This window comes from Sphingobacterium sp. BN32 (assembly GCF_030503615.1).
In the GTDB taxonomy this organism is placed as follows: Bacteria; Bacteroidota; Bacteroidia; order Sphingobacteriales; family Sphingobacteriaceae; genus Sphingobacterium.
Window position 1 is genome coordinate 2,479,875 of sequence record NZ_CP129963.1, and the last position, 57,671, is coordinate 2,537,545.

General features: G+C 41.9%; 52 protein-coding genes (2 of these 52 cut by a window edge). 19 read left to right on the forward strand and 33 right to left on the reverse strand.

Features of this window, described 5'->3' with window-relative positions; all coding sequences use genetic code 11:
• The 3 genes in view from QYC40_RS10450 to argS are tightly spaced (at most 2 nt apart) and all read right to left on the reverse strand, a layout consistent with a single transcriptional unit that may run on beyond the window.
• On the reverse strand, positions 1-424 hold the 5' portion of the coding sequence (locus tag QYC40_RS10450) for an aminoacetone oxidase family FAD-binding enzyme (RefSeq protein WP_301990198.1). The gene continues 773 nt to the left of window position 1, outside the view; 424 of the gene's 1,197 nt are visible here — the first part of the coding sequence; it begins with the start codon at positions 422-424; its stop codon lies off the left edge, out of view.
• Positions 424-1,497 carry a Gfo/Idh/MocA family oxidoreductase gene (locus tag QYC40_RS10455; protein ID WP_301990199.1) on the reverse strand — a complete coding sequence of 358 codons (1,074 nt, stop codon included), beginning with the start codon at positions 1,495-1,497 and terminating at the stop codon, positions 424-426. Before QYC40_RS10455 ends, QYC40_RS10450 begins: the two co-directional genes overlap by 1 nt.
• Positions 1,498-1,499: 2 nt before the next feature.
• Complete coding sequence (argS, locus tag QYC40_RS10460; RefSeq protein ID WP_301990200.1) at positions 1,500-3,284, reverse strand: arginine--tRNA ligase; 1,785 nt, start codon at positions 3,282-3,284, stop codon at positions 1,500-1,502.
• A 110-nt stretch (positions 3,285-3,394) separates the two neighbouring features.
• Here argS and QYC40_RS10465 point away from each other — a divergent pair, with 110 nt between their 5' ends.
• Entirely contained in the window at positions 3,395-4,786 is a 1,392-nt protein-coding gene (locus QYC40_RS10465; RefSeq protein ID WP_260040680.1) for an arginine decarboxylase, read from the forward strand.
• 416 nt (positions 4,787-5,202) lie between these two features.
• Here QYC40_RS10465 and QYC40_RS10470 read toward each other — a convergent pair whose 3' ends face one another.
• Positions 5,203-5,439, reverse strand: a complete 237-nt coding sequence (locus QYC40_RS10470; RefSeq protein ID WP_301990201.1) for a hypothetical protein — start codon at positions 5,437-5,439, stop codon at positions 5,203-5,205.
• 212 nt (positions 5,440-5,651) lie between these two features.
• Between QYC40_RS10470 and QYC40_RS10475 the strand changes: the two genes are divergently transcribed.
• Positions 5,652-6,767: an MBL fold metallo-hydrolase gene (locus QYC40_RS10475; protein WP_301990202.1), complete on the forward strand. Its 1,116-nt coding sequence runs from the start codon at positions 5,652-5,654 to the stop codon at positions 6,765-6,767.
• A 117-nt stretch (positions 6,768-6,884) separates the two neighbouring features.
• On the opposite strand, the gene QYC40_RS10480 is transcribed toward QYC40_RS10475, so the two are convergent.
• Positions 6,885-7,346, reverse strand: coding sequence for a hypothetical protein (locus QYC40_RS10480; protein ID WP_301990203.1), 462 nt, complete (start codon positions 7,344-7,346; stop codon positions 6,885-6,887).
• Positions 7,347-7,460: 114 nt separating this feature from the next.
• Between QYC40_RS10480 and QYC40_RS10485 the strand changes: the two genes are divergently transcribed.
• Positions 7,461-9,491, forward strand: coding sequence for a M3 family metallopeptidase (locus QYC40_RS10485; RefSeq protein WP_301990204.1), 2,031 nt, complete (start codon positions 7,461-7,463; stop codon positions 9,489-9,491).
• Positions 9,492-9,516: 25 nt separating this feature from the next.
• Positions 9,517-10,038 (forward strand): AraC family transcriptional regulator, encoded by a 522-nt coding sequence (locus tag QYC40_RS10490; protein WP_301990205.1) that lies wholly within the window; start codon positions 9,517-9,519, stop codon positions 10,036-10,038.
• Positions 10,039-10,221: 183 nt separating this feature from the next.
• Here the strand turns inward: QYC40_RS10490 and QYC40_RS10495 are convergent, their stop codons facing one another.
• A complete protein-coding gene (locus QYC40_RS10495; protein WP_301990206.1) occupies positions 10,222-10,890 on the reverse strand; it encodes a tetratricopeptide repeat protein in 669 nt (222 codons plus the stop codon).
• Between the two features lie 313 nt (positions 10,891-11,203).
• Here QYC40_RS10495 and lon point away from each other — a divergent pair, with 313 nt between their 5' ends.
• The 3 genes from lon to rnhA all read left to right on the forward strand — a co-directional run bounded on the left by lon (position 11,204) and on the right by rnhA (position 14,829).
• Positions 11,204-13,669 carry an endopeptidase La gene (gene lon / locus QYC40_RS10500; protein ID WP_301990207.1) on the forward strand — a complete coding sequence of 822 codons (2,466 nt, stop codon included), beginning with the start codon at positions 11,204-11,206 and terminating at the stop codon, positions 13,667-13,669.
• Positions 13,670-13,761: 92 nt separating this feature from the next.
• Positions 13,762-14,307 (forward strand): aromatic acid exporter family protein, encoded by a 546-nt coding sequence (locus tag QYC40_RS10505; protein ID WP_301990208.1) that lies wholly within the window; start codon positions 13,762-13,764, stop codon positions 14,305-14,307.
• A 15-nt stretch (positions 14,308-14,322) separates the two neighbouring features.
• On the forward strand, positions 14,323-14,829 hold the full coding sequence (gene rnhA / locus QYC40_RS10510) for a ribonuclease HI (RefSeq protein ID WP_149526617.1): 507 nt from the start codon (positions 14,323-14,325) through the stop codon (positions 14,827-14,829).
• Between the two features lie 3 nt (positions 14,830-14,832).
• Here the strand turns inward: rnhA and QYC40_RS10515 are convergent, their stop codons facing one another.
• From QYC40_RS10515 to QYC40_RS10525, 3 genes are all read right to left on the reverse strand, one after another.
• Positions 14,833-16,341 carry an NAD(P)H-hydrate dehydratase gene (locus QYC40_RS10515; RefSeq protein ID WP_301990209.1) on the reverse strand — a complete coding sequence of 503 codons (1,509 nt, stop codon included), beginning with the start codon at positions 16,339-16,341 and terminating at the stop codon, positions 14,833-14,835.
• Between the two features lie 63 nt (positions 16,342-16,404).
• On the reverse strand, positions 16,405-18,672 hold the full coding sequence (locus QYC40_RS10520; protein ID WP_301990210.1) for a S9 family peptidase: 2,268 nt from the start codon (positions 18,670-18,672) through the stop codon (positions 16,405-16,407).
• 320 nt (positions 18,673-18,992) lie between these two features.
• The gene (locus tag QYC40_RS10525) at positions 18,993-19,265 is read right to left on the reverse strand and encodes a hypothetical protein (RefSeq protein ID WP_260040704.1); all 273 of its coding nucleotides are present in this window, start codon (positions 19,263-19,265) and stop codon (positions 18,993-18,995) included.
• Between the two features lie 111 nt (positions 19,266-19,376).
• On the opposite strand from QYC40_RS10525, the gene QYC40_RS10530 reads away from it, so the two are divergent.
• Positions 19,377-20,108 (forward strand): acyl-[acyl-carrier-protein] thioesterase, encoded by a 732-nt coding sequence (locus tag QYC40_RS10530; RefSeq protein WP_301990211.1) that lies wholly within the window; start codon positions 19,377-19,379, stop codon positions 20,106-20,108.
• Positions 20,109-20,221: 113 nt separating this feature from the next.
• On the opposite strand, the gene QYC40_RS10535 is transcribed toward QYC40_RS10530, so the two are convergent.
• The 9 genes from QYC40_RS10535 to QYC40_RS10575 all read right to left on the reverse strand — a co-directional run bounded on the left by QYC40_RS10535 (position 20,222) and on the right by QYC40_RS10575 (position 30,610).
• Entirely contained in the window at positions 20,222-20,794 is a 573-nt protein-coding gene (locus QYC40_RS10535; protein ID WP_301990212.1) for a gluconate 2-dehydrogenase subunit 3 family protein, read from the reverse strand.
• A 14-nt stretch (positions 20,795-20,808) separates the two neighbouring features.
• A complete protein-coding gene (locus QYC40_RS10540) occupies positions 20,809-22,233 on the reverse strand; it encodes a Gfo/Idh/MocA family protein (protein WP_301990213.1) in 1,425 nt (474 codons plus the stop codon).
• A gap of 19 nt (positions 22,234-22,252) precedes the next feature.
• Entirely contained in the window at positions 22,253-23,938 is a 1,686-nt protein-coding gene (locus tag QYC40_RS10545) for a GMC oxidoreductase (RefSeq protein WP_301990214.1), read from the reverse strand.
• Between the two features lie 11 nt (positions 23,939-23,949).
• Complete coding sequence (locus QYC40_RS10550; protein WP_301990215.1) at positions 23,950-25,200, reverse strand: nucleoside permease; 1,251 nt, start codon at positions 25,198-25,200, stop codon at positions 23,950-23,952.
• A gap of 104 nt (positions 25,201-25,304) precedes the next feature.
• Positions 25,305-26,228, reverse strand: a complete 924-nt coding sequence (locus QYC40_RS10555; protein ID WP_301990216.1) for a hydroxypyruvate isomerase family protein — start codon at positions 26,226-26,228, stop codon at positions 25,305-25,307.
• A 37-nt stretch (positions 26,229-26,265) separates the two neighbouring features.
• Positions 26,266-27,273, reverse strand: coding sequence for an FAD:protein FMN transferase (locus QYC40_RS10560; protein WP_301990217.1), 1,008 nt, complete (start codon positions 27,271-27,273; stop codon positions 26,266-26,268).
• Positions 27,274-27,278: 5 nt separating this feature from the next.
• Entirely contained in the window at positions 27,279-28,592 is a 1,314-nt protein-coding gene (locus QYC40_RS10565) for a Gfo/Idh/MocA family protein (protein ID WP_301990218.1), read from the reverse strand.
• Between the two features lie 35 nt (positions 28,593-28,627).
• Positions 28,628-29,593: an SUMF1/EgtB/PvdO family nonheme iron enzyme gene (locus tag QYC40_RS10570; protein WP_301990219.1), complete on the reverse strand. Its 966-nt coding sequence runs from the start codon at positions 29,591-29,593 to the stop codon at positions 28,628-28,630.
• 102 nt (positions 29,594-29,695) lie between these two features.
• The gene (locus QYC40_RS10575; RefSeq protein ID WP_301990220.1) at positions 29,696-30,610 is read right to left on the reverse strand and encodes an AEC family transporter; all 915 of its coding nucleotides are present in this window, start codon (positions 30,608-30,610) and stop codon (positions 29,696-29,698) included.
• Between the two features lie 112 nt (positions 30,611-30,722).
• Between QYC40_RS10575 and QYC40_RS10580 the strand changes: the two genes are divergently transcribed.
• Positions 30,723-31,850, forward strand: a complete 1,128-nt coding sequence (locus tag QYC40_RS10580; RefSeq protein WP_301990221.1) for an acyloxyacyl hydrolase — start codon at positions 30,723-30,725, stop codon at positions 31,848-31,850.
• A gap of 405 nt (positions 31,851-32,255) precedes the next feature.
• On the opposite strand, the gene QYC40_RS10585 is transcribed toward QYC40_RS10580, so the two are convergent.
• The 4 genes from QYC40_RS10585 to QYC40_RS10600 form a co-directional block, all read right to left on the reverse strand.
• The gene (locus QYC40_RS10585; protein WP_301990222.1) at positions 32,256-32,855 is read right to left on the reverse strand and encodes a hypothetical protein; all 600 of its coding nucleotides are present in this window, start codon (positions 32,853-32,855) and stop codon (positions 32,256-32,258) included.
• Positions 32,856-32,859: 4 nt separating this feature from the next.
• Entirely contained in the window at positions 32,860-33,609 is a 750-nt protein-coding gene (locus QYC40_RS10590; protein ID WP_301990223.1) for a hypothetical protein, read from the reverse strand.
• 78 nt (positions 33,610-33,687) lie between these two features.
• Complete coding sequence (gene pyrF / locus QYC40_RS10595) at positions 33,688-34,521, reverse strand: orotidine-5'-phosphate decarboxylase (RefSeq protein ID WP_301990224.1); 834 nt, start codon at positions 34,519-34,521, stop codon at positions 33,688-33,690.
• 50 nt (positions 34,522-34,571) lie between these two features.
• Positions 34,572-35,315: an RluA family pseudouridine synthase gene (locus tag QYC40_RS10600; protein ID WP_301990225.1), complete on the reverse strand. Its 744-nt coding sequence runs from the start codon at positions 35,313-35,315 to the stop codon at positions 34,572-34,574.
• Positions 35,316-35,435: 120 nt separating this feature from the next.
• Here QYC40_RS10600 and panB point away from each other — a divergent pair, with 120 nt between their 5' ends.
• The 3 genes from panB (at position 35,436) to QYC40_RS10615 (ending at position 39,632) form a co-directional block, all read left to right on the forward strand.
• On the forward strand, positions 35,436-36,251 hold the full coding sequence (gene panB / locus QYC40_RS10605) for a 3-methyl-2-oxobutanoate hydroxymethyltransferase (RefSeq protein ID WP_301990226.1): 816 nt from the start codon (positions 35,436-35,438) through the stop codon (positions 36,249-36,251).
• A gap of 67 nt (positions 36,252-36,318) precedes the next feature.
• Entirely contained in the window at positions 36,319-36,858 is a 540-nt protein-coding gene (locus QYC40_RS10610) for a hypothetical protein (RefSeq protein ID WP_301990227.1), read from the forward strand.
• Positions 36,859-36,956: 98 nt separating this feature from the next.
• Entirely contained in the window at positions 36,957-39,632 is a 2,676-nt protein-coding gene (locus QYC40_RS10615; protein WP_301990228.1) for a heavy metal translocating P-type ATPase, read from the forward strand.
• Between the two features lie 74 nt (positions 39,633-39,706).
• Here QYC40_RS10615 and QYC40_RS10620 read toward each other — a convergent pair whose 3' ends face one another.
• The gene (locus QYC40_RS10620) at positions 39,707-40,888 is read right to left on the reverse strand and encodes an MFS transporter (protein WP_301990229.1); all 1,182 of its coding nucleotides are present in this window, start codon (positions 40,886-40,888) and stop codon (positions 39,707-39,709) included.
• A 390-nt stretch (positions 40,889-41,278) separates the two neighbouring features.
• Here QYC40_RS10620 and QYC40_RS10625 point away from each other — a divergent pair, with 390 nt between their 5' ends.
• Positions 41,279-41,872 carry an outer membrane beta-barrel protein gene (locus tag QYC40_RS10625; RefSeq protein ID WP_301990230.1) on the forward strand — a complete coding sequence of 198 codons (594 nt, stop codon included), beginning with the start codon at positions 41,279-41,281 and terminating at the stop codon, positions 41,870-41,872.
• A 115-nt stretch (positions 41,873-41,987) separates the two neighbouring features.
• On the opposite strand, the gene QYC40_RS10630 is transcribed toward QYC40_RS10625, so the two are convergent.
• Positions 41,988-42,407 carry an NUDIX domain-containing protein gene (locus QYC40_RS10630; RefSeq protein WP_301990231.1) on the reverse strand — a complete coding sequence of 140 codons (420 nt, stop codon included), beginning with the start codon at positions 42,405-42,407 and terminating at the stop codon, positions 41,988-41,990.
• Between the two features lie 129 nt (positions 42,408-42,536).
• Here QYC40_RS10630 and QYC40_RS10635 point away from each other — a divergent pair, with 129 nt between their 5' ends.
• On the forward strand, positions 42,537-43,568 hold the full coding sequence (locus QYC40_RS10635; protein ID WP_301990232.1) for a L,D-transpeptidase: 1,032 nt from the start codon (positions 42,537-42,539) through the stop codon (positions 43,566-43,568).
• Between the two features lie 68 nt (positions 43,569-43,636).
• On the forward strand, positions 43,637-44,419 hold the full coding sequence (locus QYC40_RS10640; protein ID WP_301990233.1) for a murein L,D-transpeptidase catalytic domain family protein: 783 nt from the start codon (positions 43,637-43,639) through the stop codon (positions 44,417-44,419).
• Between the two features lie 70 nt (positions 44,420-44,489).
• Here QYC40_RS10640 and QYC40_RS10645 read toward each other — a convergent pair whose 3' ends face one another.
• Together QYC40_RS10645 and QYC40_RS10650 are read right to left on the reverse strand one after the other, a co-directional pair.
• The gene (locus QYC40_RS10645; RefSeq protein WP_301990234.1) at positions 44,490-46,400 is read right to left on the reverse strand and encodes an amidophosphoribosyltransferase; all 1,911 of its coding nucleotides are present in this window, start codon (positions 46,398-46,400) and stop codon (positions 44,490-44,492) included.
• A gap of 84 nt (positions 46,401-46,484) precedes the next feature.
• Positions 46,485-47,015: a lipocalin-like domain-containing protein gene (locus QYC40_RS10650; RefSeq protein WP_301990235.1), complete on the reverse strand. Its 531-nt coding sequence runs from the start codon at positions 47,013-47,015 to the stop codon at positions 46,485-46,487.
• A 161-nt stretch (positions 47,016-47,176) separates the two neighbouring features.
• Here QYC40_RS10650 and QYC40_RS10655 point away from each other — a divergent pair, with 161 nt between their 5' ends.
• Together QYC40_RS10655 and QYC40_RS10660 are read left to right on the forward strand one after the other, a co-directional pair.
• The gene (locus QYC40_RS10655; protein ID WP_301990236.1) at positions 47,177-47,557 is read left to right on the forward strand and encodes a YchJ family protein; all 381 of its coding nucleotides are present in this window, start codon (positions 47,177-47,179) and stop codon (positions 47,555-47,557) included.
• A 71-nt stretch (positions 47,558-47,628) separates the two neighbouring features.
• Entirely contained in the window at positions 47,629-47,961 is a 333-nt protein-coding gene (locus QYC40_RS10660) for a YegP family protein (protein WP_301990237.1), read from the forward strand.
• 76 nt (positions 47,962-48,037) lie between these two features.
• Here the strand turns inward: QYC40_RS10660 and QYC40_RS10665 are convergent, their stop codons facing one another.
• On the reverse strand, positions 48,038-50,041 hold the full coding sequence (locus QYC40_RS10665) for a M13 family metallopeptidase (protein ID WP_301990238.1): 2,004 nt from the start codon (positions 50,039-50,041) through the stop codon (positions 48,038-48,040).
• A gap of 135 nt (positions 50,042-50,176) precedes the next feature.
• Here QYC40_RS10665 and QYC40_RS10670 point away from each other — a divergent pair, with 135 nt between their 5' ends.
• On the forward strand, positions 50,177-50,809 hold the full coding sequence (locus tag QYC40_RS10670; protein WP_301990239.1) for a YgjP-like metallopeptidase domain-containing protein: 633 nt from the start codon (positions 50,177-50,179) through the stop codon (positions 50,807-50,809).
• 61 nt (positions 50,810-50,870) lie between these two features.
• Here QYC40_RS10670 and QYC40_RS10675 read toward each other — a convergent pair whose 3' ends face one another.
• The 6 genes from QYC40_RS10675 to QYC40_RS10700 all read right to left on the reverse strand — a co-directional run bounded on the left by QYC40_RS10675 (position 50,871) and on the right by QYC40_RS10700 (position 57,495).
• Complete coding sequence (locus QYC40_RS10675; protein WP_301990240.1) at positions 50,871-52,283, reverse strand: RagB/SusD family nutrient uptake outer membrane protein; 1,413 nt, start codon at positions 52,281-52,283, stop codon at positions 50,871-50,873.
• Complete coding sequence (locus QYC40_RS10680; protein ID WP_301990241.1) at positions 52,283-53,398, reverse strand: hypothetical protein; 1,116 nt, start codon at positions 53,396-53,398, stop codon at positions 52,283-52,285. Before QYC40_RS10680 ends, QYC40_RS10675 begins: the two co-directional genes overlap by 1 nt.
• A 60-nt stretch (positions 53,399-53,458) precedes the next feature.
• A complete protein-coding gene (locus tag QYC40_RS10685; protein WP_301990242.1) occupies positions 53,459-54,379 on the reverse strand; it encodes a hypothetical protein in 921 nt (306 codons plus the stop codon).
• Positions 54,380-54,451: 72 nt separating this feature from the next.
• A complete protein-coding gene (locus QYC40_RS10690; protein WP_301990243.1) occupies positions 54,452-55,981 on the reverse strand; it encodes a carboxypeptidase-like regulatory domain-containing protein in 1,530 nt (509 codons plus the stop codon).
• A gap of 253 nt (positions 55,982-56,234) precedes the next feature.
• Positions 56,235-57,026, reverse strand: coding sequence for a S1/P1 nuclease (locus QYC40_RS10695; RefSeq protein WP_301990244.1), 792 nt, complete (start codon positions 57,024-57,026; stop codon positions 56,235-56,237).
• Between the two features lie 7 nt (positions 57,027-57,033).
• Positions 57,034-57,495, reverse strand: coding sequence for a DUF4268 domain-containing protein (locus tag QYC40_RS10700; RefSeq protein ID WP_301990245.1), 462 nt, complete (start codon positions 57,493-57,495; stop codon positions 57,034-57,036).
• A 77-nt stretch (positions 57,496-57,572) separates the two neighbouring features.
• On the opposite strand from QYC40_RS10700, the gene QYC40_RS10705 reads away from it, so the two are divergent.
• On the forward strand, positions 57,573-57,671 hold the 5' portion of the coding sequence (locus QYC40_RS10705; RefSeq protein ID WP_301990246.1) for a lipocalin family protein. 435 nt of this gene lie beyond the right edge of the window; 99 of the gene's 534 nt are visible here — the first part of the coding sequence; it begins with the start codon at positions 57,573-57,575; its stop codon lies beyond the right edge, outside the window.

Sequence of the window (57,671 nt, forward strand, 5' to 3'; positions counted from 1 at the left end):
CTTTATCGGTCTTATCGACCTGCTTCACCTCTGCGTTCAGCCAGATATCCTGTCTTGTATCATACATTAACTTTGTGAAAGTCGCCACGATATCCTTTGCTTTATTAGAGACCGGAAAAAGCTGACCCAGCGTCTTCTCCTGCCCCTTGATATCACCAAACTGCTCAAAGAAATTGACCGTATCTTCAACGGTCCATTTAGAGAATACAGCATTCAAGAACTTCGGATTCTCCGAAACGAAATTATCTACAGAAGTGTAAAGGTTAGTATAGTTACATCGACCACCACCCGATATCAAAATCTTTGCGCCCGGCTTATCGTTGCGCTCAATTAGCAGCGTCTTTTTGTCCAAAAGACCTGCTTGTGCAGCACACATAAGTCCGCAAGCTCCAGCTCCGATAATGATGGCGTCGTAAGAATTCATTAGGATATCAATTCACCTACTAAGGAAATAACACGCTGTTCTTTCCAAGACTGCTCCGCAAGCTCTAAAATACGGATCACATCTCTTGCCTGTTCCGGAGTAATGAACAAAGCTTCTTCCCCACGGATCGCAGCAACGATATTCTGATAGAAATCTTCACCAGATCCCACTTCGCTAACGATGCGCTCATTCACATCCTTTCCATTCTCTAATATCGCAAGCGTTCCTTGTATTTCCTCAGGCTCTTTCCCCCAATCGGCACGCTCATGTGGCATAACGCCCTCACGCAATAAAGCCTCCTGCGGATCCACACCCCACTTCACGAAACACCCATTCGTACCATATACTGCAATACGCGCCGTCGGAAGTTTAGCCAACATCTGCCCTTTCAAAGAAACCTTCGTTTCGGGAAAAGATAAGATAAACTCAAAATCATCAATAGCTTTCGCTCCATCGCGTTGTACACGAAGGTCCGCATAGATGGACAGGGGTTTGCCAAACAATTGCAAAGCCTGATCGATCAAATGCGCTCCTAAATCGTAGTGAATCCCCGAGCCCGGTAGATTCTCTTCCCGCCATGCCCCGGGGCGCAAGAAATTACGGAAGCGGTCGAAACGCGCTTCATAATTTACAACGCGGCCAAGTCGTCCCGAAGCTATGACCTTTTTAACAGTCTTAAAATCCGAATGATAACGAGCATTATGATGAACAGACAAAACAAGGCCTTTGCTCTTCGCAAGTGCGATTAGCTCATCTGCTTCGATGGAATAGTTCGTAAAAGGCTTCTCAACCACGACGTGCTTTCCAGCTTCCAAAGCCTGCTTGGCAAGACTAAAATGCACATCATTGGATGTGGCAATCACGACGATATCAACCGCCGGATCATTGATAATATCATCGGCAGACTGCACCGCAAGCGCTGCAGGATATCGCTCCGCAAGCATTTGCTGTTGCTCAGGCTTTCGTGCCGTCACCTTATATAAATTCAAATCCGCGTTCCCTTCAATAAAAGGCGCATGAAATACATGTCCCCCGATGGAGAACCCAATTAATCCAACGTTTAGTTTAGTCATGATTACATTCTTTCAGGAACCTGGATTCCTAATAGTTTCATAGATTCCGAGATTACCTTCGCCGCAGCAGCCGATAAGTGTAAGCGGAATTGCTTCACATCTTCCTGCTCTGCCTTCAGAATATTCTCTTCGTGATAGAATTTGTTGTATAATTTCGCTAGCTCGTATGCGTAATTTGCAATCTGTGCCGGACTGAATTCCTTCGCTGCCAATGCAATAACCTCCGGATAACCAGCAATCGCCTGTATCAAATCGCGCTCAAAAGGCGATATCGACGCAGGAACCACTTTCGCCGTCTCAGCCTGATATGCTGCTTTGCGCAATACCGATTTAATACGTGCATGCGTATATTGAATAAACGGACCCGTATGCCCTTGAAAATCCACAGACTCATTCGGATTGAACAATAGACGCTTCTTAGGATCTACCTTCAACAAGAAATACTTCAAAGCCCCCATTCCAAGCGTATTATAAAGCGCAGCCTTTTCACCCTCTTCCAATCCTTCAGTCTTGCCTAGCTCCTCCGTGCGCTGTTGCGCCGTATCCAACATTTCCTGCATCAGATCATCCGCATCAACGACAGTCCCCTCTCTCGATTTCATTTTTCCTTGCGGAAGATCCACCATACCATATGAAAGGTGGAATAAACCCTGTGCCCAGTCTTTACCCAACTTCTTCAAGATCGCAAATAAAACCTTGAAGTGATAGTCTTGCTCGTTGCCAACAACATAAATAGACTCATCCATCTTGAACTCATCATATTTTAGTTGCGCTGTACCCAAGTCTTGCGTAATGTATACCGAAGTACCATCCCCACGCAATACAAGTTTCTGATCCAAGCCCTCATCAGTCAAATCGATCCATACCGAGTTATCTTCTTTTTTGAAGAATACCCCCATATCAAGACCTTCCTGAATAATATCTTTTCCTAATAAATAGGTATCTGATTCGTAGTAGAATTTATCAAAATCAACGCCCAACTGCTTGTAGGTTTTATCAAAACCTGCATATACCCAGCTGTTCATTGTTTTCCATAGTGAAATTACCTCCTCATCTCCGGCTTCCCATTGCTGCAACATCGCTTGCGCTTGTTTAATGAGTGGTGCATTTTTCTTCGCGTCATCCTCAGATTGACCTGCCGCCTTCAGCTCTTCAATTTCCTTTTTGTATTCTTTATCAAAGATCACATAGTACTTACCCACCAAGTGGTCGCCCTTCATCCCTGTAGACTCCGGCGTCTCACCCTCGCCAAACTTTTGCCATGCCAGCATCGACTTACAGATGTGGATACCTCTGTCGTTAACCAAATTAGCTTTGATTACATCATATCCAGCGGCGCCAAGAATCTCGGCAACAGAATACCCTAATAAATTATTGCGGATATGTCCTAAGTGTAGGGGCTTATTTGTGTTTGGAGATGAATATTCGACCATTACCTTCTTGCCATTCTTTGGCAACACTGCAAAACTATCAGACAAAATCGTATCGTTCAGCAAGTTCACCCAATAAGCATCGGAAAAACTTAAGTTCAAGAAGCCTTTGATGACGTTGAAAGCTGTGATATCTGAGATCTGTTGCTGTAAATACTCGCCAATTTCAGTACCTGTTACCTCAGGTGATTTTTTCGAAAAGCGAGTAACCGGGAATACAACAATTGTAATCTGTCCTTCGAACTCTTTCCTCGTCTCTTGCAAGCTAATCTGCTGAGCAGGAATTTCGGAACCATAAAGTGCACTTACTGCTTCAACTGTCTTCTCAATAAGCAGTTCTTGAATTGAATTTGCCATGTAAATATTTCGTAATATTCTTAACGTTCTGATAATGAATTCAAAAAATAACTGCAATAATATTTATGTATTCATTATGAAAGTATATCTTTGCCAAAAATAAGAAAATAATGCAGAGCTATCAGGAATTTCTTGACTTAAGTGTTGGTTTTCCGCAAGACGGATTCGATATTATCGATGACGAATTGTACTTCCACGATTTGAATTTGATGGAAATGATAGAAACGTACGGTACGCCGCTACGTTTTACTTATCTCCCGATTATTAGCAAAAAGATACAACAGGCCAAGATATTGTTTCAAACAGCGATGTTGAAATACAACTATCGCGGTACCTATAAGTATTGTTATTGCACCAAGTCATCCCACTTCAAACATATTGTTGAAGAAGCCCTAAAAAACGATATTCACTTAGAAACATCGTCGGCCTTCGACATGCCTATGATTGACGCTTTGGAGCGACAAGGTAAAGTAACCAAGGACATTACAGTAATCTGTAACGGCTTTAAAACATTCCAATACAAGCAATATATCGTCGATATGTTACATGATGGATTCCACAATATTATCCCCGTTTTGGATAATAAAGAAGAGTTCAATATGTACGATGATGAGATCGAATTATCCGAGCCTTGTAACTTAGGAATTCGTATCGCTGCAGAGGAACAACCTGACTCGCAATTCTATACTTCCCGTTTAGGAATCCGTATGGAAGACGTCATTGATTTCTACAACAGCAAGATCTCTGAAAACCCGAATTTTAGAGTGAAATTACTTCACTTCTTCATCAATTCAGGTATCTCGGACACACCATATTACTGGAATGAGCTTGAAAAGTATGTTACATTGTACTGTAAATTCAAAAAAATCAATCCAGAATTAGACACCTTAGATATTGGTGGCGGTATGCCTTTTAAAGACTCGCTAGTACACGACTTCGATTACGAGTACATGGTGAATGAAATCGTGAACCGTATCAAGCAAATCTGTGCACACCACGAAGTCGTAGAACCAGATATCATTACCGAGTTTGGTAAATATACCGTGGCTGAAGCTTCTGGAATCTTGTATAAAGTACTTGGCCGTAAACAACAGAACGACCGTGAAAAATGGTTAATGCTAGACGGTTCTTTCATCACGAACCTTCCAGACGTTTGGGCATTGAATCAGAAATATATCCTGTTGCCAATAAACAATTGGGATTCGGAATACGAGCGCGTGAACCTTGGTGGTATTACCTGCGATGGTCAAGACTATTACAACCAGGAAGCTCACATGAACTCAGTATTTATGCCGAAAACAAGAAAAGTGCAATACCTAGGATTCTTCCACACCGGAGCCTACCAAGAAGTATTGAGCGGATACGGCGGTATTCACCACTGTCTGCTTCCTTCACCTAAACACGTTTTAGTACGCAGAAATCGCGACGAAACATTTAACTATGAAGTATTTGGCGAGGAACAAAACTCGAAACAAGTCATGAAGTTATTAGGATATCAATAAGGTCTTAGACATAAGACATTAGATTTTAGACATAAGACTTTAGATATAAGACTTTAGATTTTAGATATAAGACCTGCAGAAATGCAGGTCTTTTGTTTTGTACAAGGAAAGGAATTTTGTCTTGAACCAGGAAAGGAAGGATGAAAGGATTGGCAGGATCGTGTAGAAAAACTAAATACTATGACGATGAGATGGTTCCTATTTCTCCTTAAATCCTTCCTTTCCTGGTTCAAGACAAAAGAGTCTAATATCTCACATCTAATATCTACAGTCTAGACAGCCCTAGGTCTAAATACTAAATACTAACTACTACTCACTCCCCTTTCAAACCCAATGTAAACCCAATACAAACCCCTTTCATAACCCTTCTGAAAGGGTTATGAAAGGGGTTTGATTAGACTGATAAAAGCTTGTATTCAGAACGAGACCGGAACAATCTGAGATACGTCTGATTTGATATCCTGGGGCAGCATATTGTATATCTCCATCTTAACATGCACCTCTTCTTTTTCTTTATCCGTTATCGAAGAAAAAAACAAGATATTGATCAAGCTTCCTCCCAACCACCGACCTTCCCGTTCCAGGTAAGTTCGATACTTTCCGTCCAATCTTTTGAAAGACTCGCGGATAATGGATGACTCCTCATGACTCATAAAATGCATCGGATTATTGCTGTTTGTTTACGCAAATATAAATAGTGTATATTAACGGTATATTAAATATGGAGCGCGCTAATTTCCTTAAAATTAAAACCGGCGACCTATATCAGAGGGAGGCATTTTCTCAGTTGAAAGTAAAATGTTGGTGCTTATTTTATATATCAAAAAAAGAAAGCTTACAATATCCTATCTTGCGCGGCATTAATATGAAAAAGATACTTAAATACATGCTGTACATACTTTTAACCCTTGTTATTGTGGTTGTTTTACTGATCTTTCTACTGGGCAGATCAGACAATATCGGCGCATTAGCCTCCGGCGAGCGTCTGCAACGCATGGAATCGCTAAAGACCTTTAAAGAAGGGGTATTCGATAATATCGAATTTACCCCTGCAATCAAAGAGGGCGTATCGCAAATGACTATGCTTCGCAAATTCTTCTTTGCCAAAGACAAGCGCAATGTTCCTTCGACTCCTTTGCCGGTTATTCAAACCGATTTGAAAAATATCCCATTAGACCAGGATGTGTATGTTTGGTTTGGGCATTCCTCCTACTTCCTTCAGATCGACGGAAAACGTATCCTCGTAGACCCCGTTTTTAGCAAACATGCATCCCCGGTACCGTTTGGTGTAAAAGCATTTGACATGACGTACACCTATACAATCGAGCATATGCCGGATGTAGATGTGTTGGTGATCACTCATGATCACTTTGACCATTTAGATTATGCGACATTGAAGAAATATCAAGGCAGAGCCAAGGAGATCATCACAAGTATTGGCGTTGGAGCGCACCTGGAAAAATGGGGATATCCGACCGAAAAAATACACGAGCTTTATTGGGGGGAATCCGAAACAATAGACTCACTCACTTTTACCGCCAATGTTGCCCGACACTTCTCGGGGAGATGGTTCAAACGCAATACCAGCTTATGGTCTTCCTTCGTGTTGAAAACATCAAAATACAATATCTTTATTGGCGGAGATAGCGGTTATGGGAAACATTTTAAGGAGATTGGTGATCAGTATGGTCCCTTTGATTTTACGATTATTGAAAACGGGCAATACAATGATATGTGGCACTATATCCACCTCATGCCGGAAGAAGCGGTAACTGCAGCGAAAGAATTGCAAACAAAAACTTTAATCCCTGTTCATAATTCTAAATTCCCGCTGGCTAATCATGCTTGGGACGAGCCTATGATCAGAATATCGGCAGAGGCAAAGAAACAGAATCAAGAATTGATCACCCCACAGATGGGACAAGTGATCTACCTCGATAAACCCAATGAAACTCGTCCTTGGTGGGAAGAGGTGAAGTAGCAAATAGACATAAAAAGAGCAGCCAGGAAGGGCTGCTCTTTTTATGTTTTCGATATGTTAATCAAGCGTTCTGTATACTTACTTATAGATAAGGAAAGACCGCGATAAACTCGTTTTCTATTTTTTCTCCAACAACATGCCGTGGTCGAATTTCAACTTACTGGTATCCAAGAAACGAAAACCACCGTCACGCTCTTCGACCTCACCATAACCTTCCAATAAGCCCTCCTTCGTCACATTAAAAATCATGTCGCGAACTGAGCCTACGCCTTCAGACATAAAGTAGTATTCTCCAATCAATTGTCCGCCTTTCACATGCCCTTTGAAATCGCCCACATTGCGATCTTTCTCGCCCAATGCATACAGCAATTTGCCAAATACAGAGTCTTGTTGTGCGTTAAGTTCTAATCGAATCGTATCACCCTTACCGATATATTCATAGGTTCCCGGAAGTGTGTCATTATCCACCTCTTTTACTGTGGCTGTATTATTATTTTGTGTTTGATTTCCCGAATTACAAGCTTGTACGGCTAACAACAACAAAGACAAGGAAAGACAAGCTTTGAATTTTCTTTTCATAAAATTTCTTTTAATATTAATAACGGTGACAGTGTACGTAATGTTACCGTCAAAACTAATCAATTAAAATGTTTGTAAGCCATTAGCTATGTTAATTTGTTGTAACTTTATGCTATGAACATGCTAAAAACACCATTTAATACCCCTCACGATACAGCTCCGTTTTCTTCCATTAATCAAGCAGATTTTATACCTGCTTTCGATGAGGCTATTGCCGAAACGAGAGAAGAAATCGATCGCTTGGTATCGAATACTGAACCGGCAAGCTTCGAAAACACGATCGCTGCATTAGCATTCTCCGGAATGCGCTTGGATCGTATTTCCAATATATTTTTCAATTTACACTCCGCGGAGACCAACGATGAACTAGACAAGATTGCGCAGGATGTCGCTCCGAAGCTATCTAAGCTTAGCAACGATATCACTTTGAACGTCGACCTGTTCAATCGAATAAAGGCCGTCTACGAGCAGAAGGATAGTCTGAATCTAAATACAGAGCAACTGATGCTGCTGGAGAAGAACTATAAAGATTTTGTTCGCAACGGTGCATTATTAGCTGAAGATAAAAAACAGCAATTGCGAGATATTGATGCCGAGCTATCTGTATTGAAGTTAAAATTCGGCGAACATGTTTTGGCCGACACCAATGCCTATCAAATGCACTTGTTGGATCCAGCGGAACTTGCTGGCTTACCTGAAGGTGCTATTGAGGCAGCGCAGGAATTGGCGAAAGAGCAAGGAATAGAAGGTTGGATCATCACCCTGGATTACCCGAGCTACATTCCATTTATGACCTATGCCGAGAATAGAGCAAGACGCGAAGAACTCGCCATCGCAGCCGGCAAGAAGGCCTTCCAAGACAACGAGAATAATAACGAGGCTATCGTCTTGAGGATTGTAAACCTAAGACACCAGCGAGCCAATTTATTGGGCTACCCTAGCCACGCGCATTTTGTGTTGGAAGAGCGCATGGCGAAAGACCCTGAAACTGTCAAAGCATTCCTAAATGATCTTTTGGCAAAAGGAAAACCTGCCGCAGAAAAAGAATTTGCGGAACTCTCAGCATTTGCCAAAGAGATCGATGGATTGGAGCAATTGCAGAAATGGGACGGTGCATATTATAGCGAGAAATTAAAGCAGCTGAAGTTTAATTTAGATGATGAAAAGCTCAAGCCTTATTTCAAATTAGAAAATGTGATGCAGGGAGCCTTTGATATTGCAAATAAGCTTTACGGCATCAACTTTAAAGAGGTTGGCACGATAGATAAATATCATCGCGATGTACAGACTTTTGAGGTTAGAGATAACAACGGTGGATTAGTCGCTATATTCTATGCAGATTTCTTCCCTAGAAAAGGAAAACGCAACGGCGCATGGATGACTTCTTTCAAGCCGCAGTATATCAAAGATGGAGAAAACGAAAGACCACATGTGTCGATCGTATGCAACTTCACCAAACCTACGGCTACCAAACCATCGTTATTAACGTTCAACGAGGTGACTACATTGTTTCATGAGTTTGGACATGCCCTGCACGGCATGCTTGCAAATACCACCTATCCTACCCTATCCGGAACTTCCGTCTATTGGGATTTCGTCGAGTTGCCAAGTCAGGTGATGGAAAACTGGTGCTATGAAGAAGAAGCATTGGCACTTTTTGCTAAACACTATGAAAGTGGCGCTTCCCTTCCGATGGAATACGTAGAGAAAATCAAAGAAAGCGCAGCATTCTTGGAAGGCTTAGCAACGGTAAGACAATTGAGCTTCGGGCTATTGGATATGGCTTGGCATGGTCAGGATCCCAGCGGCATCCAAAAGGTAAAAGATTTTGAGCTTGCTGCTTTTGCCGATACAACGATCTATCCAGACGTACCAGACAATGCGATGAGCCCATCCTTCTCCCATATTTTTAATGGTGGATATTCATCCGGATATTATAGCTATAAATGGGCAGAGGTATTAGACGCCGATGCTTTCGAATATTTCAAAGAAGAGGGAATCTTCAATCAGGAAGTTGCGAATAAATTTAAAGATAATATTTTATCTAAGGGCGGAACAGTTCATCCGATGGAATTGTACAAAGCATTCCGAGGTAAAGAACCATCCGTAGATCCTTTATTGAAACGCGCTGGATTAATCGCTTAAGATGGCTACCGTTCGAATAAAAAACATGGTTTGTCCGCGTTGCGAAATGGCCGTCGAACAAATATTGCAAAGGCTAAACCTGCCCTATCAAGAGGTGCGTATCGGCGAGATACATACATCGCGCGATTATCAGGAAGCAGAACTAAATCAGCTCGACGGTGAACTGCAAGCTATTGGATTTGAAATCTTAAAGGACAGGAAAGAGCAACTGGTTGAAGATATAAAAATAGCCCTCTTAACCTTGGTAAATAGCGAAGAAGCCAATGTAATCAAGACCTCACAGTTCTTGATGGATCGTTTCCATATGGACTACGCTTATCTCAGCAATACCTTTTCCGAAATACAAGGCGAGAGTATTGAAAAATATTTGATCCATCTTAGGATTGAGAAAGTGAAAGAGCTTTTGCATTATGATCTGCCGTTATCAGAGATTGCTTTCAAGCTTCAATACAGTAGCGTAGCGCATTTGAGCACACAATTCAAAAAGATTACGGGCAAAACGCCATCAGAATTTAAGAGGTTATTGGAGGAAAGACATAGAAGTTAAACAAGACATGATATATACTTCTTCCGAACTTCCGATAAGATACCAAAAGGGATAATAATTCTCGAAAGGTCTTGACAAAAGACATTTTCAGAAAAAAGACGCCTAAAAAGAGAAAGGCAGGATTGGTTTCAATTCTGCCTTTCTTATGTCTAATGTCTGATATCTAATATCTAAATTCCAGACTTATTTCAAGTTATCACGATAAACTTTCGCTTTTTTAACTTCCGTTTGGATATCCTTACGAGAAGCGTCATAGCTCAATACTTTTTCGTAATCTGTCACTGCTTTGTTGTATGCATCTGTAGCAGTAGCTTTGTTGTAATTCGCTGACGATTTAGTACCTGTTAAAATTCCTAAGTCACGGTAAGCGATCGCACGGTTTTGATATAATTTCGCATCATTTGCATTGATCGCGATTGCTTTTGTATAGTCAGCAATAGCAGATTTCAATAATGCTTCGCGCTCCGACTCTTTCAATTTTAACTCGCGGTTTACAGCGATGTTGTTGTTCGCTTTTGCTTTGTAGTAATAAGCATGTACATTTTTAGCGTCTAAACCGATTACTTTATTGAAAGAACCGATAGATTTCTTGTAGTCGCCGTTTTGGAACTGCGAATAACCCAATAAATACACTACATCAGGATCTGTTCCGGAAGTTGGAAGTGCTTTTTCAAATTGCGCTGCAGCAGTTTTAAAATCTCCATCCAATAGTGCTTTCTCCCCCGCACGAACATTTGGGTCACTATGTTGCTTCTCCTGTGCTTGTACAGCTACTGTACTAAGTGCTAATGCTACTGTGGCTAATCCAATTTTTAAAGACTTCATCTGTGTATTGATTTTATTAATATTCATTTCTAATTGTTTTTCGTTGAGTGTAAGAACAGTCTACTACTGCATAGAGTAAAAATCTGTTAAATAGTTTAAGGCTACAATCAATAGTTATAAACATTTCCACATTTTACCATAATTGACTTACCTTTGCGTAAATAACGCGCTGTCAATGAACGGCCATAACTGACGATTTAACAGTAATTACCCTTCATTAGCATAAATAATACCAAAAATTTAGCCTTGGCACTGCTGTTGCATTATAGTGATACAACTATAATAAGATATTTATCGCCGAATCGTCTGACAAGATGTCGGCAAAACGATATATGAACATATGAGTAAATTCAACGCATTCAACTTTGACCAAACATTACCCATCATTAACGAGGAAACGGAATTCTTCCCGCTGTTAACTCAACAGGATGAGGAGGAAATGCGCAATGCCGAAATACCCGAGGTATTGCCAATTCTGCCCCTGCGCAACACCGTATTGTTTCCGGGCGTTGTGATCCCTATCACGGTGGGTAGAGATAAATCGATCAAGTTGATCAAAGATGCCTATAAAGGAGATCGCGCCATTGGTGTTGTCTCTCAAAAAGATATGATTGTGGAAGACCCGACCTTTGAGCAGTTGCACAAAGTCGGCACAGTCGCACATATCATCAAAATTCTCCAAATGCCTGATGGTAATACAACAGTTATTATCCAAGGCAAACAACGCTTCCGTTTACTAGAACTGGTGCAGTCTGAACCGTATATGACGGCCAAGGTGGAGAAGTTTCCGGAGGATAAGCCTAAAACCAATACGAAGGAATTTAAGGCGCTTATTGCTTCGGTAAAAGAACTTGCATTACAGATTATTCAACTATCACCAAACCTTCCAAGTGAGGCTGGTATTGCGATTAAGAATATTGAGAGTCCGACTTTCTTAGTGAATTTTATTGCTTCGAATCTTTCTTTAGAATTAGAGGACAAGCAAGACTTACTAGAAAATAAAGACTTCGTTAAACGTGCGAAGCAACTTTTGGAGCACTTGACTACCGAGATCCAAATGCTGGAATTGAAGAATCAGATCCAGAATAAGGTTCGTGTGGATCTAGATAAACAACAACGCGATTACTTCTTAAGCCAACAATTGAAGACTATCCAAGAAGAATTGGGCGGTAGTACTCCTGATTTAGAACTGGAAGAACTAAAGAAACGAGGAAAAAACAAGAAGTGGCCGGAGGATGTTGCCAAGCATTTTGCAAAGGAATTGGAAAAGCTTGCGCGTATTAATCCTGCAGCAGCAGATTACTCTGTGCAGTTGAACTATCTGGAATTATTACTTGACCTTCCATGGGCAGAATACACAAAAGATAACTTTGACTTAAAGCGCGCAGAAAGAATATTAGACAAAGATCACTACGGTTTAGAGAAGGTAAAACAGCGTATCATTGAGTACTTAGCGGTTTTAAAGCTAAAGAACGATATGAAGGCTCCTATTCTATGCCTTGTAGGGCCTCCGGGGGTTGGTAAGACATCCTTAGGAAAGTCTATCGCAAGAGCCTTAGGAAGAAAATACACGCGTATGGCATTGGGTGGTGTGAGGGATGAAGCGGAGATTCGCGGACACCGTAAAACCTATATTGGTGCTATGCCGGGGCGCATTATTCAGTCTTTGAAAAAGGCCGGTGCGTCCAATCCGGTATTTGTGTTGGACGAAATCGATAAGATTGGTTCCGACTTCAAAGGCGATCCTTCATCAGCATTATTGGAGGTCTTAGATCCAGAACAAAACACCAACTTCTATGATCACTATGTGGAGATGGAGTACGATTTATCGAAGGTGATGTTTATCGCTACAGCGAACTCGCTGAACGGTATACAGCCGGCTTTATTAGACCGTATGGAGATTATTGAAGTCAATGGATATACGATTGAGGAAAAGATTGAAATTGCTAAGAAGCACTTATTGCCGAAGCAGCGCGAAATGCACGGTATACAAGCTAAAGACATCAACTTAAAACCGAAGATGATTGAGAAGATCATCGAAGAATATACGAGAGAGTCTGGCGTACGTGGACTAGAGAAGAAAATCGGATCCATCGTTCGTGGTGTTGCGACGCGCATTGTGATGGAAAAAGAATACAATCCGATTCTTTCGGCTTCTGATATCGAAGAGATCTTAGGCGCTCCTATCTTTGATAAGGACCTCTATGAGAATAACGATATCGCAGGTGTGGTTACGGGTCTAGCATGGACTTCTGTTGGTGGTGATATCCTATTCATCGAGTCGAGCTTAAGTCCTGGAAAAGGTAAGTTAAGCCTTACAGGTAACTTAGGTGATGTGATGAAAGAATCTGCAGCGATTGCGATGGCGTATTTGCGCTCGCATGCGGAAGAATTCGGTATTGACTATGCGGTATTCGACCAATGGGATGTCAATATCCACGTTCCGGCAGGTGCTACCCCAAAAGATGGCCCTTCTGCAGGTATTACCATGCTAACAGCCTTAGCATCCCTGTTTACCCAACGCAAAGTGAAAGAAAAACTAGCGATGACTGGCGAGATTACGCTACGTGGCAAGGTACTTCCGGTAGGTGGAATCAAAGAAAAGATCCTGGCTGCCAAACGTGCGAACATCAAGGAAATCATCCTTTGCAAGAGCAATCAAAAAGATATACAGGAGATCAAAGAAGACTACGTAAAAGACTTGAAATTCCATTATGTAACCGACATGAAGGAAGTCGTTAAACTAGCCTTGTTAGATACTAAAGTCAAGAACGCGAAGAAGCTATTGCGCGAAGAAGCAAAATAAGCTTGTCAGCATAAAATCAAAAGTGAAAGCCATTCGTTTAATCGGATGGCTTTTTCTTTTTATACTGGATAACAAGGCGTATTTTTGCGGTAATGAGAGCAGCAACTGTTACAAAGCAAATCGTTCGAAAACTAGTAACATCCCCATTATTAATTTATGTCATCCGGTGTCTACTTGGATTCTCCATTGGCTATTTATTGTATAATCGCTATCGTGAATTTGAGATCTTTTGGGCACTGCTCTCAATTATTCTGGTCATCTCGCCTGAAGAAAAAGACTCCAAAAGACTTTCCATCGAACGGTTCAAATCCAATTTCATAGGCTCCAGCGTAGCCATGATCTGCGTTTGGATACTTCCCGAATCCGTGTACTCTATCGGCGCAGGGATTGTCCTAACCATTATCTGCTGCCGGGTATTCAATATTATGAATATGGCGCGCGTTGCGATTGTTGCATTGCTCATCATCATGATTGAACCGCATCATACGCAAATCGCCTACACGCCTATCTATCGTGCCGTTTCTACCGGGGTCGGATGTATCATTGGTCTTGCTATCGTTATTATCACCTCAGGCATAAAGCATTACCTTATGGAGAAGTACTTAGACGATTGGACTGCTCCTAATTCGGGAAATTAGCGTATTTTTGCGATAATGATTGAACTTTATACCGACGGTGCTTCAAGTGGAAATCCTGGTCCTGGTGGCTATGGAACCATCTTACGAACGATCTATACAGGGTCAAATCCTGAATATCAAGGCAAGCTTATTGAGAAAGAGTTCTCGGGAGGCTTTCGCAAGACCACGAATAACCGCATGGAATTACTCGCTGTGATCATTGGTTTAGAAGCTTTGAAAAGCATCAATCAGCAGGTCACTATCTTTTCCGACTCCAAATATGTCATCGATGCAATCGATAAGAAATGGGTTTACGGCTGGATTCAAAAAGGATTTCAGGGTAAAAAGAATAAGGATCTATGGATGCGATTAATGTCTTTATACAAACTCCATAAAGTGAAGTTGGTATGGGTCAAAGGCCATGCTGGGCATCCCCTGAACGAGCGCTGCGATCAACTAGCGGTAAAAGCATCGAAAGACAAAGCCAACTGGAAGATTGACTCCGTATTTGAAGTGGAGATGCAAAAAGGAATGGACATCTAAAGCTTAGCTGTCCATCAAGTCCTGAAAAGCATTAGCTAGGTTGTTGATGATATCCGAAGCGATAAGACTCGCCTCTCCTGTATCCCTCGACGCAATATCTCCAGCGAGACCATGCAGATACATCCCCAATATTGCGGCGTCTTTTGCCGACATCTCCTGCGCACGAAGACTGGTTAAAATCCCTGTCAACACATCGCCGCTCCCACCGGTCGCCATACCTGGGTTCCCCGTAGAATTGAAATATAAGCTTCCATCCGGACAGACCAATACCGAATTCGCACCTTTAATAATCAGAAACACTTGATGCTCGGAAGCAAATATTTTCGCCTTCGAAAGCTTCTCGTAATCATTATCCCACGTACCGATCAAACGACTCAGCTCCTTCGGGTGTGGAGATAAAATAGTCTCCGCAGGCAAGGCCTGCAATAGGCTTTCTTGCTGTGCCAGAATATTCAAGGCATCAGCATCTAAGACCAGCCGAGCGTCCTCTGGCAATGACTGCAGATAGATGGCAAAACCTCGAACTGTTAGCTCATCCGTCCCCATCCCTACACCCATTCCGATAGCGGTAAGATCAGTCGGGAAATTGAAATCGCGTAAGGATAGTTCAGCGGCATCGGCAAAGACCATTGCTTCGGGAAAGGCAGTTTGTACTATGCTCGTTCCGCAATTCGGAATCCCAACGGATACCAATCCACAGCCAGTTCTTAGTGCTGCTTTGGAAGCCAACAGCATCGCTCCCATCTTTCCATAGCTCCCGCCAATCAATAGTGCATGACCAAAGGTGCCTTTATGGCTAAATTTAGAGCGAATAGGCACAAGCGATTTGGCAGATTTTGCCGTCAAATAATGCATGTTCGTTTCCTGCCCTTCCATAGCCTCAGTATCCAACCCAATATCCAGAATGCTAAACGATTTCACGAATTCTCCATATTCCGGAAGCAATAGATTTAGCTTCGGAACCTGAAAGGTATATACCCTATCCGCCCTTATGATGGGGCTATCCACAGTAATATGCGTCTCGCAAGACAAGCCAGACGGCATATCTACCGAAATGCGAACGGCCCTTGCAGCGTTGATCTGATCAATGATCCCTCGCCATTCCGAACTTAAAGCCCTGTTGAGTCCATAACCAAACAAACAATCCAGGATAATAGCATCCTTCTCGAAGGCTAGAATATCTTCCAAATTGAACATACGTATTCTTTCGTGACCTAAGTTCTCTTGGTTCTTCGCATTATCTACGGAATACTGCTCGGCATCTATCAAATAAACCTCTACGGTTGCACCTAGTGCGTCTAATAGGCCGGCGATAGCCAAACCGTCACCACCATTATTACCCTTTCCACAGAGGATATAAACACGCTTCTCGAGCAGCTCCGAAAAATCATCTAAAAGCGACGCCACAACGGTGGCCGATGCACGTTGCATCAGATCCCAAGAATTTATTGCTTGATTCGCTATGGTTTGCTCGTCGACCTGTTTTAATTGAGAAGGATTTAGAATTTTCATAGGCATGGCATTAAATAGACAAAGCCCCTAAAATTAGGGGCTTTATCATTAATTAACAACAGTTTATTTTAAATGTTTACGGAAGAATCCCATCATGGCTTTATAGAATTCTATCTGATTTTCTTCTTTATGGAATCCATGTCCTTCATCGTATTTTACCATGTAAGGCACGTCTACCCCTTTGCTGCGAAGCGCTTTCACAATCTGATCCGCCTCTGCAATCTTCACTCTAGGGTCATTGGCGCCCTGAACAACAAATAAAGGAGCTTTAATTTTATCTACATGGAATAGTGGCGATACTTCTTTCGCGATTGCTGCCTCATCCTCTTTGTCTGGGTTGTACCAAATTTGATATAACATCACTTTGTAAGGCTTCCAATATTCAGGAATAGAGTTCAACAAGGTAAAGATATTGGACACCCCTACATAGTCCACCCCTGCTTTATACAAGTCTGGAGTCTTCGTTAAGCCTCTCAATACCGCATATCCACCATGGCTACCACCATAGATCGCGATATTGTCTTTATCCGCCCAACCCTGATCAATTACATATTGTATTCCATCTTCCACATCATCCATCGCCTTACGACCTACTTGGTTAAATCCGGCACGTAAAAACTCCTTACCATATCCTCCGGAAATACGGAAGTTAACCTGCAATGTTGCATATCCGCGGCTCGCGAATAATTGTGTCTCCGGGTTAAAACCCCAGCTATCACGAACGCCCTGAGGACCTCCATGTGGGTTAACGATCAAGGGAACACGCTTGCCAGCCAAGGCTTCCTTCGGAAGGGTAATATAACCATGAATGGTCAATCCATCGCGCGATTTGAACGTGATTGGACGCATTTCTGCCATATCCGCTTCTTTCAATTGTGGCATCAAATCGTACAATAACGTTGTTTTGCCAGACTTCGCATCCAAATGGTAGTAACGGCCGTAGAGCTTATCGCTCTGCACCATCACTAAGTATTGATCCTCTTCATCCGTCTTCCCAACAATAGAATACTCGTATCCTGGAAACTCTTTGCTGAACTTATCGTATAATTTCTTGAATGTAGCACTTATCGGCTCGATCTCCACGCGCTCCCCTTCAAAACCTACAAAATCGATCTCCCAATTGCGCTTGCGCGACAAGGAAAGGATAGTCGCATCATAATCCTTGTTGGAATAAATCTCTTTAATAATCTTCTTGGTACCGAAATCATAAAGGATAATACGTGCCTTATCAGAATCCAAATTGGTTAATACATAGGCCTCATCTGGATTTTTCGATGCATAATTGAATGCTAATATCGAGAATGTATCATCCCATTTACCTGTGCCGAACAACTCAAAATCCGCCTTTCCTTTTGCTTTATAAAAATATTGCGTATTGATTCCGTTATGCATTTTTGAGTAGCCGCGAAGATTACCTTCTTTATCGAAATCATAACCTACAACCGCATTAGCCGGATCTGTGTTAGTAAATAGCTTCGTCATTTCGCCGGTATGAATATTGACTTTGTAAGGCTCAAAAACCTGTTTATTGTCCTTATTCATCTGAATGATGATGAAGTCTTTCTGTTCCTTCAGCATATTTAAAATGCCAGCTTGAACATCTGGAAATGGTGTTAAATCGATATTGTTGCTACCGTCGATATTTACAGCATAAAGGTGATAATTCTCATTTCCACCTTGGTCCATCACATATACTAAACGCTCATCATTAACCCATCCCATTCCACGGATCAACTCGTCCTTTTCTTCGATCGCGCGAACCACCTTGCCGGTAGCCACCTCTTTGATCATCACATGGCGCTTGTTATTAGCGTCCTTTTCACGATAAGAGATGTACTTACCATTAGGCGATAATTGGAACTGTGAAGAGTTAGGCTTCGCAAAATAATCTTCAACGCGATATTTGAAATCGCCTTTATCTAAAGCGATTAATTTCTCTAAATCTGCTTTCGAAGATACTAGCGTGGTGTCACCAGGCTTGGAAACTTTCGTTTTACTAAGCTTCAATGGAAACTCCATTCCGCCTTGTTTGAAGATCCCCTCAATCTGATCACCCTTTAATTCACCTTCATAAGAAAAGCCCGCCTGCGCCATAGCTACAGTCAGTTTATTGTTTTCAAATTTGGTCTCGCTCATCGGGAGACCGGAGGCACCTTGCGCTGGAATATCTAATGTCGCTTTGTATGCTTCTCCATCTTGGCTAATATGGAAGACTAGGTCCATAGATGTCCCTTGAACATCTAAAGCTCCCTTCCAATCGCCGGTAATTTGGGCTTTGGCTGTTAACATGCTCAAAAGTACAAATACCATCGTAAAAATCTGTTGTTTCATAATTCAATGAATGTTTCTCTATTAGTAGGAATAAGAGGCATTTCGTTACAACAATTTTTTATAGTAGTTAGTATTTAGTAGTTAGTAGTTAGACCCATGGCGGTCATGCATTTCTTTGAAGTTTCTCTTGAACGAGGAAAAAAAGATGTAAGGATGAGCAGGATCGTGTCGACCCTTTTACCCTTCCTTTCCTGGTTCAAGACAAACGTCTTAAATCTCATATCTAATATTTAAAATCTAATCCCGCCCTAGGTCTAAATACTAACTACTAAATACTAACTACTAGCAAAACGAGCTGCCCTTTTGGGCAGCTCGTTTTGCTAGTATTCTACTGCGATGAGTGATCGCAGCGGAATGAGAATTCCGTGCTTTATCTGTATATACTTTTCTGTAAGCGACCATACGGTCGTTTCTATACGCATTGGGCCTTCCTCAGTATTGAATACGATGTCTGTTTTTGATTTAAATTCATTCCCTAAACGTAGGGCACTCTGCAATTTAGACATAAACTTTTCGGAGTTATCTATTTCTGCTGGAATGATCTTGAATTTATCAACTTGTTCTTTTTCTATTAGTGTTCCAATCATGCTCATACTTACCGGGATTTTATATGGTTAACGTTAAATTAGGGATTTAAATATAAATTGACAAGGGTTTTATTTTAGAATATTAAATTAGTTACATTCGCATGAAATAAGAATTATATGACTGAAGGCATCTTCGAAAAGGACTGGAAACTGAACTTTACCCAATGTTATCCAAACGGGCAACTGAAGTACAGCGAACTGGACAATATACTACAAGTTACGGCTAGTGAACATGCTGATATTTTAGGGTTTGGAACGAAAGCAATACTCCGCACCAAACAATCCTGGGTACTCAGTAGAATGCTTATCGAAATCGAAAAGCTCCCGATGTTCGAACAGACCATTAAGGTAAGGACATGGATACAAGACTTTACAGGATCTCGCTCTACGCGTAATTTTGAAGTGTTATTTGGCGAACGCCGTTTGATTGCTTCAACAAGCCTATGGGCGGTTTTCAATATCGAGGCACGCCGCGCTGAGCCTCTGATTGCCAGCACCGACCATGTGGTGCCTCACCCCGACCGCATCATGACTTCGAGAACGGCGGAGCGTATCGATGGCAATGTGTCCTTCAATAAAATTAGAGACTATCAGGTGGTGCTATCCGATCTAGATATTGTGAACCACGCGAACAACGTTAAATATATGGATTGGTGTTTCGATGCACTGGATCCCAAGGATGTACTGACCGGAAAAATAAAGTCTATCGAGATGAACTTCCTGAGGGAGCTTTCGTACGGAAATCAGGTCGCGATCAATGAAGCGAAGATTGATGAACTAACAAGCATCTATAGTATCAGCAAGGCGGATCGCCCGCATTTTTTGATGCAGCTAACGAAAAAAGGATAAAACCTTTCATTTTTCCATTGAGACAGCAAAAAGGATGAAAGTTCTTGATGACCTTTGAAAACAAACACTTTCAGAAAAAAAAGCCTTCCGACAATCGGAAGGCTTTTTTTATGCTAGAGCGCCCATGCTTTATCGCCCTTCTTATACGGATAGTTTCCATCGTATTTTCCAGGGATTTTCACATAACGCAATGCTTTCTTCATACCTACCTCCGAAGTAAAAAATCCGGTTAAAGTCAATTGCTTCAACATGGTGAAGAAATGGTTTGCATCTTCCTCCTTCTTATTCGTTTGGTAATCTTTAGCTTCTTTGTCGTATGTATTCACGAATTGAAGTTTCTCTTCAGGAGTCAATTCTAAGAATCCTTTCTTGAAATCCTTCTTCGCGCGTGCTTCCACGCCATTAAGACCCTCTAAGAAAGATTTTTGATCTTTCTCATCATAACAGTCGCGAATCATCACCGGGATAAATTCGCCCACACCCGCTTCTTTAGCACCTGGCGTAGAAGTTTTAGGAAGAATAGCTTCTGCTAATTCGCCTAAGTAATCTGTTGTTTCAGCTTCAAATAAGGTAGCCACATCTTTAGATGCCGGACGAGTACAACCCTCTAAAAACAGGTTTGCACCGATAACCGTACCACCCATAATAAAGGCTACACGTTTTAACGCTTCTCTTCTATTCATCATCTTCTTATACCTTGTTAAAATGAATAATTAATTTCCCATCCCGGGCGATATTGACGCTTCACAAATTGGTTGACGATATCAAAGTTCGTTACTTTCATATTATCATTGTCCCAAAGTAGTTTCAAGTTACGTCCAGGGTATTTACCATCGATACGCATGTCAGCACCACGAATCGCCAAATTCGCCATCAATAAAGCTTCGGTCAATGGTCCTGAAATTTCAAACGGTGCACTCACCTCTTTCTTACCGTATCCTGCAATACAAGCTTCCACCCACTGTGCGTAGTGTCCGCTAGCTTTTCCAGGTACACGAGCATACTTCATCGCCACGTTTTCCTTACGTGTAGTCGGCAATAGGCGTGCTTTATCACCATAAGTATCTGCTAATACTTTTCCTTTTGTACCGACCATCAAGATACCGTTGCCACCATCACCAAAGATTTCATTTGGCTCTAGCTCTTCCGGGCGTGCAGGTTGAATTCCTCCGTCCATCCAGTGCAGGGTAACCGGACCTTGCGTTCTTGCTGCTTTCGGGAAAGTCATGGTCGCATGGCTCGACGGCGGGCAGCTCTCTGGGAAATAGCCACGTTTGAACTCATCCACATAGACAGAGCCTACAGAAGCCTGTACATCCTGCAAGTAAGATAAGCCTAATACGCTGAAAGGAACTTCCAGTAGGTGACAACCCATATCGCCTAATGCGCCGGTTCCATAATCCCACCAGCCGCGCCAGTTAAATGGAACCAATTTTTCGATGTAGTCTTTCTGAGGAGCCGTTCCTAACCACAGATCCCAGTCCAATTCTTTCGGAACAGGTGCCTTTTGAGTAGGCCATTGAATACCTTGAGGCCATACCGGGCGATCGGTCCAACAGTACACTGTATGAACATCACCAATAAGACCTGCTTCATACCATTCACGGATTTCGCGAGGACCATCATTTGATGCACCTTGGTTACCCATCTGTGTAACGACTTTATATTTTTTAGCAGCATGAGTCAATACCCTTGCTTCCCAAATATCGTGGGTCAGAGGTTTCTGAACATATACGTGCTTTCCTAACTGCATTGCTGCCAGCGCCTGGATCGCATGGTTATGATCGGGTGTGGAAACCGAAACAGCATCAATGTGCTTGTGTTCCTTATCCAACATTTCTCTGAAATCTTTATAGAATTTTGCTTTCGGGAATCGCTTAACCGAATTGGCTGCGCGACGTTGATCTACATCACATAAGTATGCCAGTTCCGCTTTTCCGCTATCGGCAAACGATTTGATGTCGCTCTCTCCTTTTCCCCCAACACCAATACCTGCAACAATCAAACGGTCGCTAGGCGCTAGAAAGCCTGATCCACCTAAGACATGACGAGGAACGATGCTAAAGCCCGCAGCCGCGATGGCTGTGTTCTTTAGAAAATCCCTTCTTGAATTGTTATTACTCATAATATACGGTTTAGTTCAATTAGATATTTCCTTTTTTAAGCTCGCTTACCGCATGGTCAACCGCTCTCGCCGTTAATGCCATATAAGTAAGTGATGGATTCACACAGCCCGCAGAAGTCATCGCTGCACCATCCGTTACATAAACGTTTGTCGCATCCCAAACTTGATTGTGCTTGTTCAATACGGAAGTTTTCGGATCCAAGCCCATACGTGCTGTTCCCATTTCGTGAATACCCATCCCGAAGTTGTATCCTCCATCGTAAGTACTAACGTCTTTCAGACCGATTGCTTCCAACATATCCTTCATTTCCTCGGCCATATCCTTACGCATCTTAAGCTCATTATCTCTCAGCTCCATATCCATCGCCAAGACTGGCAATCCCCATTTATCCTTCACCTCCTTGTCAAGGAAAATACGGTTCTCATGGTAGGGAAGGATTTCTCCGAATGCAGTGAATCCTGCCGTCCAGTTTCCTGGTTCGCAAAGTGCATCTTTCCATTCGCCACCAACAGCCATCTCGGCAATCTCGCCCGACCATCTTCCACGTCCAGCAGATCCTTGATAACCAAAGCCACGAACATAATCACGTTGTTTCGTGTCAGAAGGAATATTCACAAAGCGAGGAACATATAGGCCCGTCGGACGACGGCCAAACATATATTTATCTTCGAATCCTTCTACACGTCCGCTTGCGCCTAAACGGAAATGGTGGTCCATTGCATTGTGACCTAACTCGCCAGAACTACTTCCTAATCCACCTTCCCAAACATCTGTAGCCGAGTTCATCAACACCCAAGTTGAGTTGAAAGCCGAGGCACAAACGAAGATAACTTTCGCAAAGAATTCGTATGTCTTGTTTGTTTCTGCGTCGATAATCTCTACGCCTTTTGCCTTCTTCGTGTCCTTATCGTAGATAATCTTCGTTACGATAGAAAACGGACGAAGGGTTAAGTTTCCGGTTTTCATTGCCGGTGGCAATGTTGAAGATTGTGTAGAGAAGTATCCTCCGAAGTTACAGCCTAACCAGCACTGATTTTGATACTGACAGTTGATACGTCCGGTATGTGGTTTAGTGATATTCGCCGTACGCCCCATGATGAAGTGACGACTACCACCGTATTGTTTCTTAATGCGTTCAGCTAAGTCCTTTTCAACAAAGTTGAACTCCATAGCTGGCAAGAAATCACCATCAGGAAGGACATCTAGTCCGTCGCGGTTACCTGAAATACCTGCCCATTTTTCAGCATAGCTATACCAAGGTGCAATATCTTTATAACGAATCGGCCAATCAACACCGTGTCCATCCTTTGCATTTGCTTCAAAGTCTAAATCACCTAAACGGTAACTCTGACGACCCCACATCAATGAACGGCCGCCTACATGATATCCTCTGAACCAGTCAAAACGCTTCTTCTCTACATAAGGGCTTTCTTTCTCGTTCACCCAAAAGTCTAGGTTCTTTTCGTTTAACGCGTAATCACGTTTCAGAACCGGATAATCCGCTTCCATTTGCTTGGTCCTACCGCCACGATGAGGGTATTCCCAAGTATCCTTATTTGCATGGTAATCCTTTACGTGCTCCACATTGCGACCACGTTCTAACATGATTGTTTTCAGACCTTTCTCAGTTAGCTCCTTAGCCGCCCATCCGCCGCTAATACCTGATCCGATAACAATGGCATCATAAACATTATTCTCTACCATTACTTTTTTATTTAATTAGTTTCAGATTGATTTACAATGGTCTCTTTCTTGAAAAATACAAGGAAGATAAAAAATACTACTAAAGCAATTCCTGCAGGAACTACCCATAACTTATTCCAGAACAATGCTACATCTGCCGATTTAACGGTTTGATACATATCGCTCACATATCCTGCTACCCAGAATCCGATCAATTGCCCAACACCGTAAGTCGCTAATGTAATTAATCCCTGTGCAGCACTCTTATTGTCCTTACCCGCTTTTGAGTCGGTATAGATTTGCCCAGATACAAAGAAGAAATCATAACAGATACCGTGAAGCGCAATTCCTAATAACAACATAAAGGTTGCTTCGCCGGCGTCGCCATAAGCAAACAGTGCATAACGAATAACCCATGCTAACATCCCTACGAGAATCGTGTTCTTGAAACCAAAACGCGTAAAGAAAACAGGCAATAATAAAAGACATAAAGCCTCCGAAATTTGGCCTATCGTCATCTTACCCGTCGGGTTTTCCAAACCTATTTCCGACAAGAATGGATTCGCATATTGATAATAGAATGCCAGTGGGATACAGATTAATATTGAGCAAACAAAGAATACCAAGAAGTTTCTATCTTTTAAAAGCTTAATAGCATCTAATCCTAAAACTTTGGCAACACTTTGCTTTTCGCCACTTTCATTCTTAACAGGAGGAGTTTTCGGCAATATAAAGCTGAACAAACCTAATACTAATGAACCAATAGACGCCATCAAGAAGGTATTTCTCAATAAGCCATCTTTAATTCCCTGGTCGGCATCCCATTTGAAAAGATAAGAAATTGAAAGTCCGGCAACAATCCATCCGATAGTTCCCCAGATGCGGATATTAGAGAACTCCTTCTCTGGATTCTTCATCTGACGGAAGGAAACCGAGTTTACTAGGGATAGCGTCGGCATGTATAATAACATATAGCCTAACACATAAGGAAAGAAAGAGCCAATAGACTCACTTTGGTAAAGTTGGAACATTAGGAAGGCGCCAATAAGGTGCAGTACACCCAAGATGCGCTCTGCATTGAAGTAGCGGTCGGCAATCATCCCAATGATAAAAGGCGCTACGATAGCACCCCATGATTGTGTGGAGAAAACATTAGCGATTTCAAGTCCCGATGCGTTCAAGGTATTCCCTAAAAAGGTACCTAACGTCACGAACCAAGAGCCCCAAATAAAGAACTCCAGGAACATCATGAAGGATAGTTTAAATTTAATAGTTGATGACATGTAATATAGGCTTATTTTAAATTTATGGTATTAAATATAGATATTATAAACGGTTTATAAAACAGGATAACGAATTTGTTAGCTGCTCCTAAATAGGTTTAGCACTAGAAAGAATCCACTTCTCTATAGGCTGCTACTAGCGCTTGTTCGCCTTCTTTGCCAGATTTAGACATGCCATGCTCCATCCCTACGATCCCCTTGTAACCCTTTTGATGCAACCATTTGAATACATTCTTATAGTTGATTTCTCCAGTTGTTGGTTCCTTACGCCCAGGATTGTCACCTACTTGGATATATCCAATCTCACTCCAGCATAAATCCATCAGGTTGATTAGGTTTCCTTCATTCTTTTGTTGGTGATATGCATCGTAAAGAATCTTTACGGATGGACTACCTACTGCTTTACATATCTCGTATGTCTGATCAGTAAAACGTAGGAAAAGGTCCGGTGTATCACTTAGAGGCTCTAAGACCATCGTTAAGCCATGTGGTTCGAAAATCTCAGCACCACGCTTCAACGCTTCCACTACATTGGCTGTCTGAACGCCCATTGGAAGCTTTCTTGCAAAGTCTCCCGGAACAACAGTCGCCCATTTGGCATTACAACGCTTAGCGATTTCTACGGAGTCGCGGCATCCTTTCAGGAAGATATCAACAAACTCCTGCTTACCAGCGGCAAGGGAATTAGCACCATTTCCGCCCTTAGGAACAACAAACACCCCCATGCGCATACCCAACTTGGCTAGCAAATCTCCAATTTTCTTTTGTTCATCCACCGAGCGCGATGGCATTCCGTTATCTTCGATACTGCGGAATCCCAGATCGTGCATATATTTTATCTCATCAAGAAAGTTCTTTCCGGCGCTAGTGCTAAACATCCCTTGATGGGGCGCGTAGTCTAGTTTAAATGGTTGATTCACTGCCTGTGTACTCTTTTCCTTGGTTGAAGTACCGGCAACCGCCGTCCCACCCAATAAAGTACCGCCAACAAGCATGGAACTGTTCTTTAAGAATTCTGATCTTTTCATGTAGGATTAAGTTTAAGTTGTTTTCAGCACCAGAGTGCTAGTTGGTTATTATGTATTTGGAAAACCCTTTGGAATACGCCTCTTTAACGACCCCATTATCCAAATACAGTAAATAAATATCAATTTTATTTTTCGAATTCGCAAATGCGACAGCATCCTCAGGTTTCATCGCCATAAAGACATTATCAAGCGCATCTGCATCCATCGCATTCTCTGCAATCACCGTCACGGTTATAATAGATGATTTCAATGGATAGCCTGTTTTAGCATCCATATGATGCGAAAAACGATAGTTATTTACCGTGCGATACTTCTCATAGCTCCCCGACGTAGTCACCGCCTTGTTATGTAGAGCAATGATATAATTCCTCTGCTCCCTGGTCTCGTCAGGACGCTGTATTAACACTTTATAAGGCTCGTTTTCCGGCTTATAACCATGCGTCCGAATCTCCCCGCCTACTTCCACCAGGAATGATTTAATTTTCTTCGATAAAAAGAAATCGTAAAGTACATCAACGGTATAACCTTGTGCAATGCCGTTTAAATCAATCTCCACGCGTTTGTCCTTTTTCCGCAGCTGATTGCTTTTGATTGCTAATTTATCCATTCCAACGTATGTCAAAGCATCTTTAACCGCATTAGAATCTGGTATACCGACTGTCTTTTCAGGTCCGAATCCCCATAGTGAAACCAACGGTTTCACCGTGATATCAAATATCCCCTTTGAAAGTTTATTGATTTTAAAAGATTTTTTAAGCACCGTCCGCATGTGATGATCCATCACAATCTCGCTACTCGTATCGGAATTGAACTTGCTGATTAAGGAATTTGGTTTATAAAGCGACATTGACTGATCAATGACCTGAAATATACTGTCCAACTGTGCTTTCTTTACTCGCTCGTCGTTGGCATAATAGCTAACAGCGTAGGTCGTTCCTTGGGCATAACCTTCCACGTTGAATCGCTGTAAACCAGAAATTGGCTGTTGCGCAAAGGTACAACAACCAATTCCCATTATGCCGATTAGACTGAACCAGTTTAACACGGCTGTTAGATATATTTTTCTACATCATGGCCAGGGACAGCAACCGGGTAGAACCCGTCTGCATTTGGAACCACCTTAGGCATAGCATCCCACGCTAGGCGATCAGGCATCAAATCAATATTAGATTTCATCGCCTCATCCCATTTAATAACTTTACCAGTATAGACTGCGATACGACCGATAATACCTGCTAAGCTGCTGTACGCACCGTATTCAGCATTATCAAACTTGTATTCACCTTTCGCAATCGCTTCAAATAATTCCTTATGCTCTTGCTGATATGGGTTCGGATTCCCCTTGGTGTTATGTCTGTAAATCTCTTTACCTTGCGCATCCCAAAGGATAGCTTGGTTACTCGCGGATAGATAAACACGTCCCTTAGTTGCTTGGAATGTCTCATCCACACGGTTGGAAATTCCTTCGAAGTGGCGACACTGGCTATATACCACCGTACCATCATCGTAAGTCATCTCTAAAGCGAAATTATCATAGATCTCACCATATTCTTTCCCAGTTCTATGTGCTCTGGAACCTGTACCTTGAATAGAAACCGGATATTTGCCCTTCACCCAGTTTGCGATGTCGATATTGTGAACATGCTGTTCAACGATATGGTCGCCACATAACCAGTTAAAATAATACCAGTTACGCATTTGGTATTCCATCTCGGTCTGTCCCGGTTTGCGCGGACGAACCCAAACACCACCGCTATTCCAGTACACTTGTCCGGATACTACATCGCCGATTGCCCCATCATGAATACGTTGGATAGCCTCGCGATAGTTATTTTGATAACGACGCTGTAATCCAACAACGACATTTAATTTCTTACGTTTCGCTTCTTTAGCAGTTTCCAATACACTGCGAACACCTGGAATATCTGTCGCAACAGCTTTCTCCATGAAGACATGTTTGCCTGCGCGAATAGCCTCAGCAAAATGAACCGGGCGGAAACCTGGAGGCGTCGTCAATAAAACAACATCAGCATCCGCAATTGCCGCTTTATATCCGTCAAAACCTACATACTTACGGCTATCCGGAACATTCACTTTATCACCAAATTTCTCTTTTAAGGTCGCGTATGTTTTATCCAAATTATCCTTGAAAGCATCCGCCATAGCTACTAATTGAATGTTCTGCCCAGAGGCAAAAGCGTCAAATGCAGCACCTGTTCCGCGGCCACCGCAACCAATTAAAGCGATCTTGATCACATCGCTCCCAGCTGCAAATACTTTTCCTACTACCCCACTTGTCAATGCCGCTGCACCCACAAGGCCCGATGAAGATTTAATAAATCCTCTACGATTTAGATTTTCCATGGTTTATAATGTATTGTTTATAATTGTTTCTTTTCTTAAAAGTCTTTCAAAGGCGCTTTATCATAGTATTCCATGATTTCAGCATGGCTAGGCTGCTTTACGGGACGCACTAAACGCATTCCCACAAATGGAGCTTCCGGAAACCACCAATTAGATTTTGGAATTTGAGGATCTAATTGCTTCCAAACTGGATCTGATGCACCACGAGCAGCAGAACGCAAATCGATTGCTTCGCTCTCAAATGAGCCACCACGTACCACATGCGGATACAATTTAGTCGGTACATTTACTGGATTCTCAGCCACCTTATTTTTGAAGGTGGAATAAAAGTCCGCATCGTATTGGTCGTAAGTCCACTCTGAAACATTACCTAACATATCATACAGCCCCCAAGCATTCGGTTTTTTAGTACCAACTTTTGCAGTCTGTCCATTGCTGTTTTCTTTATATGCTGCATATTCCGCCAATTGACCTGCATCATCTCCGAAGAAGTAAGCAGTATTGGATCCGGCACGACAAGCGTACTCCCACTCTGCCTCTGTTGGCAAGCGATAGAACACACCGGTTCGAACATATAACCATTTACAAAACTGTATCGCGTTATAATGCGTCATCGCTAAAGCCGGCTGCCCGTCTTTGCCATAACCAAAAGTCATGTCTAAGTATGGTTTTGTTGGTCGTGTAACAGCATCAACCTCCGCAGGAACTTTCCCATCGGTAGATTTTGTCACTTCGTAATCCTTGTAAAGGAAAGGTTCAAAGAGATTCCATGTCACTTCATAAGTACCCATCCAAAATGGATCAAGCTTTACGCGGTGAGCAGGTTTTTCATCTTCATTGCCTCCTTTAGAACTCCCCATCATAAACTCGCCAGCAGGAATAGCTTCCATACTGAATTCTAGACTTGTACCGTTTATTTTTTGAATGTAACGCTCGTGTTTATCTTGAGCATGGGAAAGGGTTGTAGTCGCTAAAAGGGCAAAGAAAATTAATTTCTTCATAATAATCTGAAAACTAAGCTTATAAATTATGTTATTATCAGTGTATCAACTACACAATTGATAAAGATAAAAAAAAGCTTTCCTATATTAATAACATTTCAGTTACATAATGAAAAAATTCAAAATCTCATACCAAACGTAGGTGGTTAATAGACTTAACGGAATGCTTAAACCAATAACACTATTTCCTAATTTGCTATTCAATTTAAATTGGTCGATAACAATGCTCGTTGCCACTAAACTAGGCATTGCCATCTCGAAGATGGATATTGCGACAATCTCACCGCGATAGCCTAGCACGTACGCTAAAAGGAACACGATAAGGGGCGCTAAAATGAGCTTATACAACATCGCATAGGTAATGTTCGGGACTTCGCTTTTTACAATTGTAAAATTGAGTTGGAGACCTATGGAAAAAAGTGCGATCGGCGATACAGTACTCGCAATGAGATGAAAAAAATCATCCAGAGAACTTAAGTCAGCAATCTGTGTGATGAGCAATGCCAATAAGCAACCAATCAAAGGTGGAAAAGTGAATACACGTTTGATGATAAAGGTCAAGCTTACTTTCTTATTTGCATTTAGACTTCCTTTTGTGGCGATCAATACGCCGGCTGAGGATAAGAGAAAAAAGGTCATCTGATCGGCCACAATGCCGATGGGTAGTCCCTGCGTTCCGAAATATGCAGTGATGAGCGGGAAACCAACAAAGGATGTATTACTTAGGCCTGCGACTAACATCATCGTATGGGACGTACGTTTTGAAAGCCCAAGAATGCTACCGATACTATAGAAAAACAGAATCCCTCCTGCCAATACGATGATGGGGCAAAGAATAGTAAAAATTAAACTGTTATCCCAAGTAAGTTTAGGAAGGTAATGGAATGAGATGGCGGGTAGTCCAAAATATAATACCCATGCGTTTAAGGCTCTGTAACCATCTTTTGCAACCCAATTCATCTTTCGGCTAAGCACTCCAGCAGCTAAGCAGAAAACAATAAGGATAAAATTTGACACTTGTAATTATTTTCACCCAAATTTTCTAAAAATGACATTGGGCTCGTTTGTGCTCACAAAGTTATTACTATTTTTGTGCCGCCTGTTAAAAACAGACAAAATTTTTCAGCTCGTGAACAAAGCAATACTCATTTTACTTACAATAACTATCCCTTTTCTCGCATCGGCTCAAATCGATAGCATTGCTAAACAGATCAAAAGAAGCCCATTGGTGCTAGAGTTGGAAGTGGAAAACGGAGGAATACTGCAGCAGTCCGGACTTAAGGAAACAACTTATGAAGGCGCCTATTACAACGGGTTGAACTTTAAAATAGGCTTCAAGCAGCGTGCAAAGAAAGATCAATATTACCAAATTTATAACTACCCGATTTATGGTATCGGGATTTACTCCAGCACGTTTCATTCCGATATTATCGGTAGTCCATATGCAATATATGGATTCGTCCAAACGCCAATCTCCCCTCGTGAAGATTCTCGATGGAGTTACGACTATAGAATAGGTCTCGGTCTGTCGGGAAATTTTAAACCCTATAATGAACATGAGAACCCTTTGAATCTGGTTATCGGATCAAAAAACAACGTGTTTATTGATCTCGGTATCCGCGCGCAATACAAATTACCGCCACACTGGAAGCTCGGTGCAGGACTTGCCTTCCACCATTTCTCCAACGGCGCACTCGCTCTGCCAAATAAAGGAGTTAACCTCGTGCCACTTACTCTCTCAGCGGCATACCAAATCAATCCGGATATCAAAATAAAAAGAGACTCCGTGCTTGAACCGTACAGTAAAAAAGTGATGTTCCATGTGAACTATGGTATAGGTGCAAAGCAGTTAAGAGACGACTTAGACCAAAGATTTCCAAAAAGTACCTTCAGCGTTTATGCCAGCAGACATGTATCCTATAAATGGAGGCTCGGCGGTGGCTTCGATCTCTTCTACTCCTCTTCTGGCAATGATGAAGAAATCGCAGGAGACAAAACCGGAAAGTTCTCTTCCAAAGTGTCCGGTGGACCTTCCTTCTATATTGCCCATATTCTGAACGAGCGCCTCGTCTTAAATGGCAATATTGGATATTATATCCACAACCAACGATTTAACGGCGAGATCAAAAAGTTCTTCCTGCGCGCAGGAGCGCGATATTACGTCTATGGCAACTTCAATACCGGCGTATCCATCAAAGCACATATGGGAAAAGCCGACTTCATCGAATGGACTGTGGGGTATACGTTTAGGCGTTAGTTATTATTCGTTAGAATTTAGACATTAGATTTCAGATATTAGAATATTGTGTCTTGAACCAGGAAAGGAAGGATAAAAGGATTGGCAGGATATTACGCATAGGTCTAACTACTTAGTACTAACTAATAGATACTATTTCTGAACCAAGAAAGGAAGGATAAAAGGATTGGCAGAATCCTACGCATAGGTCTAACTTCTTAGTACTAACTACTAAATACTATTTCTGAACCAGGAAAGGAAGGATAAAAGGATTGGCAGGATATTACGCATAGGTCTAACTACTCAGTACTAATTACTAGATACTATTTCTGAGCCAAATGTATAAAGTCCGCCCTACAAACAGTAAAAGAAAGGCGCCTAATCGGCGCCCTACTCTAAAATCTAATGTCTAAAATCTAATCTCTCCTACTTAAACAAACTAAAAATCTTTTTTCCGAAGTTTTTATCTACCGTAATATAGGATGGGTAGTAAATATTCTGTCCGGCGATTTTGAAGGAAGGTTTTATTTTCAGCACTAAGAATCCTTCGGATTTCTTATTAAAAAGCTCATCAAAGAAGCGGTCAAAACCTGTTTCTTTTGCTTTGTTGAAGATATTTGCTTTAAAAGTCAACGGCACGATTGCGCTCTGACCTTGGCTCAAGTTTACATTCTGGTCTACTGTCCCTTCAAACAATGGCGAACCTTGAATCTCGATAATATATTTGAAAGAGTTTACTGCAGCTCTTTTCACCTCCGGATTCGTAATCTTCAAGTTGATCTTTCCTTCTAAGGGCAATTCTTTGCTAAACAATGCCACCGCGATATTTGCTAAGGATGAGATATTATAATTCCCATCAGCGCCTTTGTACTTGTCTAATGTTTTGCCATTAAATTTCACCTGTTCTACCGATTCGACATCGTATTGGCAATCTGCTAAGGCTTGTAATTGTGCCTTTTTATTTACCTGACATCCCGATAAAAACAAGATTGTCATTAATCCTACAATACCAACTAATTTTTTCATATTGCTATTTCTTTTTTCCAAAATTATAAATCAATCCCAAAGTAAAGACCGCATTCCCTGCTTTAAGGTATTCGTTGTTCATTATACCGATATTCCAACCGTTAGTATACTGCAATTGAAAACCCTTGTTCAATTCCATTCGCGTAAAGAAGACCGGCTCTATATATAAATTTTCTTCCAATTCGGCAGGCGCATTATTCAAATCGAAACGATCCATCTTGATACGGCTTACACGAATTGCTGTTCCGTAATTCAGCGTACGTTGCTTTCCAAACAAACGAAGTTTGTTTTTACGCGTTGATGAGAAGTTTGCTTGCACAAAGATCTTGTTGAAGTCGAGATCTCGGATTTCTACAGGATCAGTACCCGATATGGACGCTCGCTTATCGACATCTCTAGTTGAGCCTATACCATATCCGCCATAAAACTCCAGCACACTACGTCCGGAGTGCCCCACAACGGTGTAGTAGCCAAGTCCGCCTTCAATAAGATGTTGCTTAAAGTCTTGATTGGTCGTCTTATTATCCACGTACGAACCGTTTGCTATAATAGCCAGATTATCGGTAAAAGCGACACCTGCAGTACCGCTTAAATTACCCTTGACATTCACATGGGCACCCAAATAACCCTCTCCTGCATTGGTAAACATGGGGGTTGCCGGGACATTCGGCAAATAAACAGAGCTACATCCGGTGAGGAAAAGCCCAAGTATACTAACTGCTCCCAGGAGCAAGCTCGATCTTCGTTGTATCATAAATAACATTAACCTTGCAAGCACCTAAATTATTATGCCAAAAACGGCAATTTTAACAAAATTAAGAAATATAAGGTTTTAGATCACTCCATGAATCGCCAACTGTTCTTCCATTTCTTTTTGAAGTAACAGCGCTTCTTCACGAGCACGCTCTGCAAAGTCCTTCCCTTTCGATGCATAGATAATACCGCGCGTACTGTTTACCAATAACCCGCAGTCTTTATTCATTCCGTATTGGCACACATCAGCTAAGGAACCGCCCTGCGCACCTACGCCAGGAACGAGCAAGAAATGATCAGGCGCATGTTCGCGAATCTTCACAAAGGCCTCACCTCGCGTTGCTCCAACCACATACATTAAGTTCTCATCGCTCCCCCAGGTATTTACCTTATCGATAACCTCCTCAAACAATTGCTTTCCTGCTGCATTGCTGAAGTTTTGAAAGTCTAAGCTCCCTTGATTGGAGGTCAAGGCAAGCACAATCGCCCATTTACCGTCGAAGTCCAAAAATGGAGTCACAGAGTCCTCACCCATATAGGGTGCAATCGTAATAGAATCAAAGTTTAATCCTGATACCTCAGGATTAAAAAATGCTTGTGCATACATTTTCGACGTATTGCCGATATCGCCACGTTTAGCATCAGCAATCGAGAAGCAGTCCTTAGGTAAGATCTCGCTAGTCTTACGCAAAGACTCCCATCCTTTTACGCCATAGCTTTCGTAGAATGCAATATTCGGTTTATAAGCCACGCAAAGATCAGCAGTAGCCTCAATAATCGCCTTATTAAAAGCGAAGATAGGATCTTCTTCTTCCAAAAGATGCTCCGGAATCTTGTTCAAGTCGGTATCCAGTCCAACACATAGGAAACTCTTCTTGCTTTTTATCTGATTAATGAGCTCTTGCTTATTCATTTCTATAGCTTAATTAGGGGTATGTAATGATGATATTCTATTTGATTGTACTAAGCGTCGAATTTCTCCAACTGTTTCAATAAGGTCGCAAAGTCCTTCGGATATTCGGCTTCGAAACTATATTCTTTGTCGTTCAATTTGAAGCTTACTGATTTAGAATGCAGCGCGAAACGCTTCATGATCGGTTGTTCCTCCTGATCTTTTGATAGGGTATAACCACGTTTTTTGATTTGAGAAAGATAAACCGGCTTCCCTTTGTACATCGCATCACCGACAATAGCAGCCTGTTGTGTCGCTAAGTGGATACGGATTTGGTGCATACGACCTGTAATAGGTTTACACTCGACCAGAGTAAAGTGTTTGAAATAACGGATACTGTTAAAGATGGTCTCCGACGGCTTACCATTATAACGGTCGATCGTTACATTCTTATTTCCCTGATTCAGGATTGGAAGATCAACAGTCAAATTCTCGAAGATATGCGTCCCGCCAATAATGGCATGGTAAATCTTATTTACTCTTCGTTTTTCAAATTCGATAGACATCGAACGGTAGGTTTCTGGATTTTTAGCAATCAGCAATACGCCGGAAGTATCCTTATCCAAACGATGGCATACTTGCGCATCTGGATGATATTTCTTCGCCAAGCGAAGGATATTCACCTCACCACCTTCGCGCGCATCCAAAGAGGCAATAAAAGGCGGCTTATTGATTACAATAAGGTTATCATCTTCATGAATAATTAACTCTTGAAACTTCGGGAATTTAAACTGATTCTGCTCTTTTATATCCATCCTGCAAAAGTAGGAAATTATAGGTTAATTTTCTATTCCGTAGCGTTGCTATACGTTAAGAACAAGTTTCGAGGCGTTTTCCATGAAAAATAATTAAGTTTGCAACTCAATCTTAACGCTATGTCAGTACATAAAGTAATTAAAAGAGTGACGACTTCGGCACTTCGTGATATGAAAGCCAGAGGAGAAAAAATCTCGATGTTAACTTCTTATGACTATTCCACTGCTCGCATATTAGATGAAGCGGGTGTAGAAGTTCTTTTGGTGGGCGACTCGGCAGCAAATGTCTTTGCCGGATATGAAACCACCCTACCCATGACTTTAGACCATATGATCTACCATGCTTCTGCGGTGGCAAGGGCGTCCAAGCGCGCGATGGTGCTTGCTGATTTACCATTCGGCGAATACCAAGGCTCGGTTGAAGATGCGTATAAAGCTGCTGTTCGGATGATGAAAGAGTCCGGAGCGCATGCTTTAAAGCTTGAAGGTGGTGAGGAGATTATGGATAATATCAAGAAAATCGTACAGTCGGGTATTCCGGTATGTGGACACTTGGGATTAACTCCTCAGTCAATCTATAAGTTTGGCGACTTTGGCGTGCGCGCAAAAGAGGAAGCAGAAGCCAACAGATTAAAATCGGATGCATTGGCTCTACAGGAAGCTGGATGTTTTATGATTGTCTTAGAAAAGATCCCGGCAGCACTTGCAAAAGAAGTTTCAGAATCTTTGGAAATCCCTACAATTGGTATCGGCGCTGGAAACGGCTGTGACGGACAAGTCTTAGTAGTTAACGACATGCTAGGATTGAACAAAGAATTTAAACCAAAGTTCCTTCGCTTATACGCCGACCTGCAAGGGGAAATCACCAAGGCTGCAAGCAACTACATCGCCGACGTAAAAGCCGGCACTTTCCCTAACGAAACAGAACAATACTAATATGTCTAAAATCCTGCTTATTGTTATTCTTCTGGGAGTTCTGCTCTATTATATTTCGCGCAGAATTATGATGAGAACAAAATCATCAACGGAGATACAGCGTAGCAATAAGCAGGGTTATTATATCTTAGACGCTGGCAGCAAGGTCGTAAGCAAAGCCATAAAAGCCACAACCTACAGTGTCGCTATCGGCGTGGTCTTATTGATCATTACCCTAGTGCTCGCTATCAAGATCAAAATACTGTTCTTTCTTTTACCGATTAGCCTGTACCTGATTAGCCAGGTATTTCTATTGAATAACCACTTAAAGTATGTGCGCGATCAACAAGTTTGGTTCCATCCACAAACGAAAGAAGTGGTCGTCGAATGGTTGAGCGGAAGACAAGTTCGCTTTAATTTGGAAAGAGACGTGAAGCAGATTAAATCAGTACAATCAGTCCAAAAAAACAATGGTGTACTTTTCGGATACCACGAGCTGATATTAGCGCAAGGCTCGATCTACATCCCCTACCTCATGGAAGAAAGCCCATTGAACAACCGCTTCTTTGCCGAGCTTAAAACCAAAGGACTGGAAAAACCAAAAACCAGCCTCTTCCCGAGCATCTAAACATGCCGCTCAGTTCATAATTATATAACATTATCTAGAAATTATATAATCCCAACAATCTTATTATCCGGAACTTTGTTATCAAAGAAAGGATAATTATGAGCACGACTAAAACATATGGAATTTCAGGAATGACTTGCAATGGTTGTCGAACCAATGTGGAGAAGAAATTGAACGAAGTTCCGGGCATAAAGGCTGCTGTAAAGTTAGAAACCGGCGAAGCAGAAATTACTGCCGATGAAAACATCAGCACGCCAGAACTACAAGCGAAACTAGATGAGCTGGGGGGTGCCTATAAAATCAGTGAAGATAAAAATCATGCGACTGCACCTGCGGAACATCCAAAGGAAGAATCGCCAAGCGGCCAATATATCTGTCCGATGTTTTGTGAAGGTGAAGACAAAATATATCACGAACCGGGAAGATGTCCGGTCTGTGGCATGTTCTTGCGACCCGTTGAAAAGGTACAGAAGCCAGACCCACATGCTAAGCATCAGCATGGACATGCACACGCGCATGGAAAACCTGTCGCCAGCGCAAGCAATGCGGGCAAGTATTACTGCCCGATGATGTGCGAAGGCGACAAAGTTTATGATAAATTCGGCTCATGCCCTGTCTGCGGAATGAATCTTGAAAAAATCCCGGAGATGACCGTCAAGGTAGAATACACCTGCCCAATGCACCCTGAAATCGTTCAGGATCATCCCGGAAACTGCCCTATATGTGGAATGGACCTGGTACCCAATCAGGTAACCGAGGAAGAAGATCAACATTATAAAGACTTATTGAAAAAATTCTGGATATCTGTTGCTTGTACCCTGCCGATATTTATACTGTCTATGGGCGATATGCTTCCCGGGCAACCTATATCTAAGATTATCCCCTATCAGTTCAATGCCTGGATACAGTTAATATTGACCATACCGGTTGTGTTTTACACTTGCTGGATGTTCTTTGAACGCGCTTGGACCTCTTTTAAGACATGGAACTTAAACATGTTCAGCTTAATTGGTCTTGGTGCAGCCGCTGCTTTCATCTTTAGCTTGTTAGCCTTATTCTTTCCGCAGATTTTCCCTGCAGAACTAAAAGGCCATCACGGTGAAGTCCATCTCTATTTCGAATCCGCAGCGGTGATCCTTACGCTTGTCCTGCTTGGGCAGGTCATGGAGGCTAAAGCACATTCGAAAACCAATAGCGCTATCAAAGAACTCATCAAGTTATCCCCTGCCGAGGCGATTGTCGTGGTCGATGGCAAGGATAAAAAGGTATCGATTCATGATGTCAAGCTTGGCGATATTTTACGCGTTAGGGCCGGCGACAAAGTCCCTGTGGATGGTATTGTGGAAGAAGGAAACACGTCTATTGATGAGTCCATGATTACCGGCGAACCTATACCGGTAGAGAAAGCACCGGAAGATAAAGTAATAGGCGGTACAATCAACGGCAACCATGAAATCCTGATTAAAGCCGAGAAAGTTGGTAGCGAGACTTTATTATCCCAAATTATACAATTGGTAAATACCGCGAGCAGAAGCCAGCCACCGATTCAAAAACTAACGGATAAAGTTTCTAAAATATTTGTCCCTACGGTAATTGTCATTGCGATTATCACCTTTATCGCTTGGTCGGCATCGGCTGTGCCGAACAGTACGGCGATGGCATTTTCTAACCTATTGGCGGTTTTAATTGTTGCCTGTCCTTGTGCATTAGGGCTAGCGACTCCGATGTCTGTCATGGTAGGAATTGGCAAAGGCGCGAAGAACGGCATCTTGATCAAGAATTCCGAAGCGTTGGAAAAACTAGAGAAAGCGGATGTCCTTATCGTTGATAAAACAGGTACTATTACTTCGGGAAAACCTAGCGTCTCGGAAGTCGTGTCGGGCAATCCTAAATTTCAAGAAAAGGATATCCTACAGATTGCGGCTTCGGTAAATAAGAACAGTACCCACCCCCTAGCGCAAGCCATGCTGGATAAAGCAAAAGAAGAAGGTTCGCAACTATTGGATGTCGTTCAATTTGAAAACATTGCAGGGAAAGGCGTAAAGGGCAATATACATCATATGAACGTCCTGTTAGGCACGCCAAGATTGATGAAGGAACAAAACATTGTTTTAGATAAAAGCCAAGAGCAACAGATCGAAGAACTACAGAAAAAGGGCAACTCGGTATCTGTATTAGCGATCGATGGGCAGTTTGCCGGCCTTGTCGCTGCCTTTGATGCATTGAAAGATAGCAGTATCGAAGCGATCAAAAAATTTCAGGATGAAGGAATTGAGGTCCATATGTTTACCGGAGATAACCAAAACACGGCAGAGATCGTTGCTAAACAAGCAGGGATTAAGCATGTTCAGGCGAGCTTACTGCCCGAAGACAAATTAAACGGTATTAAGAAAATACAAGCCGAAGGCAAGAAAGTCATCATGGTGGGCGACGGAATCAACGACGCACCTGCATTGACGCAAGCGGATATTGGCATAGCTATGGGAACAGGAACAGATGTCGCGATACAGAGCGCGGAGATAACGCTGGTAAAAGGCGATCTAAAGGCCGTTCATAAAGCCTATAAACTAAGTAAAATGATGCTGCGAAACATTAAGCAAAACTTAGGATTTGCCTTTCTATATAATGTAATCGGTATTCCGATTGCTGCGGGAATTTTATACCCGAGTTTCGGCATCCTTATGTCTCCGATGATTGCCGCAGCGGCAATGAGTCTGAGCTCGGTGTCGGTTATTGTCAACTCACTGCGATTGAACAATAGCTCATTAGATTAATTTTTCTACAGTTTATATCGAGCTGTTCAGCATCCTTTTCTTCAGGGATAAAGACTGTTGAACAGCTTTTGTTTTTAATTGTGCTTCAACTTATTAGCGTAGCGCAAATGAGCTAGTAGCGCCAAAGATGCAAAACCAACCCCCACAGCACAGACACCGCCCCAGCCGGCAAATTCCCAGGCATAGGCCGCAAACCAGGACCCTAAGGATCCGCCGATGAAATAGCTGACCATGTAAACCGTATTTAAACGACTTGTCGCCGTAGTTTTTATGGAAAAGAAATCAGATTGGTTCATGATGTGGGTAGACTGCAAGCCTAGATCAATTAAGATAATACCGATAATCAAGCCTATATAGGTATTCCCGCCAAAATAGGTAAACAACCAGCTCCCTAGTAAAATACACAAGGAGATCAGAATGATTTTATTGACTTCCCAACGCTTAGTCAACTGACCTACGAACGCTGCAGACAGGGCTCCCGCGGCACCGACCAATCCAAAGCTACCCGCGACGGAAGGCCCAGCCTCGAAAGGCGGTTGCTCTAGATGGAACGCTAAAGTCGTAAAGATGCCACATAGCGACCCAAAGCCCATTGCGCCTCGAAATGCGGCCAAGCGAAGAACGGGCTGCGTCTTTGCCAGATGCCAAACCGATCGCATCAAGGAAAGGTAATTCCCAGTGAAATTCGGCTTAATTTCTGGAAACAACCTATATATACAAACCCATGCAATCACCATCAAGCCTGCCGCCGCCCAATAAATGCTGCGCCATCCGAACAAGTCGCCAACAATGCCGCCAACGAAACGAGATAACAAAATCCCTAATAACAAGCCCGACATAATCAATCCCAGGTTCTTCGAACGGTTCTCAGCAGTCGACAAATCTGCCGCCATTGGTATAAACAATTGCGGAACAACCGAGGTTACACCCAAAAGAAAACTCGACACAAACAGCATCCACAGCTGATTTGCCGTCGCCATGCAAAGTAGCACTGCCAATACCAAAACGAGATCAAAGAGAATAAGACGCTTCCGCATAATCTTATCGCCCAAGGGAATAATCAGCAGCAGACCCGCCGCATACCCCACCTGTGTCAAAACCGTAATCTTACTGACCGCAGCCTCAGAAACAGCAAACTCCGTAGCGATTTTTCCCAATAAAGGTTGATTGTAATAAATATTGGCGACGATTAAAGCTGAAAATATAGTCATCAACCAGAGAACAGTAGAAGAAAGTTTAGGAGATTCCGAGTTCATAGCGCGTGTGCAAATTATCAATTCGGCGGCTAAGCTATTAAACTTATTGACAAGTTTCAATTCACCTGTTCGATTTATCTTCCCTTAGCTAATTTGTTACCAACAAGCAATGCTGTCATACATTTTTACTGACAATACCTGTCATACTGACTTATTTTGAACAATGTTCAACATTTGGCAGTTATGCTTTCTTTCTAGTTTTGTTTACGCAATGTCATTAAAGTTTTCGTTATATTTTTTTAATTTATAATAACATATTAAAAATTAACCCATTAGCGTTTACATCTGTTCGTCTCTCCATTATGCAGACTCCATAGCTATACTTTTGGCATTTGATTTGAATAACTGACTATACATGACACAATAGTCAATAATTAAAATAACAAAAACATGAAAAAATTATTACTTACTTTAACTGCTGTTACAGCTATTACATTTGCATCTCAAGCACAAACTGAAAAAGGTAAAATCATTCTTGGCGGACAAGTTGGTTTCGCTGGTGAATCAATCAAAGATATAGACGTTAAAACTACAGGTTTTAGCATCATCCCTCAAGTAGGATATTTCGTAGCAGATAACATCGCTATCGGTACAGGTGTTGGTTACTCTTGGAATAAAGCAGAGGAAACTAAAGATAATGACCAAACGGTTGGAAAATTTGTTGTATCACCTTACGGTAGAATGTACAGCAAAAACGATGGTCCTGTAAAATTCTTCGGACAGTTAACTGTTCCTATGGCATGGGGTACTGCAAAAGTAAACGATACTAAAACAGCTACTACTGCTGATTACGGTGTAGAATTAGCGCCAGGTATTGCTTACTTCCCAACTAGCAACATCGGTATCGAGTTGAAAGTTAGAGGTCTATACTACAATAACGGATCGGTTAAAAATGAAACTACTGACACGAAAGTTACTACGAACAGCTACGGTTTAGATGCTAACTCGTTAGCTCCAACTTTAGGTGTACAATTCCACTTTTAATATCCCGATGTCCGTCATAGGACATCAGCACATAATATGTTAAATAAATAGTAAAGGGTTGCCGAGAGGCGACCCTTTGTCGTATAAGTTGCACTGCGCGCAATGCGTTGGCTCGCTAGTTTTGCTTCTGGAGCCAATGTGGCAACGCGAATTCTTTCAGTAAATTGGCCAATTTAAAATCGGCTATCTCTTCTTTGGCGAGCCAATGTACTTCTTTCAATTCTGCGTGGGGCTTTAAATCTTGTTGAGTCTCGGAAATATCCACTTTAAATACATAGCCTCTTACGGTCTTGCCGACCTCATTGACCGCTTTTGCTTCATGTATTCCCAATAGATTTAGTTGTTCCTTCACTAGTGGTAAGTTCAGTTCTTCCTTTAATTCCCGACAGAGTGCATCAATGGCTTCTTCATCAACCTCTATCTTCCCACCTGGTAACTGATAGTAAGTCGACGATTGCTTTTGCACGACCAACATTTTATTTTGCGAGTTAATAATAATTGCCACAGCAATCTGTAGTATTTGCGCCTCATTCATACCTCCAAAGTTAACTTTTTTGCGATAATTCAAATAGTGGAACGATTTTTAGTAGTCTACCTATGGATATATAGTAATTTATATCTTTGGGCAATTTTTAACTTAATATTTTTCAACCCTATTTACCGAATGAGAAGATATTCCTTGTTTTTTATTCTACTTGCGATTATTGCATTTTCTGCTTGTAAGCAAACGCCAAAGAAGACGGACGATCCAGCAATCCAGAGAAAAAAAGACTCTTTAGAACGAATAAAAAAAGCAGAGGAAGCCGAAAAGGTAAGACCTCGAACGGCAGCTGATATCAAATTGGAGAAAGATCTAACCTATAATGAGCATACATTGGAGGAAACTTATCCGTATAAAGATACCACGCGGCATTTTCAACTGGATAAGATAAAAGAGAAGCTAGCTTATATCGAAAACTTCCAAAGAGCGCCACATAATTATGCGGTATTGCAGAATTATAAGAATCGCAATGGCGAGTCGCCTGTGGTTGAGAACTTTGTTAGGAACGCTTATAAACGTGTGTCTGACACCTTAGGCACCGAAAGATATCAGTCCGCTCCCTTATACCGAGCTGAGGATAGCGCTAAACCTTCGATCTATGGGCGTGACGGCTCGCTAGTGAGTTTAGAAAGCAGCGATACCTTGAAAATGGTGAAGGTGAATGGAATTTCCTTTGAAGGAACCTGGTTTGTTCCGAAGCGTTATGTAAAATCTATTGGCGATTCCTTAAAAATAACCCATGTTAACTTCGTAGATGTTACAAACCAAAATATTTTAACAGTTGAACGAACAGGGGAAGAAGAGTGGAAAATACGAAGTATGAATCCTGCCACTTCGGGCCTGCATAAGCCCCCACATCAGATGGAAACACCTGTGGGAATTTTCATGGTACAAGAGCAAAAAGCGAAGATGTTTTACCTTGGCGATGGTACCAAAACGATCGAGGGATTTGCCCCTTGGGCGTCCAGATTCACCAATGGAGGCTATATTCATGGTGTTCCGGTGAACAATCCGAAAGGTAAAATCGTAGAATACAGTTGGTCATTAGGTACTACCCCGCGCTCCCACATGTGTGTCAGGAACGCGTCATCACACGCCAAATTTGTTTATGATACGTCAAAACCCTTCAAATCATTGGTCGTTGTAATCGATTAACAGGCATTTTAACAATTTGATTGTCACTTTTTTATTAGCTTTGTTATATAAACAAGGGAAAAGTGCTTATGAATAAACTAATGTTTTTTTCTTTGTGGGCAGTAGCTACGTCTCTACTACCGGTAGACCTAAACAGCAGCAATGCTAAAATAAGCCACAAAGAAAACAAGACAATCGAAACAGAACATATTGATCCGACACGAAGTCTTTATGAGGAACTTAAGCTAACAAGCATCCTGAAATGGGAAGCCTTTGAGCAAGCAATGCAGGGATACGGGAAGCTAAGTCCGAAAAATAAGGATATTATCACGATTATTGATTTCACATTACCATCGACGGACAAACGTATGTATGTAATCGATCTAAAGAATAAGAAATTGTTATATCATACCATCGTTTCGCATGGTAGAAACAGCGGCGAGAAATTTGCCACCTCGTTTTCAAACAGACACAATTCTTATCAAAGTTCTTTAGGTTTTTACACCACAGAAGGTACCTACCAAGGTGGAAATGGCTATTCATTAAGATTGAATGGTTTGGAAAAAGGAATCAATGATCAGGCATTAGCACGAGCTATCGTTATGCATGGCGCGGACTATTGCAGCGAGAATGTGATAAAATCCACTGGAAGACTTGGAAGAAGCTACGGATGTCCGGCAGTGCCTAGAGAGTTGAACAAGCCTATCATCAACACAATTAAGAATGGTTCGCTGATGTTTATCTATGCAGGCAACAAGGATTACCTGGCGAGTACAAAACTGATAAAGTTAAATCCTATCCTCCCAAATCCAACGATGATTGCAGAGCATACGGATGATATCAAAAAAGACAACAATGCAGTCTTAAATTAAAAGAAGACTAGCAATAAAAAAAGAGCTGTATGATTATCATACAGCTCTTTTTTTATGCGTTTGTATCTTCTTAGCTACTGAAGTAAGCTCTTACGTTCTTTCCTTCCATCCAGTTCATGAATGCACGATTAACGACTTTGTTTCCTCCAGGTGTTGGGTAATTTCCTGAGAAATACCAATCGCCTTTATGGTTTGGACAAGCAACGTGTAAGTTATCTAAAGTCTGGAAGATTACTTCCAACTCTGCTTTCAAGCTATGTGGTTTCACGATACGAGCAATCTCTTGTGAGATTTCCTCATCAGTAAAAGGCTCATAAATCGCCTTCACATAGTTTTCTATTTGATCCTTAGGCATGGTTACCGAAGCAACACATTTCTGATAAACCTCATCGATAATATGTGCCAAGCCGTTCTTGCGCAATAAAGCGATAGCAGCCTCGAACGCGACGAACTCGCCCATTCTAGACATATCGATACCATAACAGTCGGGATAGCGAATCTGCGGTGCTGATGATACGATCACGATCTTCTTCGGATGCAAGCGATCCAAGATGGTCAAGATACTTTGCTTAAGCGTAGTTCCTCGTACGATAGAGTCGTCAATAGCAACGATTGTATCCTCATGATCGCGAACAATACCGTAAGTTGTATCATAAACGTGCTGAACCATATCCTGACGATCAGCATCCTGCGTAATGAATGTACGTAGTTTCGCGTCTTTCACGTTAAGTTTTTCAAAGCGAGGAGACATGCTCAACACCTCTTCCAACTCTTCGTCTGTAATTTTATCAGCACGGTTCAGTAAAACATCCTTCTGTACTTTTCTCACATGCTCGCTAATACCTTCCATCATTCCGTAATACGATACCTCAGCCGTATTTGGGATAAATGAGAATACGGTATTCTTGATATCTCCGTTGATACTCTTCAGTACTTGAGGGCACAATAAGCGACCTAGCGATTTACGCTCTTTGTAAATATCGGCATCCGATCCGCGCGAGAAATAAATACGCTCGAAAGAACATGACATCTGCTCTACCGGCTCTCTGAACATCTCTTCGGAAACTGTACCGTCTTTTTTGGCAATTAATGCGTGTCCTGGTTTAATTTCCTTAACAGCGCCTAATGGGATGTTAAATGCTGTTTGGATAACCGGGCGCTCTGAAGCAACAACTAGAACCTCATCATCCTGATAATAGAATGCGGGACGAATACCTGCTGGGTCGCGCATAACGAAAGCATCGCCATGTCCGAAGATTCCGGCAATAGTGTAACCGCCATCCCAAGTCTTCGCCGAGCGCGTTAAGATTTTGGCCACATCAATATTCTTCGCAATTTGTGCAGAGATCTCGATATTAGAATAGCCTTCTTTCTTGAAAGAATCGAATAGCTTCTGGTTTTCCTCGTCAAGGAAGTGTCCAATCTTTTCTAACACCGTAACGGTGTCTGCTTGTTCTTTAGGGTGCTGACCAAGGTCGTAAAGTTGCTGCAATAGCTCATCTACGTTAGTCATATTAAAGTTTCCGGCAACCACAAGGTTTCTTGACATCCAGTTGTTCTGGCGCAAGAAAGGGTGGCAGCTTTCAATACTATTTTTACCATGTGTTCCATAGCGCAGGTGTCCTAGTAGCACCTCTCCGGTGAAACTTACATTTTCCTTCAGCCATTGGGTATCCTTAGCTTCTTCCGGAAATGCTTTCTGTACTGCGGCAAATTTCTTTTGAACGTATTCAAAAATTTCCGCGACTGCCGATGAACCCATCGCTCTATAACGAGAAATATAGCGGTTGCCCGGTTTTACGTCAAACTTAATTGTCGCAATACCTGCGCCATCCTGACCACGGTTGTGCTGCTTTTCCATAAGCAGGTACAACTTGTTGATCCCATAGTAAGGCGTACCGTATTTTTCTTGATAATAAGACAGGGGTTTTAACAATCGAATAAGTGCTATTCCGCACTCGTGTTTTATAGCGTCACTCATAGCTTGAATTGATGGCACAAAGGTACGCTTTTTTAAAAAAAAGTCGGAAGTCTTCTACAGAAAAATTGCACCTACCCGACACTACTAGTCAACGTCCTCTAAAGATGTCGAATTATGCTTCCTAGCAGCGATTTCCAAAAAGCGCTCGCGTCTAGAAATCAGCTCTTCTTTCTCGATTCTACGCCAGGTCATGTAACTGTTTACATAGAATCCTCCGGAAAGAATAGGTTCTACCGATTTGAGATATAGAATATCTCCCTCAAAGTCGATCTTTCGCTCTTGAATTCCTCCCTCCCAATTTGGGAATGAAGAATTGCTGATATGATATTTTAATATAGCGTTGCGATTGTCGATATGGTAGGAACCGGAGAAGGCGATAAAGCCTTTCACAGAAGCTTCCATTTCCTCCTGCGTCGCTACATATCGGTCGTTGGAACTGTATTTCAATCGCGCAGGATTCGATATTTGCACCGACATATGTCCATCAGCACCATACATAATCGTGCCTATGGGTGATTTACCCATTGGAAATGTACTATCTGCGCCGTTAATTGGTATTTCAATATATGATAACAGGGTCCAGGTCCCAATTAGTTCGTTTTTGATTGTTGTCATTTCAGGTTTGCTGTTTTGCTAGTATAACGATGATTCAGGTCGAATAGTTTGTAACATTATTCATATCATTTCTTCTTTGACAAAGTGATGATAAGTATATTCGCAATGCGGAGAGTAATCGTTATAAGTGGTTATCTTCCTAATTTACTTTTAAAAAGCTTATGATACAACTTTGCCCCTGCGGATCTACACTTTCCTATCAAAATTGTTGCAATCGGATTCATCAAGATCAGAAACTCGCCGAAACAGCCGAGCAACTAATGCGTTCCAGATACGCAGCATTCTGTCTCCGTTTGATTGATTTCCTTTATGATAGCTTCCATCCGCAAACGCGGAGGTTTCAAAAAAAATCAGAAATTGAGCAATGGGCAAAGGAAAACAACTGGCAGGAGCTGCAGATCGTAAAGAGTACGACCTCTACGGTTGAATTTAAAGCCTATTATATGGATCTCAGGGGCGAACTTCATATACATCATGAAAAATCTAACTTTAAGCGACTCAACGGAATCTGGTATTATTATGATGGCCAATTGAAAGCATAAGTTTTTATTAAAACACGATATACTAATCGAAATTTATTAGATTAGTATATCAATTTAAAATATTATAAACTATGGGAAAGTTTGTCATGTCTACCCGAAAAAACGGAGAATTTCAATTTAACCTGAAAGCATCTAATGGACAGGTTATCTTGACTAGCGAAGGTTATACCAGTAAAGCGGCTTGCGAAAATGGTATCTCATCCGTGAAGAAAAATGCTGCTGATAGCGCTAAATTTGAAAAATTAACTGCGAAGAATGGAAAATTTTATTTCAATCTGAAGGCAGGAAATGGACAGATTATCGGATCAAGTGAAATGTATGCCAGCGAATCTGGCCGTGCGAATGGAATTAAGTCTGTTCAGGAAAATGCTCCTGATGCAGCAACCGAGGATACGACTATCTAAGTTCCTCCCCTCGAAAATAATAGAAAAAGGGCTGTCATTTCCGACAGCCCTTTCTTTATGTACTCAACTAGACCGATTACCAAATAACAATACGTTTGTCTTTTGGAACATATAGTTTGTCACCTTCTTTAGTCTGGAATGCTTCGTGGAAAGCATCTAAGTTGATGATCGGACCAACCGCACGGTATTGCGCTGGCGAGTGTGGATCTGTTTTCACTTGGTTAACAACATATTCATCTGTTGTTTTAGAACGCCAGATTGTAGCCCATGATAAGAAGAAACGTTGCTCTTGCGTATATCCATCAATTAATCCTGGGTTACCCTTGTCTTTCAGGTACATCTGTAAAGCATCGAATGCTACAGAAGAACCACCCAAGTCACCGATATTTTCACCTAAGGTAAAGCGTCCATTAACGAATACTCCTGGTACCGGCTCATACGACTCGAACTGCGCAACTAATGCATCAGCAGCTTTCTCAAACTTCTCACGATCCTCGTCTGTCCACCAATTATTTAAGTTACCATTTCCATCGTATTGAGAACCTGAATCATCAAAACCATGGGATAGCTCATGACCAATTACAGCACCGATACCACCGAAGTTTACAGCAGGATCCGCTTTATAGTCATAGAATGGAGGCTGTAAAATAGCCGCAGGGAATACGATCTCATTAAATAATGGACTGTAATATGCATTCACCATTTGAGGATACATACCCCATTCTGATTTATCAACCGGCTTGCCTTGCTTCGCTAAGTTCTCCTGGAACGACCAACGGTTCATGTTATGAACATTCTCGATCAAACTAGTGCCGATCGCTAAGCTAGAATAGTCTTTCCATTTATCAGGATAACCGATTTTCACATTAAACTTAGAAAGCTTTTCTAATGCTTTTTCTTTCGTCGCTGGAGACATCCATGCTAAATCCTTGATGTGTTGGTTGAAAGATTTAATCAGATATTGCACCATTTCTTCACAGGTTTGCTTTGCCTCTGCTGGAAAGTGCTCTTTTACGTATAATTTACCCAAAAGCTCACCAACATTACTGTTAACAAATGCTAAACCGCGTTTATCTAATGCGCGCTGCTCTTTCTGACCTCTCAATTTCTTACCATAGAACTCGAAAGATAAATCATCAAGCTCTTTCGTCAAGTAGCCCGTCGCATCATCCATCACATGGAACTTCAAGTATTCTTTGATTACAGGAAGGTTCTCTTGATTTACGATCTGATCTAACTCCTGATAGTATTTTAATTCACCAATGATTACCGTATCAGCGGTGAATCCAACGCTACGGATGTATTTGGCTACATCCATATTCTTCACCATCTTACCTAGGTCATTTACAGCGACAGGGTTATAGCGTTTCTGAGCATCTCTTGACTCCTCTACTGTTTTTAATTTGGAAGCTATTAATTTCTCAAATTCTACAATCTTCGGGCCTTTCAGATCTCTAGTCTTTTGATCTACTTTGCTGTATAGCGTATTGATATAGCTTTGGTAGTTACCCAAAGTCTCAGTATTCTTCTCATCAACTTTTTGGTAGTAGCTACGACCAAGACCTAAGCCTCCGCCACCTAAATAAACAGCATTCATATTACTGTTTTTCATATGCGCATATACATAGCCACCGAAAAACGGATTACCACCGATTTCAGCATACTTAAGGAAATAGTTGTATAGGTCGTTCAGGTTCTTGATACCGTCGATATCTTTCAACTGTTGTTGAATAGGCTTCAAGCCTAATTGATTACGTGTTTCAAAGTCAACAAATGAGCGGTAAAGATCTGCGATCTTTTGCCCGTCAGAGCCCTTTTCGAACTTCTGATCTAATGAAGCTTTAAGAAGTTTTAAACTGTTCTCGTCCGTGTTTTCAGCTAGCGCGTCGAAGGATCCCCAACGTGCTTTGTCCGATGGAATCTCGACAGTTTTCATCCAGTTCCCATTAACGTAATTATAAAAGTCGTCCTGCGGACGTACGCTTTTGTCCATATAGGACACATTGATAGCATGATTCTCTTGAGCGAAGCCCAAAGCTGATCCAGTCATCAATGCAGCAATCAATACATATTTTTTCATAATAACCATTTAATCTAAAAAGCTGTTTAATATAAGTGCAAACATACTTATTCTAGAAATAATCTAAAGTAACTATTCCTTTATATTCTGAATATCACGCATTTTTAGATAGGAAATACGTTATTTTGCAAGCCTATGCTAATAAAAGTCGACGACAAGGATTACAACCTACTGACCACTGAAAAAAGAGAAATACGGATCTTGAACCTTCATGAAGACGTTCCGACGGTTTATGCACATGCGCAAAACAGCTTAGATGAAGTAGCTGCCTACATCCGCCAGTTTCAGCAAAGCAGTGCCTTCCAAGTTGTTCCCGAGTCCATGTTGGAATTCTTTAGAATTGATCTCTTTGGTAAAAAATATCCCGTTAAGATTATCAGGAATGAGGAATTCCAACCCTACATCAAAGCCGACTTAGTTTATTGCAGTGCCAAAGCCAACACAGACATCCAACAAACTAAGTTTGCTGAAAATCTGAGAGAGCAGCTCTTTCAACAATATGTCCTGCAACGGGTAAGCCATTGGGAAGAACAGCTGAATGTGCTATCGAACGACATCCACTTTCGGATGCTCAAAGCCAGTCCTTACAAAACAAATGTTGACAACGCCAATATCACTTTTAATAAACAGATAAAAGATCTTTCGCTGCGCACTATTGATTACTTCGTATTCTCTGCAATACTGCCCCTACTCCCTGAGGAGAATGAATTAGCATTAATCAATCAGTACTTTCCAGATACAGAAAGGCTATTAAACCAATTCAGATAAAATAGCCTGTCTGGTTCAAGGTTCTATGATTACCGATAAGAGAAATGGTACATCCTGATTTTCATTCTCGTAGGTTCGGATTGAATATTAAGGCGCGTGGTGTAAATGGGATAATCAGTCGTCGCGAGTTAGATTCTATGGTCTTGATGACATTCCCTTCCGCATCGTAGCGATTTAAAACAGTCCTATTTAGCGGATCATTAGCAAGGCGCTTAATATCCATTAAGCGTATCCCACCCTTAAAACTCAACTCTCTACGTCGTTCGTCCAACACATAGTTCAACGCCTCTGCCGGGCTTTCGGCGACTAAATCCTCGTGCGTATCTTCCAGCATACGTTTAAAGCGCAATTTATTGATTAAAGCCATAGCCTCATCTACTTTGCCCGCTCGCGCATGGCATTCGGCCGCAATTAGCATCATTTCAGGAACAGTGATCGCATTATTAAAGCGCACAACACTTGAGGAACCATCCGGATTAGCGACAATCTGATAAATATATTCCCAAGTATTATAATTTTGTCCATAATGGGCAAACAAGCGCAAATCGTTCTCTGTATAGATGGATATTAAATCCTTGGGCAGATAAATATTTAACCCGGTTGTTTGGAAAAAGTTAAACTCCTGCCCCGCTTTTCCAAATATAACTTCCTGATACTCTTCCATTTGAAACAGCAAGAATACATAGGATTCGTATTCCATCAAAAACGGGTTATAATCGATTAAGAACGAATTGATGGCAAGTGCTTTATTGGCGGAATCCAGAGCTTGTTCATACGCTCCTTTCTGGAGCTGTACTTTCGCTGATAGCGCAAAAGCGCAGATTTTCCCCGGATGCAACACATCCTTTCCTTTATCGGGCAGCTCAGCAGTCGCCATCGCATCGTGCAAATCTTGCTCAATCAGGTCGTAGAGCTGCTTCACCGTAGCGCGCTGCGGCAACTGATTGGCGTCTAATGTCGTAATCAAGGGCACCGCCAAATCGCTCTCGGCACCAGCAGCATTATATTGCGGAGCGTATAAATTCACCAATATAAAATAAGCATATGCGCGGTGAATCTTCGCTTTTGCAATTAACCGCCGCTTTCCCTCAGCAGTGCCATCCAGCGCGAAATCTAGATAATTAATAACCAAATTGGCCTGTGCGATATTTCTGTATAATGCCCGATAAAGGTCATCCGTATCATTATTATTCCAGATCGGTTCATTCCATAAATACGCATTCCGGAGCGAGTAGTCGCTTGCCATACGAGCTACCGAATCGGGGTGGAAATAAATATTATCCGAAAGAAACTCTGCGATGATCATGTTATGCGAAGCAAAATCACGACTGTTCAACACTTCTTCAAAGTCTACAAAATTCCGAACAGATATGTGTTCGCCAGTATTGGGATTTACATCCAAAAACTTGGAACAGGAACTCAAAAGACAACCCAGAAGGACATATAAAAGGAAACTAGATGGTAGTGTTTTCATCAGAAACTAGCGTTAATTGAAAATGAATATTGTCTTGGCATCTGTGGAGATAGAAGGCCATTATTCGCGACCGAGCGTGGATCATAGCCATATGCATTTCTTGCCCAAAACCAGATATTATTCATCTGAACAGAAACCGATAGCCGGCTCATCCTCATCGGCGCGGTGATATGCCGTGGAAAATGATAGCCGACCTGCACTTCCTCCAATCGAACAAAGTCGGACGACAAAATTGAATTCGTTGAATTCTGCGTGATCAGCTCTCGCCCTAAATGATAATTCGCCAACTTTGGGATATCAGTAAGGTTCTCATCTCCAGGCTTCCGCCATCGGTAAATTAAATCCGAATGATGGTCTATGGCAGAGGATGGCGCAGGAATATACTTCCGCATCACTCCCCCCGACTGCCAATTGATTCGCGTTTGGAAGAAAAAATCAGCAACATCGATAAACTGATTGATCGAACCCGTATTCGGCGAAATCGTTACTCCGCTGAAAACCAATGCGGATTGCTCCGCAGCGTCCAAACGAGCACCTTGATCATTAAGAATAGTCGGCTCGCCCTCTTCGTTCAAGCCGCCCCAGCGATAGCTCCACATCGCATTCTGCGAATAATTGTTGCGAGGGCTAACTAGGTAAGCATAGTTCGCGATATATTCCTGCTCCGGAACTTCTACATTAATAATATCATTGAAGGATGCCAGCAAATTGACATTCCAACGAAATCTGCTCCGATCAAATAACTTCAGTGTCGACACAAATTCCAACCCTTTGGTCCGGATGGTATTCTTAACATAACGTGATTCAAGACCTGTGGCAAAATCCGGTCGATTGTACATATCCAGCACAATACCTGTCGTCAGCCGATCGTATTTCCGGATATCTAACAGGAATCGATCGCTTAAAAAACCCAGGCGTATCGAAGGCTCATGATTTAAGATAGCAGGAGGTAAAAAATCCATGACCAAAAAATTGGGCTGCACCACGCTATGTCTATCCAATTGATTCAGCTCAAACTGAATCATAAGTGACTGATACTGATCGAAATTCTGCAAGCTATAAATTAGCGATAAAGTACTTAGGAAATCCACTTTCGTCAGTAAATGTTGCTTCAAGTTATAATTGAAATCACCCGACCATAAGGTTTTATCCTGATTATTGAAGTAAGCACTCGCCTAGAACTTCATCAGGTCGTTGAACAAGCCTAGATAAAATGAGGTCTTTGCATAATTCAAATTGATGTTGCTCATATTAGGGTCGAAGTAATTGGTCAAGGAGATGGAATAATAGTCCCAATTGGTTTCTAGATTTCTATTCGCGCGATGCTGCGCCGGTAGCCTCGGCGAGCGCAATCCGCCAATTTTCGTGCCGATCAAAAGCTCATTGATAATGCGGTTCTCCGGAATAAAACGCTGATGTAAGTCCCAATCCAACAACAAACTCGCATCATGGAACATCGCATAATTAGGCCTTACGCCATGATTAGGTATATAAACACCATTGTACATCAATTTCGTTTGAAAGGTTTCCCGATAAGAATACCCGAAGTTTCCGCCAATACGCAGGTTCCTGTTCCGCTGATTTTGCGGTTGCGGAATATTAATCAGCAACCCTGTTTCTATTGGCTCTCCATAGATATTTCTTGCTGCAGTCGGCTCCATCCAGATCGTGTCGCCCCCCCGACCGCGCGCATCTACCCCATAAAAAACCTTCACAGGATTCATCTTCGCATCCAGCATCGAAACCCAACCGCTCAGCCCAGCTTTGAATTGATGGATTTCCGAAACTGTTTTATTGAAATCAAAACCTGATCGAAAGTCCATCGTCTCTTCTAAACTTCCGCCACGTTGATTATAATTCCCAATTGGCGCCCAATAGGTAATCCCTTTATCTTTAACAGGGACAGAATACATATTGAAATGCCTCCGTGCATCTGTAGAATGCTCGTGTGTAAATTGTTCCGTCCGATTTTTGGTTCGTTGATAGAGCAAGGTGTTGATCCAGCTGAGCGATGGACGAAAATTAACCTGAACTTTCCCGGAGGCCGATAAGGTACGATTGCGACCCAGGCTATAATTCAAACGCTGGTCTTCCATATAATTACGTCCAACGTCCAACGCGCCCTTTTCCTTAAACTGCTGGTTTAAATCATATCGATAGGTATCGTTTTAATCATACACATAATTTCCTTGTTCATCATAGAGCATCTGATAAGGCTCTAGCGACATACTCATGCGTGGAACAGTCTTATTCTCGCCAAGACGATAGCGCACATAAAGATTACCCTCGATCTTATTTTTGAAAAAGGAAAAACTGTTGTTCGAGTTCAGATCAAAGTTCCGCATGTAATCGCCAGGCGTGGAACTCTTATTATCGCTATACATCAAACTTAAATTATAGCGCACTTCATCTTTACGCCCCGCCAAGCGCAGATTATAGTTCTGCATACCCACACGCTGTTGGCTTTGTCGAATCTGTTGCTGATTGTCGAGATTGCCAAGGGAATCCCAACGATGTTCGAATTCCGAAGCACTGATTTTGTCGTGGCGATGATGATTTAGCAAAAGGTAAGCAGGATTGACGCCGATATATGGTAAATGGAGGTTCGTCATGGGCGTAATGTCCAAATCAAAGCGATCTCGATATAAATCCAATAAGTCTCTCGAGGATATCCTTTCCAGGGACTTATTACTCATATCTTCCAACTCGGAAATGAAAAAATTCTGTGTATAGTGTATTTCCAGTGGCTTACCAACCGAACCGCGCATCGTCTTAATCAGCACCACACCGTTTACCCCTTCGGGTCCATACTTTATGCCCTCCTCCGGATCACGAATCACCTCCACACTTTCAATGTTCGCCATCGGCATATTAAGCGGAAACTCCTTTTCGGGAAATCCATCGACCAGTACAAGCATCCCTTTGGTATCAGCCGGCAAAGCCGAACCGCCCCGAAACTCCGGAACTAATCCCAACGAGGACAATTTCGTTTGATTAACAATATTGGCCCCAACTTCTCGCATCAGCTCACTCCGCTTCTGGTCAAAAACACGCTGAAATTCCAAGAATGTAGGATACATAGCCATCGATTCTGGCATATTCCTTTTCATCTGTTCATACAGTTGGCGCAGGTTCATATTTCCACTAATGTTCAATTGGGGCGTCGAAAAAATAACTTCCTGTTCCGCTGTCGTCGAGGGACGAAATATCAGTCCCGGGACGGTTCCTTCCAACATCTGACCCAGGTTGAGGTGCCGCCTTTGCTCAATATCCAGCATGACGTTTTTCGGATTGCGGTGTCGCACAATGGCCTCTTCAATTCTACTGACCTGTTTCTTCAAATGAATATCTCTTCTGCGCTTTAGTTGCCGCAGCGAATAAACCAACGGCGCATAGCCCACACATGAAAAAGTGATCTCCATCTTATCTTTATTGATGCTTTCGAAAGCATACTCCCCCCATTCGTTTGTTTTCATCACAAATCGAGAATCCAAAACGGTAAGGGTAGCTCCCGGGATGGGCTGCTTAGTTTCCGCATCGCGGACAACACCGAATAATTGAACTCGATCCTGCCCCCAAACCTCGACACTAGCAAGGCATAACAAAAACAGAATAATTGATATTTTTAAGAAAAAACGTTCGTGGGCTCGCCAGACCTCACGTCGAGCGTATCTCGGCGTATATAGCGTTATATCCATAAATATTTCAGTATTAATTGGTTTCTTTTCGATACGGTTTCAATAACCATATATTATTTAATCGGTTACCCTAAATTAAAAACTATAAATTAATTATTAAAAAAATATTTTACATTAATTTCATAATAAAGAAACTTTTTAATCTAAAAACATCTACAACAAAGCGCTAATCGCTACTTTTACAAAAAATTAAGAACACAAAAAAAGGCTACCCATAACGGGATAGCCTTTCCAAACAAGGTTAAACTAGCGCTTAACCGAAAATATCATTAAGCTCCTTCGCCAGGCGCAAACCTGCTTTTAGCAAGCACGCTTCCATAGGATCTTTGAAACGGAAGATATAATCGTACGACAATTTGTTTTGCTTCGCGACATCATCGTAAATCACATTCGCAAGCTGATGCGACTCATACAACCACTGCTCAAAGGTTGAATTGGTATATTGCTTGAAGAAGGACTTATCGTAATCCAATACCGTAGCATATTCCGTAAAAGAATACTTCTCATTGTCGACTAAATCACTATCCCAAACACGGTGGATGTTGCCCTGGCGGCCAAAGAAGGTAACATTGATCTTATTGCCTCCCAAATCCTCCGCACGACTGACGTGCATTGGCTGATGTGCATCCCCCAATAGATGGATCACGTAATAAAGAGCTTCACGTCTTTGCGCAACGCTCAGACTCTTATCATTCACCTGTGCACGAACTTTTGCGTATGCCTTATACAAGTTTTGCTCCGGCGAATTCTGTAATGCCGTATTGAACTCTTCGAAACTCAGGTTTCCGGCGGTATTCAAGAAATGCCATGAGCCTGTAGAATTTAATAATGGATCGGGCGAGGACTTGATAAAGTCTGCCCAATTCGACCAATATGCAATCTTTTGCTTTCCAATCAATGCCTCGATATTGCGTTTTGCCTTTCGCGTAAGGTGTTTTTCTGCGATCTCAGAAATAACACGGTGCCCCGTCATCCCCCAAGCAAACAATTGCTGGCTCGTCGTCAACAGGGTAAATAATAACAGGATCTTTGCTACTGTTTTCATTATCTATTTATTTAAAAAGTTCAAATCCATACTGCGCATCCGACCAAAAGCTGTCCAATGCGATAATGCGCGGCTTAAAAAAAGAGATCAATGCCGGCCAATCCTCTTGACGAAATACGCTAACATTTGGGAGTTCCGTATAAATCCGCGCAGTCTCCTTTCCATAATCATCAAAACTATGCGCATCCCAAATCCATTCCTCCCCCAATTCAGCTTCCAATACCACTTGATATTGACGAAACTGCTCCATTAACAACGCACGGATACCCGCATCAGGGTGCGCCATTTCAATCGCTATATGCGCTTTTTTGTTGTCAGCATCCATCCGAAAATAAAGATGCTTAATCCCCGTCTTATAGTTTATCCAATTGACCTTTAAACCGTCTGCACCAGCAATTGGCGTCATATACTGACCAAAGCTTGTCCAGAAGGACTCCCGAATTCTCTTTGCTTCTTCTCTTGAATACAATACCGTTAATTTTCTGCAAAACTAGCAATCTATTTAAACTTTTGTGTCTCCTAATTGTTTTCTTCTTAAATTTAACTATGGACAAAAAGAAATCATTAATAGCACTTTCGGCGGTTGCATTAGGTACTGTTGTTTACAATCTATTGCGCCCGGTAAAGTCAAAAGTAGACGTTATT

Excerpts from the sequence above, each read along its gene's own strand:
- QYC40_RS10455 (WP_301990199.1), bottom strand. The coding sequence starts at position 1,497 with ATGACTAAACTAAACGTTGGATTAATTGGGTTCTCCATCGGGGGACAT.
- argS (WP_301990200.1), bottom strand. The coding sequence starts at position 3,284 with ATGGCAAATTCAATTCAAGAACTGCTTATTGAGAAGACAGTTGAAGCA.
- QYC40_RS10465 (WP_260040680.1), top strand. The coding sequence starts at position 3,395 with ATGCAGAGCTATCAGGAATTTCTTGACTTAAGTGTTGGTTTTCCGCAA.
- QYC40_RS10470 (WP_301990201.1), bottom strand. The coding sequence starts at position 5,439 with ATGAGTCATGAGGAGTCATCCATTATCCGCGAGTCTTTCAAAAGATTG.
- QYC40_RS10475 (WP_301990202.1), top strand. The coding sequence starts at position 5,652 with ATGAAAAAGATACTTAAATACATGCTGTACATACTTTTAACCCTTGTT.
- QYC40_RS10480 (WP_301990203.1), bottom strand. The coding sequence starts at position 7,346 with ATGAAAAGAAAATTCAAAGCTTGTCTTTCCTTGTCTTTGTTGTTGTTA.
- QYC40_RS10485 (WP_301990204.1), top strand. The coding sequence starts at position 7,461 with ATGAACATGCTAAAAACACCATTTAATACCCCTCACGATACAGCTCCG.
- QYC40_RS10490 (WP_301990205.1), top strand. The coding sequence starts at position 9,517 with ATGGTTTGTCCGCGTTGCGAAATGGCCGTCGAACAAATATTGCAAAGG.
- QYC40_RS10495 (WP_301990206.1), bottom strand. The coding sequence starts at position 10,890 with ATGAATATTAATAAAATCAATACACAGATGAAGTCTTTAAAAATTGGA.
- lon (WP_301990207.1), top strand. The coding sequence starts at position 11,204 with ATGAGTAAATTCAACGCATTCAACTTTGACCAAACATTACCCATCATT.
- QYC40_RS10505 (WP_301990208.1), top strand. The coding sequence starts at position 13,762 with ATGAGAGCAGCAACTGTTACAAAGCAAATCGTTCGAAAACTAGTAACA.
- rnhA (WP_149526617.1), top strand. The coding sequence starts at position 14,323 with ATGATTGAACTTTATACCGACGGTGCTTCAAGTGGAAATCCTGGTCCT.
- QYC40_RS10515 (WP_301990209.1), bottom strand. The coding sequence starts at position 16,341 with ATGAAAATTCTAAATCCTTCTCAATTAAAACAGGTCGACGAGCAAACC.
- QYC40_RS10520 (WP_301990210.1), bottom strand. The coding sequence starts at position 18,672 with ATGAAACAACAGATTTTTACGATGGTATTTGTACTTTTGAGCATGTTA.
- QYC40_RS10525 (WP_260040704.1), bottom strand. The coding sequence starts at position 19,265 with ATGAGCATGATTGGAACACTAATAGAAAAAGAACAAGTTGATAAATTC.
- QYC40_RS10530 (WP_301990211.1), top strand. The coding sequence starts at position 19,377 with ATGACTGAAGGCATCTTCGAAAAGGACTGGAAACTGAACTTTACCCAA.
- QYC40_RS10535 (WP_301990212.1), bottom strand. The coding sequence starts at position 20,794 with ATGATGAATAGAAGAGAAGCGTTAAAACGTGTAGCCTTTATTATGGGT.
- QYC40_RS10540 (WP_301990213.1), bottom strand. The coding sequence starts at position 22,233 with ATGAGTAATAACAATTCAAGAAGGGATTTTCTAAAGAACACAGCCATC.
- QYC40_RS10545 (WP_301990214.1), bottom strand. The coding sequence starts at position 23,938 with ATGGTAGAGAATAATGTTTATGATGCCATTGTTATCGGATCAGGTATT.
- QYC40_RS10550 (WP_301990215.1), bottom strand. The coding sequence starts at position 25,200 with ATGTCATCAACTATTAAATTTAAACTATCCTTCATGATGTTCCTGGAG.
- QYC40_RS10555 (WP_301990216.1), bottom strand. The coding sequence starts at position 26,228 with ATGAAAAGATCAGAATTCTTAAAGAACAGTTCCATGCTTGTTGGCGGT.
- QYC40_RS10565 (WP_301990218.1), bottom strand. The coding sequence starts at position 28,592 with ATGGAAAATCTAAATCGTAGAGGATTTATTAAATCTTCATCGGGCCTT.
- QYC40_RS10570 (WP_301990219.1), bottom strand. The coding sequence starts at position 29,593 with ATGAAGAAATTAATTTTCTTTGCCCTTTTAGCGACTACAACCCTTTCC.
- QYC40_RS10585 (WP_301990222.1), bottom strand. The coding sequence starts at position 32,855 with ATGAAAAAATTAGTTGGTATTGTAGGATTAATGACAATCTTGTTTTTA.
- QYC40_RS10590 (WP_301990223.1), bottom strand. The coding sequence starts at position 33,609 with ATGATACAACGAAGATCGAGCTTGCTCCTGGGAGCAGTTAGTATACTT.
- pyrF (WP_301990224.1), bottom strand. The coding sequence starts at position 34,521 with ATGAATAAGCAAGAGCTCATTAATCAGATAAAAAGCAAGAAGAGTTTC.
- QYC40_RS10600 (WP_301990225.1), bottom strand. The coding sequence starts at position 35,315 with ATGGATATAAAAGAGCAGAATCAGTTTAAATTCCCGAAGTTTCAAGAG.
- panB (WP_301990226.1), top strand. The coding sequence starts at position 35,436 with ATGTCAGTACATAAAGTAATTAAAAGAGTGACGACTTCGGCACTTCGT.
- QYC40_RS10610 (WP_301990227.1), top strand. The coding sequence starts at position 36,319 with ATGATGAGAACAAAATCATCAACGGAGATACAGCGTAGCAATAAGCAG.
- QYC40_RS10615 (WP_301990228.1), top strand. The coding sequence starts at position 36,957 with ATGAGCACGACTAAAACATATGGAATTTCAGGAATGACTTGCAATGGT.
- QYC40_RS10620 (WP_301990229.1), bottom strand. The coding sequence starts at position 40,888 with ATGAACTCGGAATCTCCTAAACTTTCTTCTACTGTTCTCTGGTTGATG.
- QYC40_RS10625 (WP_301990230.1), top strand. The coding sequence starts at position 41,279 with ATGAAAAAATTATTACTTACTTTAACTGCTGTTACAGCTATTACATTT.
- QYC40_RS10630 (WP_301990231.1), bottom strand. The coding sequence starts at position 42,407 with ATGAATGAGGCGCAAATACTACAGATTGCTGTGGCAATTATTATTAAC.
- QYC40_RS10635 (WP_301990232.1), top strand. The coding sequence starts at position 42,537 with ATGAGAAGATATTCCTTGTTTTTTATTCTACTTGCGATTATTGCATTT.
- QYC40_RS10640 (WP_301990233.1), top strand. The coding sequence starts at position 43,637 with ATGAATAAACTAATGTTTTTTTCTTTGTGGGCAGTAGCTACGTCTCTA.
- QYC40_RS10645 (WP_301990234.1), bottom strand. The coding sequence starts at position 46,400 with ATGAGTGACGCTATAAAACACGAGTGCGGAATAGCACTTATTCGATTG.
- QYC40_RS10650 (WP_301990235.1), bottom strand. The coding sequence starts at position 47,015 with ATGACAACAATCAAAAACGAACTAATTGGGACCTGGACCCTGTTATCA.
- QYC40_RS10655 (WP_301990236.1), top strand. The coding sequence starts at position 47,177 with ATGATACAACTTTGCCCCTGCGGATCTACACTTTCCTATCAAAATTGT.
- QYC40_RS10660 (WP_301990237.1), top strand. The coding sequence starts at position 47,629 with ATGGGAAAGTTTGTCATGTCTACCCGAAAAAACGGAGAATTTCAATTT.
- QYC40_RS10665 (WP_301990238.1), bottom strand. The coding sequence starts at position 50,041 with ATGAAAAAATATGTATTGATTGCTGCATTGATGACTGGATCAGCTTTG.
- QYC40_RS10670 (WP_301990239.1), top strand. The coding sequence starts at position 50,177 with ATGCTAATAAAAGTCGACGACAAGGATTACAACCTACTGACCACTGAA.
- QYC40_RS10675 (WP_301990240.1), bottom strand. The coding sequence starts at position 52,283 with ATGAAAACACTACCATCTAGTTTCCTTTTATATGTCCTTCTGGGTTGT.
- QYC40_RS10685 (WP_301990242.1), bottom strand. The coding sequence starts at position 54,379 with ATGGAAGACCAGCGTTTGAATTATAGCCTGGGTCGCAATCGTACCTTA.
- QYC40_RS10690 (WP_301990243.1), bottom strand. The coding sequence starts at position 55,981 with ATGGATATAACGCTATATACGCCGAGATACGCTCGACGTGAGGTCTGG.
- QYC40_RS10695 (WP_301990244.1), bottom strand. The coding sequence starts at position 57,026 with ATGAAAACAGTAGCAAAGATCCTGTTATTATTTACCCTGTTGACGACG.